At 64.1% G+C, this 57,139-nt stretch carries 51 protein-coding genes and 1 pseudogene (2 of these 52 only partly in view); 21 read left to right on the forward strand and 31 right to left on the reverse strand.

Annotated elements, in window-relative coordinates:
* The 3 genes from hpaH to CWO91_RS00895 all read left to right on the forward strand — a co-directional run.
* Positions 1–63 carry the 3' portion of a 2-oxo-hept-4-ene-1,7-dioate hydratase gene (hpaH, locus tag CWO91_RS00885; RefSeq protein ID WP_130211840.1) on the forward strand. 744 nt of this gene lie to the left of the window's left edge, so the window shows 63 of its 807 coding nt (coding positions 745–807); its start codon lies off the left edge, out of view; its stop codon occupies positions 61–63.
* A gap of 30 nt (positions 64–93) precedes the next feature.
* Positions 94–492: a 5-carboxymethyl-2-hydroxymuconate Delta-isomerase gene (locus CWO91_RS00890; protein ID WP_130211841.1), complete on the forward strand. Its 399-nt coding sequence runs from the start codon at positions 94–96 to the stop codon at positions 490–492.
* Positions 493–641: 149 nt separating this feature from the next.
* Positions 642–2,270: a thiamine pyrophosphate-dependent enzyme gene (locus CWO91_RS00895; protein ID WP_130211842.1), complete on the forward strand. Its 1,629-nt coding sequence runs from the start codon at positions 642–644 to the stop codon at positions 2,268–2,270.
* 52 nt (positions 2,271–2,322) lie between these two features.
* Here CWO91_RS00895 and alkB read toward each other — a convergent pair whose 3' ends face one another.
* The 4 genes from alkB to CWO91_RS00915 all read right to left on the reverse strand — a co-directional run bounded on the left by alkB (position 2,323) and on the right by CWO91_RS00915 (position 5,916).
* Positions 2,323–2,976 carry a DNA oxidative demethylase AlkB gene (alkB, locus tag CWO91_RS00900; RefSeq protein WP_130211843.1) on the reverse strand — a complete coding sequence of 218 codons (654 nt, stop codon included), beginning with the start codon at positions 2,974–2,976 and terminating at the stop codon, positions 2,323–2,325.
* Positions 2,977–2,985: 9 nt separating this feature from the next.
* The gene (locus CWO91_RS00905; protein WP_130211844.1) at positions 2,986–3,732 is read right to left on the reverse strand and encodes a 2OG-Fe(II) oxygenase; all 747 of its coding nucleotides are present in this window, start codon (positions 3,730–3,732) and stop codon (positions 2,986–2,988) included.
* A 155-nt stretch (positions 3,733–3,887) separates the two neighbouring features.
* Positions 3,888–4,574 carry a DUF2848 domain-containing protein gene (locus CWO91_RS00910; protein WP_130211845.1) on the reverse strand — a complete coding sequence of 229 codons (687 nt, stop codon included), beginning with the start codon at positions 4,572–4,574 and terminating at the stop codon, positions 3,888–3,890.
* Positions 4,567–5,916: an amidase gene (locus CWO91_RS00915; RefSeq protein WP_130211846.1), complete on the reverse strand. Its 1,350-nt coding sequence runs from the start codon at positions 5,914–5,916 to the stop codon at positions 4,567–4,569. The genes CWO91_RS00910 and CWO91_RS00915 overlap by 8 nt, the downstream gene beginning before the upstream one ends.
* Positions 5,917–6,094: 178 nt before the next feature.
* Here CWO91_RS00915 and CWO91_RS00920 point away from each other — a divergent pair, with 178 nt between their 5' ends.
* The 4 genes from CWO91_RS00920 (at position 6,095) to CWO91_RS00940 (ending at position 9,933) form a co-directional block, all read left to right on the forward strand.
* The gene (locus CWO91_RS00920; RefSeq protein WP_130211847.1) at positions 6,095–6,508 is read left to right on the forward strand and encodes a Zn-ribbon domain-containing OB-fold protein; all 414 of its coding nucleotides are present in this window, start codon (positions 6,095–6,097) and stop codon (positions 6,506–6,508) included.
* 3 nt (positions 6,509–6,511) lie between these two features.
* Entirely contained in the window at positions 6,512–7,651 is a 1,140-nt protein-coding gene (locus CWO91_RS00925; RefSeq protein WP_130211848.1) for a thiolase C-terminal domain-containing protein, read from the forward strand.
* A gap of 142 nt (positions 7,652–7,793) precedes the next feature.
* Positions 7,794–8,708, forward strand: a complete 915-nt coding sequence (locus CWO91_RS00935) for an SDR family oxidoreductase (RefSeq protein WP_130211850.1) — start codon at positions 7,794–7,796, stop codon at positions 8,706–8,708.
* Positions 8,709–8,823: 115 nt separating this feature from the next.
* On the forward strand, positions 8,824–9,933 hold the full coding sequence (locus tag CWO91_RS00940; RefSeq protein ID WP_130211851.1) for an SMP-30/gluconolactonase/LRE family protein: 1,110 nt from the start codon (positions 8,824–8,826) through the stop codon (positions 9,931–9,933).
* A gap of 143 nt (positions 9,934–10,076) precedes the next feature.
* On the opposite strand, the gene ppc is transcribed toward CWO91_RS00940, so the two are convergent.
* The 5 genes from ppc to CWO91_RS00970 all read right to left on the reverse strand — a co-directional run bounded on the left by ppc (position 10,077) and on the right by CWO91_RS00970 (position 17,261).
* Positions 10,077–12,875, reverse strand: coding sequence for a phosphoenolpyruvate carboxylase (ppc, locus tag CWO91_RS00950; protein ID WP_130211853.1), 2,799 nt, complete (start codon positions 12,873–12,875; stop codon positions 10,077–10,079).
* Between the two features lie 1,073 nt (positions 12,876–13,948).
* A complete protein-coding gene (locus CWO91_RS00955; protein ID WP_130211900.1) occupies positions 13,949–14,965 on the reverse strand; it encodes an amino acid ABC transporter substrate-binding protein in 1,017 nt (338 codons plus the stop codon).
* Positions 14,966–15,206: 241 nt separating this feature from the next.
* The gene (locus CWO91_RS00960) at positions 15,207–15,482 is read right to left on the reverse strand and encodes an ABC transporter substrate binding protein (RefSeq protein WP_245471083.1); all 276 of its coding nucleotides are present in this window, start codon (positions 15,480–15,482) and stop codon (positions 15,207–15,209) included.
* Between the two features lie 132 nt (positions 15,483–15,614).
* Complete coding sequence (locus CWO91_RS00965) at positions 15,615–16,070, reverse strand: cupin domain-containing protein (RefSeq protein WP_130211854.1); 456 nt, start codon at positions 16,068–16,070, stop codon at positions 15,615–15,617.
* A 216-nt stretch (positions 16,071–16,286) separates the two neighbouring features.
* Positions 16,287–17,261, reverse strand: coding sequence for an ABC transporter substrate-binding protein (locus CWO91_RS00970; protein ID WP_130211855.1), 975 nt, complete (start codon positions 17,259–17,261; stop codon positions 16,287–16,289).
* Between the two features lie 355 nt (positions 17,262–17,616).
* Between CWO91_RS00970 and CWO91_RS00975 the strand changes: the two genes are divergently transcribed.
* Entirely contained in the window at positions 17,617–18,093 is a 477-nt protein-coding gene (locus CWO91_RS00975; RefSeq protein ID WP_130211856.1) for a DUF3592 domain-containing protein, read from the forward strand.
* Between the two features lie 335 nt (positions 18,094–18,428).
* Here CWO91_RS00975 and CWO91_RS00980 read toward each other — a convergent pair whose 3' ends face one another.
* The 5 genes from CWO91_RS00980 to CWO91_RS01000 all read right to left on the reverse strand — a co-directional run bounded on the left by CWO91_RS00980 (position 18,429) and on the right by CWO91_RS01000 (position 22,784).
* Positions 18,429–18,788 carry a hypothetical protein gene (locus tag CWO91_RS00980; protein WP_245471084.1) on the reverse strand — a complete coding sequence of 120 codons (360 nt, stop codon included), beginning with the start codon at positions 18,786–18,788 and terminating at the stop codon, positions 18,429–18,431.
* 234 nt (positions 18,789–19,022) lie between these two features.
* The gene (locus CWO91_RS00985) at positions 19,023–19,238 is read right to left on the reverse strand and encodes a hypothetical protein (protein ID WP_130211857.1); all 216 of its coding nucleotides are present in this window, start codon (positions 19,236–19,238) and stop codon (positions 19,023–19,025) included.
* A 387-nt stretch (positions 19,239–19,625) separates the two neighbouring features.
* On the reverse strand, positions 19,626–20,030 hold the full coding sequence (locus CWO91_RS00990; RefSeq protein ID WP_130211858.1) for a YccF domain-containing protein: 405 nt from the start codon (positions 20,028–20,030) through the stop codon (positions 19,626–19,628).
* A gap of 236 nt (positions 20,031–20,266) precedes the next feature.
* On the reverse strand, positions 20,267–21,811 hold the full coding sequence (locus tag CWO91_RS00995) for an acyl-CoA synthetase (protein ID WP_130211859.1): 1,545 nt from the start codon (positions 21,809–21,811) through the stop codon (positions 20,267–20,269).
* Positions 21,812–21,974: 163 nt separating this feature from the next.
* Positions 21,975–22,784, reverse strand: a complete 810-nt coding sequence (locus tag CWO91_RS01000; RefSeq protein WP_130211860.1) for a crotonase/enoyl-CoA hydratase family protein — start codon at positions 22,782–22,784, stop codon at positions 21,975–21,977.
* A gap of 105 nt (positions 22,785–22,889) precedes the next feature.
* On the opposite strand from CWO91_RS01000, the gene CWO91_RS01005 reads away from it, so the two are divergent.
* Positions 22,890–23,762 carry an SDR family oxidoreductase gene (locus CWO91_RS01005; RefSeq protein WP_130211861.1) on the forward strand — a complete coding sequence of 291 codons (873 nt, stop codon included), beginning with the start codon at positions 22,890–22,892 and terminating at the stop codon, positions 23,760–23,762.
* A 280-nt stretch (positions 23,763–24,042) separates the two neighbouring features.
* On the forward strand, positions 24,043–25,620 hold the full coding sequence (locus CWO91_RS01010) for a fatty acid--CoA ligase (RefSeq protein ID WP_130211862.1): 1,578 nt from the start codon (positions 24,043–24,045) through the stop codon (positions 25,618–25,620).
* Positions 25,621–25,706: 86 nt separating this feature from the next.
* Here the strand turns inward: CWO91_RS01010 and CWO91_RS01015 are convergent, their stop codons facing one another.
* Positions 25,707–26,981 carry an acyl-CoA dehydrogenase family protein gene (locus CWO91_RS01015; protein WP_130211863.1) on the reverse strand — a complete coding sequence of 425 codons (1,275 nt, stop codon included), beginning with the start codon at positions 26,979–26,981 and terminating at the stop codon, positions 25,707–25,709.
* Between the two features lie 211 nt (positions 26,982–27,192).
* Between CWO91_RS01015 and CWO91_RS01020 the strand changes: the two genes are divergently transcribed.
* Complete coding sequence (locus CWO91_RS01020) at positions 27,193–27,972, forward strand: enoyl-CoA hydratase-related protein (protein ID WP_130211864.1); 780 nt, start codon at positions 27,193–27,195, stop codon at positions 27,970–27,972.
* Positions 27,973–28,233: 261 nt separating this feature from the next.
* Here the strand turns inward: CWO91_RS01020 and CWO91_RS01030 are convergent, their stop codons facing one another.
* From CWO91_RS01030 to CWO91_RS01040, 3 genes are read right to left on the reverse strand one after another with little or no spacing between them, the layout of a single operon-like run.
* Positions 28,234–28,611, reverse strand: coding sequence for a DUF6285 domain-containing protein (locus CWO91_RS01030; protein ID WP_130211866.1), 378 nt, complete (start codon positions 28,609–28,611; stop codon positions 28,234–28,236).
* Between the two features lie 2 nt (positions 28,612–28,613).
* On the reverse strand, positions 28,614–29,600 hold the full coding sequence (locus tag CWO91_RS01035) for a phosphotransferase family protein (protein WP_130211867.1): 987 nt from the start codon (positions 29,598–29,600) through the stop codon (positions 28,614–28,616).
* The gene (locus CWO91_RS01040; protein WP_130211868.1) at positions 29,597–30,385 is read right to left on the reverse strand and encodes an enoyl-CoA hydratase/isomerase; all 789 of its coding nucleotides are present in this window, start codon (positions 30,383–30,385) and stop codon (positions 29,597–29,599) included. Before CWO91_RS01040 ends, CWO91_RS01035 begins: the two co-directional genes overlap by 4 nt.
* 180 nt (positions 30,386–30,565) lie before the next feature.
* Here CWO91_RS01040 and CWO91_RS01045 point away from each other — a divergent pair, with 180 nt between their 5' ends.
* The 3 genes from CWO91_RS01045 (at position 30,566) to CWO91_RS01055 (ending at position 33,446) form a co-directional block, all read left to right on the forward strand.
* Positions 30,566–31,345 carry an SDR family NAD(P)-dependent oxidoreductase gene (locus tag CWO91_RS01045; protein ID WP_130211869.1) on the forward strand — a complete coding sequence of 260 codons (780 nt, stop codon included), beginning with the start codon at positions 30,566–30,568 and terminating at the stop codon, positions 31,343–31,345.
* A gap of 131 nt (positions 31,346–31,476) precedes the next feature.
* Complete coding sequence (locus CWO91_RS01050) at positions 31,477–31,857, forward strand: VOC family protein (protein ID WP_130211870.1); 381 nt, start codon at positions 31,477–31,479, stop codon at positions 31,855–31,857.
* A gap of 311 nt (positions 31,858–32,168) precedes the next feature.
* Positions 32,169–33,446, forward strand: a complete 1,278-nt coding sequence (locus CWO91_RS01055) for an acyl-CoA dehydrogenase family protein (protein ID WP_165405163.1) — start codon at positions 32,169–32,171, stop codon at positions 33,444–33,446.
* 293 nt (positions 33,447–33,739) lie between these two features.
* Here CWO91_RS01055 and yghU read toward each other — a convergent pair whose 3' ends face one another.
* Complete coding sequence (yghU, locus tag CWO91_RS01060; RefSeq protein ID WP_130211872.1) at positions 33,740–34,612, reverse strand: glutathione-dependent disulfide-bond oxidoreductase; 873 nt, start codon at positions 34,610–34,612, stop codon at positions 33,740–33,742.
* 269 nt (positions 34,613–34,881) lie between these two features.
* Here yghU and CWO91_RS01065 point away from each other — a divergent pair, with 269 nt between their 5' ends.
* Both CWO91_RS01065 and CWO91_RS01070 read left to right on the forward strand, forming a co-directional pair.
* The gene (locus CWO91_RS01065; protein ID WP_130211873.1) at positions 34,882–36,015 is read left to right on the forward strand and encodes a nitronate monooxygenase; all 1,134 of its coding nucleotides are present in this window, start codon (positions 34,882–34,884) and stop codon (positions 36,013–36,015) included.
* A 91-nt stretch (positions 36,016–36,106) separates the two neighbouring features.
* Positions 36,107–37,624, forward strand: coding sequence for an acetyl-CoA acetyltransferase (locus tag CWO91_RS01070; protein ID WP_130211874.1), 1,518 nt, complete (start codon positions 36,107–36,109; stop codon positions 37,622–37,624).
* Between the two features lie 132 nt (positions 37,625–37,756).
* Here the strand turns inward: CWO91_RS01070 and CWO91_RS01075 are convergent, their stop codons facing one another.
* The 6 genes from CWO91_RS01075 to ltnD all read right to left on the reverse strand — a co-directional run bounded on the left by CWO91_RS01075 (position 37,757) and on the right by ltnD (position 47,137).
* A complete protein-coding gene (locus CWO91_RS01075) occupies positions 37,757–38,953 on the reverse strand; it encodes an efflux RND transporter periplasmic adaptor subunit (protein WP_130211875.1) in 1,197 nt (398 codons plus the stop codon).
* Positions 38,940–42,119, reverse strand: a complete 3,180-nt coding sequence (locus CWO91_RS01080) for an efflux RND transporter permease subunit (RefSeq protein WP_130211876.1) — start codon at positions 42,117–42,119, stop codon at positions 38,940–38,942. Before CWO91_RS01080 ends, CWO91_RS01075 begins: the two co-directional genes overlap by 14 nt.
* A 171-nt stretch (positions 42,120–42,290) precedes the next feature.
* Positions 42,291–43,979, reverse strand: coding sequence for a methyl-accepting chemotaxis protein (locus CWO91_RS01085; RefSeq protein WP_130211877.1), 1,689 nt, complete (start codon positions 43,977–43,979; stop codon positions 42,291–42,293).
* Positions 43,980–44,146: 167 nt separating this feature from the next.
* Entirely contained in the window at positions 44,147–45,424 is a 1,278-nt protein-coding gene (otnK, locus tag CWO91_RS01090; RefSeq protein WP_130211878.1) for a 3-oxo-tetronate kinase, read from the reverse strand.
* A complete protein-coding gene (otnI, locus tag CWO91_RS01095; protein WP_130211879.1) occupies positions 45,421–46,203 on the reverse strand; it encodes a 2-oxo-tetronate isomerase in 783 nt (260 codons plus the stop codon). Before otnI ends, otnK begins: the two co-directional genes overlap by 4 nt.
* Positions 46,204–46,219: 16 nt before the next feature.
* On the reverse strand, positions 46,220–47,137 hold the full coding sequence (ltnD, locus tag CWO91_RS01100) for an L-threonate dehydrogenase (protein WP_130211880.1): 918 nt from the start codon (positions 47,135–47,137) through the stop codon (positions 46,220–46,222).
* Positions 47,138–47,242: 105 nt separating this feature from the next.
* Here ltnD and CWO91_RS01105 point away from each other — a divergent pair, with 105 nt between their 5' ends.
* Positions 47,243–47,917: an aldolase gene (locus tag CWO91_RS01105; protein WP_165405164.1), complete on the forward strand. Its 675-nt coding sequence runs from the start codon at positions 47,243–47,245 to the stop codon at positions 47,915–47,917.
* Positions 47,918–48,118: 201 nt separating this feature from the next.
* Positions 48,119–48,562 carry a hypothetical protein gene (locus tag CWO91_RS01110; RefSeq protein ID WP_245471085.1) on the forward strand — a complete coding sequence of 148 codons (444 nt, stop codon included), beginning with the start codon at positions 48,119–48,121 and terminating at the stop codon, positions 48,560–48,562.
* Between the two features lie 16 nt (positions 48,563–48,578).
* Here the strand turns inward: CWO91_RS01110 and CWO91_RS01115 are convergent, their stop codons facing one another.
* From CWO91_RS01115 to CWO91_RS01140, 6 genes are all read right to left on the reverse strand, one after another.
* Complete coding sequence (locus CWO91_RS01115) at positions 48,579–49,283, reverse strand: ABC transporter ATP-binding protein (protein WP_130211882.1); 705 nt, start codon at positions 49,281–49,283, stop codon at positions 48,579–48,581.
* On the reverse strand, positions 49,267–49,998 hold the full coding sequence (locus CWO91_RS01120; RefSeq protein ID WP_130211883.1) for an ABC transporter ATP-binding protein: 732 nt from the start codon (positions 49,996–49,998) through the stop codon (positions 49,267–49,269). The genes CWO91_RS01115 and CWO91_RS01120 overlap by 17 nt, the downstream gene beginning before the upstream one ends.
* Complete coding sequence (locus CWO91_RS01125) at positions 49,995–50,978, reverse strand: branched-chain amino acid ABC transporter permease (RefSeq protein WP_130211884.1); 984 nt, start codon at positions 50,976–50,978, stop codon at positions 49,995–49,997. The genes CWO91_RS01120 and CWO91_RS01125 overlap by 4 nt, the downstream gene beginning before the upstream one ends.
* Positions 50,978–51,856 carry a branched-chain amino acid ABC transporter permease gene (locus tag CWO91_RS01130; protein WP_130211885.1) on the reverse strand — a complete coding sequence of 293 codons (879 nt, stop codon included), beginning with the start codon at positions 51,854–51,856 and terminating at the stop codon, positions 50,978–50,980. The genes CWO91_RS01125 and CWO91_RS01130 overlap by 1 nt, the downstream gene beginning before the upstream one ends.
* Before the next feature lie 182 nt (positions 51,857–52,038).
* Positions 52,039–53,283, reverse strand: coding sequence for an ABC transporter substrate-binding protein (locus CWO91_RS01135; RefSeq protein ID WP_130211886.1), 1,245 nt, complete (start codon positions 53,281–53,283; stop codon positions 52,039–52,041).
* Between the two features lie 89 nt (positions 53,284–53,372).
* Complete coding sequence (locus CWO91_RS01140; RefSeq protein ID WP_130211887.1) at positions 53,373–54,188, reverse strand: putative hydro-lyase; 816 nt, start codon at positions 54,186–54,188, stop codon at positions 53,373–53,375.
* A gap of 120 nt (positions 54,189–54,308) precedes the next feature.
* Between CWO91_RS01140 and CWO91_RS01145 the strand changes: the two genes are divergently transcribed.
* The 3 genes and pseudogenes from CWO91_RS01145 to CWO91_RS01155 form a co-directional block, all read left to right on the forward strand.
* Positions 54,309–55,226 (forward strand): LysR family transcriptional regulator, encoded by a 918-nt coding sequence (locus tag CWO91_RS01145; RefSeq protein WP_091895313.1) that lies wholly within the window; start codon positions 54,309–54,311, stop codon positions 55,224–55,226.
* 32 nt (positions 55,227–55,258) lie between these two features.
* Entirely contained in the window at positions 55,259–56,509 is a 1,251-nt protein-coding gene (locus tag CWO91_RS01150; RefSeq protein WP_130211888.1) for a Zn-dependent hydrolase, read from the forward strand.
* Positions 56,510–56,521: 12 nt separating this feature from the next.
* Positions 56,522–57,139 (forward strand): annotated as a pseudogene (locus CWO91_RS01155) (NAD(P)-dependent oxidoreductase) (it continues 293 nt past the right edge of the window).

The following is a 57,139-nucleotide window of genomic DNA, read 5'->3' on the forward strand; positions in this document are numbered from 1 at the left end:
AAGGGCGACACAATTCAGGCCGACTATGGCGCCTACGGCTCGGTGAGCTGCTACTTCGCTTAGGCGAACAATAAGACAGGGAGTGAAACCGCGATGCCGCATTTCACGATCGAATATTCGGCCAATCTCGATGGCCGCCTCGACATGGGCCTGGTATGCGAAGTCGTGCGCAAGGCGGCGGTCGAGACCGGCATCTTCCCGCTCGGCGGCATCCGCGTTCGCGCCGTCAGGTGCGAGCATTACGCGATCGCGGACGCACGGCAGGAGTACGGCTTCCTCGACATGGTGCTGCGCATCGGCGAGGGCCGCGATCTCAAGACGCGTCAGAAAGCCGGCGAGCACGTCTTCCAGGCGCTTTCAAGACATCTCGATCCCGTCTTCGCGGCCAGCAAGTTTGCCTTGTCGTTCGACATACAGATCAACGACAAGGACACGAGCTGGAAGCGCAACAACATCCATGACGCCCTGAAAGCGGAGGCGCAGCCCGGCTGACGTTTCCATTCCCTGCCCTGGCAGCGACATCTCGATCTTTGCCACACTCGCATTTGGGAACATGATCGACGTCGAAGCGGAGGGCATCGCAAGCTTCCGCAACTGCGTCGTCGATGAAGCCTGGACAACACTCGAAGTGGAATAGCACCATGACCACCCTCACCGGCGGCGAAGCGATCGTAAGCGGCCTGGTCGCCCATGGCGTCGACACCGTATTCGGCCTGCCCGGCGCACAGGTCTACGGCCTGTTTGACGCCTTCCATCAGTCCCAGCTCAAGGTGATCGGCGCGCGGCACGAGCAGGCCTGCGGCTACATGGCGTTCGGCTATGCGCGCTCCAGCGGCAGGCCCGGTGTGTTCAGCGTAGTGCCCGGCCCCGGCGTGCTCAACGCCAGCGCGGCCCTGCTCACCGCCTTCGGCTGCAACGAGCCGGTGCTCTGCGTCACCGGCCAGGTGCCGACACAATTTTTGGGCAAGGGCCGCGGCCATCTGCACGAGATGCCGGATCAGCTCGCGACCGTCCGCAGCTTTGTGAAATGGGCCGATCGCATCGAATATTCCGGCAATGCGCCGACGGTCGTCGCGCGCGCGTTTCAGGAGATGACCTCCGGCCGACGCGGGCCTGCTTCTGTCGAGATGCCCTGGGACGTCTTCACCCAGCGCGCCGACACCGCGGCCGCACAGGTGCTGGAACCGCTGCCGGCGCCGCAGCCTGATCCTGACCTGATCAAGCAGGCTGCCGCGCTGATCAAGACCAGCAAGGCGCCGATGATCTTCGTCGGCAGCGGCGCGATCGAGGCGCGCGAGGAGATCCTAGAACTCGCCGAGATGATCGATGCGCCCGTCGTTGCCTTCCGCAGCGGCCGCGGCATCGTCTCCAATGCGCACGAGCTCGGGCTCACCATGGCAGCCGCCTACAAGCTGTGGCCCACGACCGATTTGATGATCGCAATCGGCACCCGCGCGGAGCTGCCGGCCTCGGGCTTTCGCTGGCCCTATCAGCCGAAGGGACTGAAATCCATTCGGATCGATATCGATCCGGCCGAGATGCGCCGGCTCGCCTGCGATGCCGCTATCGTCGCCGACGCCAGGGCCGGCACGGCCGATCTCGTCGCAGCCGTGAAGAAGGCCGGCTATGCGAGTAGCCGCGGCCGGCGCGGAGACATCCGCGAGGCCACCGCAACCGCGCAACAGGAAATCCAGCGCATCCAGCCGCAGATGGCGTATCTCAACATCCTGCGCGAGGTGCTGCCGGCAAATGCGATCGTGACAGATGAATTGTCGCAGTTCGGCTTCGCCTCCTGGTACGGCTTTCCGGTCTACCAGCCGCGCACCTTCATCACGTCAGGCTATCAGGGCACGCTCGGCTCCGGCTTTCCGACTGCGCTTGGCGCCAAGGTCGCCAACCCCGACAAGCCGGTGGTGGCGATCACCGGCGACGGCGGCTTCATGTTCGGCGTGCAGGAGCTCTCGACCGCCGTGCAGTTCAACATCGGCGTGGTGACGCTGGTATTCAACAACAACGCCTACGGCAATGTGCGCCGCGACCAGCGCGAACGCTTTGACGGCCGCGTGGTGGCCTCCGATCTGGTCAATCCCGATTTCGTCAAGCTCGCGGAATCCTTCGGCGTTGCGGCGGCGCGCGTCACTGCACCGGACCAGTTCAAGGCGGCGATGGAGAAGGCGCTCGCCCATGGCGGGCCCTATCTGATCTCCGTCGAGGTGACGCGGGACTCCGAAGTCAGTCCGTGGGCGTTCATTCACCCGCCGAAGCCGTAGACGAAGCATCGTCGTTTCTGCGTTCCTTTCGTCCCTTGCGGGAGAAGGAAGATCAGCGCGTCCTGCGGAAGGTCAAATTGATCCGCTTCCGCCCGAGCAGCGCATGTTCGCCGTCGGCGAGCGGCGCGACGCCGTGATAAGCGAGCCTGCTAGCCCCGCCCCAGACCACGACGTCGCCATGCACCAGGCGGAAGCGGCGCGGCTTGTCGCTGCGCGCCAGGCCGCCGAACAGGAAGGTCGCGGGCAGGCCAAGCGAGACCGAGACGATCGGGGCCGAATAGTCGAGCTCGTCCTTGTCCTGATGCAGCGACAGCCGCGTGCCGGGGTCGTAGCGGTTGACGAGGCAGGCATCGGGCGCGAAGTCTTTGAAACCGCCCTGCTCCGCCGCGCGGCGGGCGAGAGCCCGGAACACAGGCGGCATCGCCGGCCAAAGCGCGCCGGTTCGCGGATCGATCGGATCGTAGCGATAGCCGGTGTGATCGGTGATCCAGCCGCGCTCGCCGCAATTGGTCATGGCCACCGACATCTGGTAGCCGCCGGGCGTCGTCATGCGCCGGAACGGCGATTGCGCCACGATGGCGCGCACGGCTTCGATCAGCTCGCTCTCGATCGGCTTGACGAAGCCGCGCAGCAACACGGCGCCGTCGGCGATCTCCTCGCGCGATGGCTGCGCCTCGGCGACGCTGTCGAACAGATCACCCGTCAATCGCAGCGCTCATTTGGCATCATGAAAAATCACACCCAGCGTGTGGCGCTGCCCGGACCTGATACGGCTGACGCCATGGCGGAGATTAACGCGGTAGGTGCCGCGTGTCCCCTGCACCGGTCGGTGATGCACGGCGAAGGCGACGGCGTCGCCCTGCGCCAGCGGCACCACCTCGGCGCGGGACTGCATGCGCGGCCGCTGCTCGGTCAGCACGAACTCGCCGCCGGTGAAATCGCGTCCAGGCTCTGACAGCAGGATCGCGACCTGGATCGGGAACACATGCTCGCCATAGAGATCCTGATGCAGGCAATTGTAGTCGCCGGCCTCATATTGCAGCAGCAGCGGCGTCGGCCGGCTCTGGCCGGCCTCGTGGCAGCGCTTCAGGAAAGCTGTGTGCGCGGCGGGATAGCGGATGTCGATCCCCATCGCCTCGTTCCAGCGGTTGGCGACGCCCTGAAGATGCGCATAGAGCGCGGGGCGCATCTGCGCGATCAAGTCGGGAAGCGGATAGGAGAAATATTTGTACTCGCCGCGGCCAAAGCCGTGGCGGCCCATGACGATGCGGCTACGGAAGTGCGCGTCGTCTGAATAGAGCGCGGCGACGGCGCGGCATTGGTCCGGCGTCAGCAGGCCCTTGAGCACGGCGCAGCCCTGGCTGTCGAGTTCGGTGGTGATCTGCGGCCAGTCGAGGGTGTCGACGTGGGAGGCAATGTCGACGGATAGCTTAGGGGCTGATTTGCGTGCTGTTGCTGTCATGGCTACGACTCTCGCAATACGCCGCCCCCGCCGCCACCCGATTTCCGACTATCTCCCCGTCATTGCGAGGAGCCCTTGCGACGAAGCAATCCAGAGTCCCTCCGCGGAACCAGTCTGGATTGCTTCGCTTCGCTCGCAATGACGGTGGAGAGCGCCTAGCCCAGCACCGGCAACGTCACCACGTCGTAGCCGTGCTTGATCGTGCGCTTCAGCACCGGATCTTCCAGCTCGAATTCGAACCGGCCGGCGGGGCGGATGCCGCCCTTGGCGGCGAAGGTGCCGCCGAACATGGCGCAGCCGTCGGGCAGCTTCCCGCCTGGAAAGCCGCGCGCGATCAGGTCAGCGACCGGGAGCATCGCATCGAGCGTGCCCTCCTGGTAGAGCACGCGCTCGCCCTTGATCCAGGCGTAGGAGCGCAGGATCATCCTGTCCCAATGGCCGATGACGTCCTCGAGCTCCCACAGCGTGGAGGCAATCGGCTTGTCGCACATCTGCTTTGAGACCGTGACGCTATAGGCCTCGACCTTGCGGTCGGTGTGATCGGAGCCGCAGCCGACGAAGATGCGGCCCTGCCAGCCGATCAGCACGAACTCGACCTCACCACTGGAATCGCAGCCGGTGCATTCGATGCGGTCTTCCATGGTCAGCCGCCGCGCCGAGACGCGATAGTAGATCGGCGTCGAGGCCGGGCGGGCGATGCCGACGGCCTCGAGCTCGGCGATATGCTTGTCGCGCGCGACGGGGTCGCGGCCGGTCCAGCCGGCGATGACCGCCTGGTCGATCGCCAGCGTCAGCGGCGTCGTGGTGTCCTGGGCGTCGACGGTGAAGGTCAGGTCAAACACGGATCACGGCCTCCATGCCGGCAGCAAGCTCGAAGACACGGCGGTCGGATCCGCCAGCGCCTGCCAGCATCAGACCAACGGGAACGGCGCCCTGGCGATGCGCGGGCAGCGAGATGGCGCAGCCGTCGATCATGTTGATCAGGGTGCAATTGCGCAGGGCACGCAGGTTCTGGGTGGTGAACGCCTTGTCGTCGGCGAGATCGGCAATCTTCGGCGGCGTGTTGGCGGTGGTCGGCAGCACCAGGGCGTCATAGGGCGCGATGCACGCATTGACGCGGGCGATCAGCGAGCGGCGCTCGTTGAGGAGATCGATGTAGTCGGCCGCGCTTTGCGCCTCGCCGCGCATAATGCGGACAGCGACCCTGGGATCATAGACATCGCCCTTGGCCGTGATGAGATAGCGGTGCCAGGCATAGCTCTCGGCCGCGGCAAAGCCGCCCTTGGCGTTCATCGGGCCGATGTCGTGGAATTCTGCCATTTCGATGCGCTCGATGATCGCGCCGTGATCGGCGAGCGCCTTCAGCGCGCGCTCGAACGTCTCGGAGACCTGCACATCTAGGTCGTCGAGCGCGATCGTGGTCGGCACCGCCAGCCGCATGCCCTTTACGGGGCGCGGCTTCACCGCGGTGATCGGCTCGTTGGCGAGCACCGCATCGAGTATGGCGCAGCAGCTGACCGATCGCGCCAGCGGCCCGATGCTGTCGAGCGAGAACGACAGCGGCACAGAGCCGTCGAGCGGCACCCGGCGCTGCGTCGGCTTGTAGCCGACGATGCCGTTGAAGGCGGCCGGAATCCGACAGGAACCGCCGGTATCGGTGCCGAGCGCGCCATGCGCCATGCCGTCGAGCACGGACACTGCCGCGCCCGAGGACGAGCCGCCGGGCACGTGGCCCTCCGCCCGGTTCCAGGCGCCCTTCGGCGTGCCGTAATGCGGATTGATGCCAATGCCGGAATAGGCGAACTCGGTCATGTTGGTTCGCCCGATCACGACGAAGCCGGCGCCGCGCAGCCGCGCAACCGCCGCCGCGTCGTGCTCCGCCGGATCGGAATCGTCGAGCGCACGGGAGCCGGCGCGCGTCGTCTGCCCCTTGATGTCGAAGAGATCCTTGATCGAGATCGGAATACCGGCATAGCGCGATGGCGCTGCCTTGGCCTTGCGCAAGCCGTCCATCGCGTCAGCCGCCGCGAGTGCGGCGTCCTTATCGACATGGATGAAGGCGCGCTGGCCCTCACCGGTGGGATCGGCGATCCTGGCAAGGCACGCCTCGACCAGCTTGCGGGAGGTGGTGCGGCCGCTTTCGAGGTCTTCGGCGAGCTTCGCCAGCGTCGGAAAATCGGGCATGTCTGTCTCACGGAATATTGGCGCGCGCAATCTATAGCGCTGGCTCAGTTCGACACAAGCATTGTGCGCATGATGGCATGCATGCGCATTGCTGGACCGTTGACGCACTATAGTCGATTGTCGCATCAAGATCGAAACAGGCGGGCGCGAAGCCTGTCTCTTAGGAGGAGCTGCCCATATGGCCGAACCGCAGCGCGCGCGACCGAAACCAACGCCGGAAACCCAGCATTTCTGGGACGGCACGAAAATCGGCGAATTGCGCCTGCAGCGCTGCGACGCCTGCGCGCATGTCTACTTCCCGCCGCGCCCGTTCTGCCCCTCCTGCGCCTCGCGCAAGGTCTCGGTGTTCAAGGCGAGCGGCAAGGGCTTTCTTTACAGCTACGTGATCAATCACCGCCCTGCCGCGCCCGGCTTCACGCCGCCCTACGCGATCGCGGTGGTCGAACTCGACGAAGGACCGCGGATGATGAGCAACATCATCGACTGCCCGCAGACGCCGGAGGCACTCGAGCTCGACATGAAGCTCGAGGTCGCCTTCCAAGAACTCGACGACAAGATCACCCTCCCCGTCTTCCGTCCGGCGAAGGGGTAAGCCATGCGCAAGAACCAGGTTGCCGTCGTCGGCGCGGCCGAGACCACCGAGCTCGGTGTCATCCCCAACGCCTCGCAGCTCCAGCTCCACGCCGACGCAGCGCTCAATGCCATCGCCGATGCCGGGCTGAAACTCTCCGACATCGACGGCTTTGCCACCGCGGTCGAAACGCCGCAGCAGGTCTGCCATTATCTCGGCATCAAGCCGACCTGGGTGGACGGCACCTCGGTTGGCGGCTGCTCCTTCATGCTGCACGTCCGCCACGCCGCCGCGGCGATCGAGGCCGGCCTGTGCAAGACCGTGCTGATCACCCATGCCGAGAGCGGCAAGTCGATGATCGGCAAATTGCCGCGCTCGACACCACCAGACAGCCTCAACGGCCAGTTCGAGGCGCCCTATGGTGTCTACGGCCCGCCCAGCATGTTCCCGATCCCCGTGCTGCGCTTCATGAAGACCTACGGCATCACGCATGAACAGCTGGCTTCGGTCGCAGTGGTGCAGCGGGAATGGGCGGCGAAGAATCCGCGCGCGATGATGAAGGATCCGATCACGGTCACCGATGTCCTCAACTCGCGCATGATCGCCTATCCGTTCCGCCTGCTCCAATGCTGCCTGGTCACCGATGGCGGCGGCGCGCTGATCCTGACCTCGGCTGACCGCGCCAGGGATTTTCCCAGGAAGCCCGTCTACATCATGGGCACCGGCGAGAGCGTGGAGACGCCGATGGTCAGCCAGATGGAGACGTTCAATTCCTCGCGCGCGTTCAAGACCGCGGGGCCCCTCGCCTTCAAGGAAGCCGGCATTGCGCATGGGGATGTCGACCATCTCATGATCTACGATGCGTTTGCCCATCTGCCGCTGTTCGGCCTCGGCGATCTCGGCTTCATGCCCTATGAGGAGACCGGCCAATTCATCGCGGACGGCAACACGCGGCCGGGGGCCAAGCTGCCGCTCAACACCAATGGCGGCGGATTGAGCTACATGCATTCGGGCATGTACGGCATGTACGCGCTCCAGGAGAGCGTGCGCCAGATGCGCGGCATCGCGCCGGCACAGGTCGCTGGCGCGAAGATTTCGGTGTGTCATGGCGTCGGCGGCATGTTCGCGGCATCAGGCACGATCGTGTTTACGAACGAGAGGTAAGGGCTGTCATTCCGGGGCGCGCGCAGCGCGAACCCGGAATCCATTGTGCAGCAGGCGAGCCGGAGAAATGGATTCCGGGTTCGCGCCAAGAGGCGCGCCCCGGAATGACGGCGGAAATTGAGACGAACAGCGGAGAACCCACATGACAAAATCACTGCAGGACAAGGTCATCATCGTCACCGGCGCAGGCCGCGGCATCGGGCGGGAGATCGCGCTGCTGTGCGCCGCGGAAGGCGCCAAGGTCGTCGTCAACGATCCCGGCGGTGCCGCCGACGGCGCCGGCTCGAACGCGGCGCCCGCGGAAGAAGTGGTCGAGGAGATCAAGAAGCGCGGCGGCACTGCGGTCGCCAATTTCGAGTCGGTGGCGGAAGCAATCCCCGCCAGCAAGATCGTGAAGACCGCCACCGATCATTTCGGCCGGCTCGACGGCGTCGTCAACAATGCCGGCATCTTGCGCGACATGATCTTCCACAAGATGAGCGTGGAAGCGTTCGAAGCCGTCATCAAGGTGCATTTGATGGGCTCGTTCTATGTCTCGCATGCCGCGGCGCGGGTTTTCCGCGAGCAGGAATCGGGCTCCTTCGTGCACTTCACCTCGACCTCCGGCCTGATCGGCAACTTTGGACAAGCCAATTACGCCGCCGCCAAGCTCGGCATCGTCGGTCTGTCGAAGTCGATCGCGCTCGACATGGGCCGTTTCAACGTCCGCTCCAACTGCGTCTCGCCGTTCGCCTGGACCCGCATGATCGGCACCATCCCGACCGAGACCGAAGCCGAGAGGGCGCGCGTCGAGAAGATCAAGCAGATGGGACCGGAGAAGATCGCCCCGCTCTGCGGCTATCTGCTCTCAGATCCCGCCAAGGACGTCACCGGGCAGATCTTTGGCGTGCGCATGAACGAGATCTTCCTGTTCAGCCAGAACCGCCCGATCCGCTCAGTGCAGCGGAGCGAAGGCTGGACGCCGCAGTCGATCGCGGAACACGGCATGCCGGCACTCAAGGGCTCGTTCTACAAGCTCGACCGCTCCGCCGACATCTTCACCTGGGATCCCGTCTAGCCGCATTTCCGGCATCCCTGCCCTGCGATCTCTGGCTGCCTCGGCCAGAGATCGCCCCGTTTTACGCCCGAATGCGGGCGGATGGTGCCCTCCCAACAAACTTTGGGAGGAAACCATGACAAGAATACTGACCAACCCCGACATCTCTGCCATCGGCGGCCTTGGGCGCCGCACTCTCCTCAAAGGCACGGCGGCTCTCGCCGCCTCCACCGTCCTCGCCTCGCAGGCCAACGCGCGCGACTTCGGCGCCAATGCCGAGCCGCAGCGCTATCCCGACCCCGACATCGTCGTCATCGACCCCAAGCGCTTCAAGGCCAAGGTCGGCAACACCGCGATCAAGCGGCTCTATACCGGCTGCCTGTGGGCGGAGGGACCGGCGTGGAATGCGCAGGGGCAATATCTCGTCTGGAGCGACATCCCAGCCAACCGCCAGCTTCGCTATCTCGACGACGACGGTCACATCTCCGAGCAGTTCCACAAGCCGTCGAACGAAGCCAACGGCAACTCGTTCGACACCGAAGGACGCCAGATCAGCGCCGAACGGACTCGCCTCGTCCGCTACGAGCACGACGGTTCGGTAACGGCGCTGGCCGAGCAGGCAGGCGGCAAGCCGCTCAACGGCCCGAACGACATGGTGGTGCATCCCAACGACAAGGCGATCTGGTTCACCGACCCCGGTTATGGCGCGATCAGCATCTACGAAGGCAAGCTTGCCAACACCGGCTCGCTCCAACCCCATCAAAAGGAAGCCGTCTATCGCCTGGACACCCAGACCGGGCAGGTCGCGAAGGTGGCCGACGAGCCGTTCAAGCCGAACGGCATCGCCTTCAGCCACGACTACAAGAAGCTCTATGTCTGCGACACCGGCATCACACATTACCCGCAGGCAGAGAACGTGGTGTGGTCCTACGACATCGACGGTGCCAAGCTGTCGAACCCGAAGAAGCTGATCGACATGAAGCTCGACAGCAAGTCGGGTTTCCCCGACGGCTTGCGCGTCGATACCGAAGGCAACATCTGGGTCGGCGCCGGCTGGGTCGGACCCGGCTATGACGGCGTGCAGGTGTTCGCGCCAACCGACGGTGCGCGCATCGGCCAGATCCTGCTGCCCGAGACCTGCGCCAATGTCTGCTTCGGCGGCAAGAAGCGCAACCGCCTGTTCATGACCGCGAGTCAGTCGCTCTATGCGGTGTATGTGGAGACGCAAGGCGCGCATTTCTGTTGAGGCGCTCCGTACTCACCACACGTCATGGCCGGGCTTGTCCCGGCCATCCACGTCTTAGCTCGCAGCACGAAGAACGTGGATGCCCGGGACAAGCCCGGGCATGACGGCTCTGAGTGTGGAGCGGCGACGGGGGCTCTTGTTATTTACCCCGTATTCCTCAGCCCCGCCGAGATGCCGTTGATCGTGAGCTGGATCCCGCGCAGCACCTGCTCGTCCGGGTTCTGCGCGCGGTGCTCCTTCAACAGCTCGACCTGAACATGGTTGAGCGGATCGAGATAGGGGAAGCGGTGGCGCACGGAGCGCTCCAGCAGCGGGTTGCTCTGAAGCAACCGGTCCTGGCCCATGATGTCGAGCAACGTCTCGATACAGGAATGCCATTCGCGGCGGATGCGGCCGAAGATTTTTTCACGCAGGGCTTCGTCCGGCACGAGCTCGGCATAGCGCGAGGCGATGGCGATCGAGCTTTTCGCCAGCACCATGTCCATGTTCGACAAGAGCATGCGGAAGAACGGCCATTCCCTGTAGAGCTCTTTCAGGAACGGCATGCCCTGGTCGGGATGATCAGCGATCCACTGCTCGACCGCGCTGCCAAAGCCGTACCAGCCCGGCAGCATCAGGCGGCATTGCGCCCATGAGAACACCCAGGGGATCGCGCGCAGATCCTCGATCGCGCGGGTCTTCTTGCGCGAGGCCGGGCGGCTGCCGATGTTGAGCGTTGCGATCTCGTTGATGACGGTGGAGGCCCAGAAATAATCGACGAAGCCGTCGGTCTCGTAGACGAGGCCGCGATAAGCCCTGAAGGCGAGGTTCGACAATTCGTCCATCGCGGTCAGATATTCGCGGCGCGGCGCGCTCTGGCGCGGATTCAGGAGACTCGCCTCCAGCGTCGCAGCGGCGAGGATCTCCAGATTGTTGCGGCCGACTTCGGCGTTGGAATATTTCGACGAGATGATCTCGCCCTGCTCGGTGATGCGGATCTGGCCGTTCACGGCACCGCCGGGCTGCGCGATGATGGCATCATAGCTCGGACCACCACCGCGGCCGACCGAGCCGCCACGGCCGTGGAACAGGCGTAGGCGTACGTGATGCCGCTCGAACACGTCGACGAGTCCGATCTCGGCCTTGTAGAGCTCCCAGCCCGAGGTAACGAAGCCGCCATCCTTGTTGCTGTCGGAATAGCCGAGCATGACCTCCTGCACGCTGCCGCGGCTGTCGACGAGGCGGCGGTAATCATGTAGCGACAGCATGCGGTCCATGATGCCGGCGGAAGCCTGCAAATCCTCGATGGTCTCGAACAGCGGCACGATGTTGATGGCGCTGCGCCCGGAGGGATGGACGAGGCCGACCTCCTTCAAGAGCACCGCGACTTCGAGCATGTCCGACATGCCCTTGCACATCGAGATGATGCATTGGGGGATGGCGTCCGAACCGAACTTCGCATGCGCTTCCGCGGCGGCATGGAACACGTTGAGCTCGCCCATGGTCTCGTCGCTGTACTTGACGAACGGCGAGACCAGCGCGCGCGTCGAGCGCAACTCATTGGTGAGCAGCGAAATGCGGGCATCCTCGCCGAGCGCGAGATAGGACATGCCGGGGTTTGCAGCGTCCATCAGCTCGGCGATGGTGCGCTCATGCACGGCCGAGTTCTGTCGGATGTCGAGCCGCGCCAGATGGAAGCCGAAACAGTCCACCGCGCGCCGGAGCAGCCGCAGCCGGCCGCGGGCGATGACGCGGGCGTTGTTGGAAATCAGCGAGCGGTGCAGCACGTCGAGATCGGCCTGCAGCTCCCTAACGCTGTCGTAAGGCGCCGCTTTACCGACCGGCCGGCGCGTGATCTCGACCTCGAGCTTTTCGGCGGTCGCGGTCAGGCGCGCATAAATACCGGAGACCGCAAGGCGATAGGGCTCGCCGCTCCGGTGCGGCGAGGTGTCCGGCGAGCGTTCCGCGAGCGTGCGCAGCTCTTCGGAGACGTCGGCGAGATGCGCAGCGATCGACAGTTCGGAGCCGAGCACGTGCAGCTCGTTGAGATAGAACTGCATCACGCGGCTCGACTGCAGCCGCAGCGTGCCGCGCATGACGTCGGCGGTAACGAAGGGATTGCCGTCGCGGTCGCCGCCGATCCAGCTGCCCATGCGCAGGAACGAGGCGAGCTCGCTCGCCGCCTGCTCGCCGCCCTCCTCCAGTCGGTCTTCCAACGCGTTGACCAGGCGTGGCACCTCGCGCAGGAAGGTGTAGTCGTAGAACGACAGGCCGTTGGAGACCTCGTCGAGCACGGTGAGCTTGGTCCGGCGCAAGAGATTGGTCTGCCACAGCGTCAGCACCTCGCGGCGGAGTTGCTCGTCGCTGGCGGCGGCCTCCTCCGCGGTCAGCGCAACGCGTTCACGGCGATCGAGCAGGGCTGCGACCTCCATCTCGCGGTCCATGGTGCTCTTGCGTCGGACCTCGGTCGGGTGCGCGGTCAGCACCGGGCTGACCAGCGCGGACTTGAAGAAAGTGCGCAGCGCGTCGGGGCCGATGCCCGCCGCCTTGGCATGGGCGAGCGTTTCCGCCAGCACGCCGGAGCCGCCGTTCTTGCCCGCGCCGCGGGCGCGCATCTGGCGAATGTTGTTCTGATCCTCGGCGATGTTGGCGAGGTGGGAGAAATAGCTGAAGGCGCGGACGATCCGCACCGTCTCGGAGGTGGACATGCCGTCGAGGATCTGCTCGAGCTCGCGGCGGGCGAGCCGGTCCTCGTCGCGATGGAAGCGGATCGAGGTCTGGCGGATGCGCTCGACCAGGTCGAACACATCGGCGCCCTCCTGGTCGCGCACGGTATCGCCCAGGATGCGCCCGAGCAGGCGGATGTCGTCCCGCAGCCGGGCGTCGGCCTCCAGCGCCTGGACGTCCTCCGGGCGGTTGGGGCGATGTTCAGTGGCGTCGGATGATATGGTCTGGAGGGACATGGCTCGCTCCCCTTTAAGAGCTCCCTGGCTCCTCGGTCTGGAGGAGTGTGCGATATTTTTCTGCCGCAGTGCAAGATGAACTTGGTGGCGGCGCAAACTGCCGGCGACGTTCGTGTCCCGGACGCGCTGCAACGCCCTTAAGCGTTGCTGCGCAGAGCCGGGACCCAGGAGCCTCCTCATCGCTCGGCAACAGTCTGGGCCCCGGCTCTGCAGCGCACCACGCCGCGAAGACGCGGCGCGCTGCGCTGCGTCCGGGGCACGAGAATATAGCCAGTCTTATCAACAAACATGCTTTTGCCTTCTCGCGGCGTGTTCCACCCGAGCTTTGCTTCGTCTTTTCACCCTCACTGAGAAGAAAGGGCGCAGGGAAGGCCAGGCGCCGGCTGGCACCCAGGGTCCGCACGCGAGAAACGCACGCGGGGTGACCACAGGTGACGCCGGGACATCCCGGCCTTCCCTGCGCAACGGTTTTACGGCTTATGGCGCGCTCTCCCCGGGGAGCGATGCACTATTGCCCCCGTCGCCTTGCGGATGATCGATGCGCGCGCCCGGTCGGGCCGCTTCACCACCGCAAGCCTTGACGCACAGACCCCGGGCGTCAGGACCACACGCTTTTGCCGCCGCGGACGTCCCTCCCAAACATTCGGAAGCTCGCGCGTGCTCGCCCCCGAAACCGAAAGGAAACGCTGTGACCGCGCCGTGTCGATCGCGCGGATCGCGATGGCTCACAGGCGTAGCCCGCCCTGCCACCTCGTCACGCGCCGGCGCTACCGCGTCCATCGCATCCCGGCCTACGTATCGTGACGATCGCGAAACGTCCCTTTGACGAGCCGGGATGCGCTACCGTTTAACCGAAAACGCAAATTCGGTCAATCAGAATATTTTGCGGACCCGTCCCTTGACCTGCATGTGGTGTGATTTGCCCGTCGGGCAATGCGAGGAATTGGGGGCGAAAGGCGGCCGAGCAGCACGTAGCACGTAGGATGGGTTGAGCCTTTGCGAAACCCATCATGCTTCGTCACAGGCGGAGGGATTGATGGGTTTCGCTGGCGCTCTACCCATCCTACGAGCTGTCAGCGGATTGGCACGCCATATTGCAGCCCGCCCTTGGTCCAGAGCGAATTTAGCCCGCGCTTGATCTTCAGTGGCGAGCCCTCGCCGACATTGCGTTCGAAGCTTTCGCCGTAGTTTCCGACATGTTTGATAATGCGGTAGGCCCAGTCATTGGTGAGCCCCAGTGCTTCGCCGTTCTTGCCTTCGCTGCCCAATAAGCGGCGGATTTCTGGCTTTTCCGATTTTGTCATCTCGTCGACGTTTGCTTCGGTGATGCCGAGCTCCTCGGCGTTGATCATGGCGAAATGCACCCACTTGACGATGTCGGACCATTGGTCGTCGCCGTGGCGCACTGCTGGGCCGAGCGGTTCTTTCGAAATGATTTCCGGCAGGACGATATGGTCGTCCGGATTGACCAGGCGAAGCCGCTCGGCAGAGAGGCCCGAAGAATCCGTCGCGTAGGCATCGCAGCGCCCCATCTCATACGCGTTGATGGCTTCTTTGGAGCTGCCGAATGTTAGCAACTTGAGTCGCATCTTGTTGACGCGAAAATAATCGGCAACGTTGAGTTCGTCGGTCGTGCCTTGCTGCACGTAGACCGCAGCATCGTTGAGCTCGAGCGCGGACTTCACGTTGAGCAGCTTGCGGACCATGAATCCCTGGCCATCATAGTAATTGACGCCGGTAAAGTTCAGACCGAGCGAGTTGTCGCGCGAGCTTGTCCAAGTCGTGTTCCGCACGAGCACGTCGACTTCGCCTTGTTGCAAAGCGGCGAATCGATCCTTCGCCGTCAGCGGAATGAACTTGACTTTGGTAGGATCGCCGAGGATCGCGGCAGCGAGCGCCCGACAAAAGTCAACGTCGAGACCGGTCCAATTGCCCTGCGCGTCCTGTAACCCGAACCCCGTGAGGTTGCCGTTCGCCCCGCATTGCAAGAAGCCGCGCTGCTTGACGCTGTTGAGCGTTTGAGCCTGCGCCGATGTGGTAAGAGAGAGGACCGCCGTTGCGGCTAAAGCTGCAACAAGAACGCCTTTCATTGCCAATTCCTCCCGCTGGGGAGTGGCTGTGAGCATATCGGCCACGCAGGAATCACTGCAAGAGCGCCATCCCTCCCGCTCGCGTGACCTGCTACAGATTTTTGGCGAAATGGTACACGCCTGGACCGCGCGCGGCAATGTGGATGATGCCAGCGCGCTTCCGAATCAGCGGGATGAACTGGCGTCGCCTCATGCGGTCCCCTCCTCAGGCCGGGGGCCGCGCATTGCCACACGGCTGGGGTCATTTGCGTCGATTTGGCCGCGTCGCCGCCAGGTCCGGTCTGGCCTCGGCTACTGACGTGCCGGACACCATCGCGGTCTTCGGCGTCGGGCCATGAACAGACATTCCCTCACATGATTCGATCACCTCGTCCGCACGAACGAGTAACGAGGGCGGCACGGTGAGGCCGAGCGATTTGGCCGTCTTTGTGTTGATTACCAGCTCGAATTTGGTCGGCTGATTTACCGGCAGATCGGAAGGTTTGGTACCATTGAGGGTCTCGATTAATCGTGGCACCAGGGCATGTCGCCGCGTTGCAAATGCGGGACGAGGCGCACGTCCCCCGGATGGTCCGGCCGCGCTCCGGGTGGAAAAGACGGCCGCACCATACATTCGGGTCAAAGGCGCCAGCGAGCTGAGTGGCTACGATTACTTCTTGCGCGGATCGTCGGCCGCGTTGATGTAATCGATGCCTCCAGGACCGACAAACTGGACTTGGAGAACGGCCTCCTCATTTCCGGTCCAGGCGTAGTGAGAATGCTTTGCCGGATATACCCACAGTGAGCCCGGCTTCAACAACTCGCCTTTCGTCTCAAACGTTTCGCCGTGACTAGTACCGATATCGCCACTTATGATGGTCACGACCTCGGAATAGGGATGAGTGTGCGGCGGCATCTGAAAATTCGGGGGGAATTTGATGCGCAAGACAACCACATCCCCAGCTTTTGTTGGGTCTCCCACCAGCGTTGCGAGCTGGACGCCTTTGGGGAAGGCCGGGTTCTCCTTCCACGCAAGTGCATCAGGGGTGACTCGCGTCGGTGTGTTTTGCGCTGCCGCCGGGAATGAGAACACCACTAAGCCCGCTATCGCCAAGAGCTTCTTCATGTGAGTTCCTCCCACGGTAATGTGGAGCAAGGCACATATTAGAACTCCCTGGAGCTAACTGAGTCCAGTGGTTGTGAGCTTGACGATGACCGCTCAGGATCAAACTCTGACCTCGGGCCCTGTCTGACATAAGTCCGTTCATCCCTTGGCAACGGACATGCAGAAACTGCGACAGCGGGTCCACTTCCCGACTCATGTACGCAGCAACGGGGCTCTCTATTCAATTACCTTGTCGGCCCGAGCCAGCAGCATCGGCGGGATTTCGAGGCCGAGCGCGTTCGCGGTCCTGAGATTGATCGACAACTCGAACTTGGTAGGCTGTTGCACCGGCAATTCGCTTGGGTTTGCGCCCTTAAATATCTTATCGATAAAGGCTGCGAGCTGGAAATAGAGGTCAGGATAATTTACCGCGTAGGCGATCAGTCCCCCGGCTTCGACGAACTCGCGGGCTGGGAAGACGGTGGGCACACGATTGCGGGCCACCCATTCAACGATCATTTGTTGATACATTTGGGTGAGCCCGTCTGCCCCAACTACGAGGCCGTCGACACGCTGTCGGATCACCAGTTCGAATGCACGGCTCAGGTCACCCTCGCTCCGCACGTCAAGAAGCTCGGCCTCGAGACCCAGCGAGCGCGCCGCCGTCTTTGTCTCGTCCCATTCGGCTGGGACAGCGGGATTGCCCATGTTGTGAAGCAATGCAACTCGCGTAAGGCTCGGAAGCAGCTCTTTGAGGACCTCAACCCGTTTCGCTGACAGCTCGGTGCTGAAAGTAATCACCCCCGTGATGTTGCCGGTCGGCCGCGCGAAGCTCGCTACGAGCGCGCCGGGGCCACCCATTGTCATCATGACCACTGGAATCGTTCCGGTCGCATTCTGGGCCGCAGTGGTGGCAGGGGTGCCTCTCGTCAGGATCAGGTCGACGTTAAGGCCAACCAATTCGGACGCGAGATCCGGAAACCGCTCAGCCCGGCCATCGGCCGACCGATACTCGAGGGCCAAGTTTTTTCCTTCGAAATAACCCAAATCGCGCAGACCTTTGCGCAGAGCCTCAAGATTGGCGGCGTTCCGTACCGCCGGTATTGGCTCCAGAATTCCGACGCGATAGACCTTCCCGCCTCGCTGCGCACGCGCTGCGAGCGGCAGGGCGGCCGCGCCGCCGAGCAACGCGATGAACGAGCGCCGGTTCACTCCCGGTCCCTCCGTGCTTCCGAGGAAGTTAGCACACCTCGGTTATGGCAGGAGACTGCTGCGCTGCGGGATTTCGATCCTGTTTATGTCGCAGATGGGTCACGAGAGCCATCACGGGGCGGCTCGCTGAGGCCAGCTTCGGGCCAAAATGCGAAGGACTCAGCATGAGCAAATCTAGTTCTCCGCTCCACTAACCGGACTTCAAAGAGACATGCCGCCACTTTGCCAACGGGCCAGTCGCCGACACGGCTTGGCCGCACCAAGTACGGATTGAACCTGCCAGCTCGCCTTTGCGACAAAAACAGGCGTTTCACAGCGCGGGGCACCGCGCTTGCCGCGCGGAGACCTTCTCAACATGCAGCAGCGCAGCGTTCTTCCAGGCCGTCTCGGCAAATACTGTTTCATTCCGATCGGCCTATTGCTGTTGCTCGCGACCGCCTGTACCGCCTGGACCACAAAGGTGTGGCTCACGCGCGCCGTAGAGGTGCGCGGGCAGGTAATCGAGATGGTTCGCGTGCGAGCCAAGGAGCGCCAGGGTTATCTCTTCACGCCGCTGGTGCGCTTTCAAACCGCGGACGGCCGGCTGGTCGAATTTCAGTCCAGCCACCGGAGCAATCCGCCAGCGTACTACACAGGGCAGGCAGTCTCCGTCCTCTATGACCCCGAACAGCCCAGTTCAGCGGCCATCCGCGGAGTGCTTTCGATTTGGAGTCTGCCGATGGTTCTGAGTTTCCTTGGGACCATCTTCCTCGCGCTCGGCGCGGCCATAACTGTTTTGACTAAGCGTGAGCTTGCACAGCCTGATGTCGACGCGAAATTTGTCGGCGGTTGAACGGAACTCCATCCGCATCGGGTCAGAAGCGATCCTTGCCGGAAGGCGCGGGCAAGTCGGCTAGGGCCAACACCAGATCTCAGCCGATAAATTGGTGCCCGCGGTTGATCAGCGTTGGCGGAATGATCACTCCAAGTGCTTTGACCGTCTTGAGACTGATACCGAGAGCGAGTTCAGCCCTCTATTCCACAGGTACGTACGCGCACTTTGGCGTTTCGCGGGAACTTCGTAATCAACCATACCGTCGATTGATTCAACCCCCTCAAGGCCCATAGGCAATCAGCGAGCATTCTCTGCTCCCTGCGGGTCACCTCCGGGCCTTGGGCTCAGCGCCCTCAATTGCGCTGTGCGGTCCAGTAGCCTGAACAGCGCGCGTTTCCTGAATGGCCGCTCCACGTCCCGCGGCCAAAATTGCTCGAGAGCCTACCTGAGCCGGAGGCGAATTTGTCCTGAACTGTCACCGACGCCCGAACTGCGCCGGAACGCGCCACATAGCCTCTGAACCTGACTAGATTCGGATGTGTAACTATTCCGTTGGTGATGTTGACGGTGAAATTATAGGTCGCATCGCAAGGTCCTCTTTGCGTCACGAAAATGAGGTCCCAGGAGCCGTCGAATGCAGAGCGGGCTTGCGCGACGGAGTGGAAGGCGACCAGGCAGCCCACGGTCGCCACACAGGTGAGAAGCTTCTTCATTGCTTGCTCCAAGCTGTCTCCCACACATGGCGAGCGGAGCCGGCGAGTTCAATGCGGCTCGCCGGGGGCCGGAGGAGTGATGTCGGCTGCGGGTCCGAATGCGAAGAACTCAACCTGAGCAAATCTAGCACGTAGGATGGGTTGAGCCTTGCGAAACCCATCATGCTTCGTCACAGGCGGAGGGATTGATGGGTTTCGCTGGCGCTCTACCCATCCTACGAGCTGCGACCGTGTTCAACGTGTCATATAAAACACCACAAGAAACACGGCTATGATGAAGAGGAGGTCGATACTGGAAACGATTTTATCGACGGTCGTATAGGCCTTCGGGAAACGCCGTCTGGCCCCTTGCCCGAGCCATAGCGCTACCACGGCAAGCCCGACGAAAAGACACAGGCCGGTTAAGAACGTCCACATAATCTTCTGGCCAAGCACCGCGACGTTGCGCAAGGTCAGCGCGATTGGTCATGCGCGGATCTTTCGAATGAGTGATTCAGGAACTAATATAGCCAAACGGATGCAGGCAAGCCTGTTCAACGAAAGTCCGCCCTGGTCATAAGCCGCCAGTGATGGGCGATTTCCGCTCTGCCGGCGAAGAGCCCGCGTTTGTGGCGGGGCTATCGCATATGCCTTTGAGCGATCTGAGTGCACGCCTCGTCCTTGACGACCGCTTCGCGGTCCCTCAGGATAAGGCTAAACGGCATCGGCTCCCGCAGAAACTGCTGCCACACACTCCGCCCTCATCCTGAGGGCCCGCCAGGGGCGGGCGTCTCGAAGGATGCGCCGCGTGAAGACCGCCTGAAATGCGATAGTCCTGATCTTTCTGGGTACACTGCCCTAAGCCGGCACGATCACCTTGCCGATCGGCCAGAGCGCGATGCCGGCGAGCTTCAGATGGGCCCATGCGAAGGGAATGCCGATGATGGTGATGGCGAGGACCAGCGCGGTCACGAGGTGGCCGAGCGCCAGCCACCAGCCGGCGAGCAGGAACCAGATGATGTTGCCGATCACCCCGAGCGGACCGGTGCCAATATCGCTCATGCCGGTGACCTCATAACGGCTGACCGCCCGCGAGCCGAACGGCAGCAGCGTGTAGACGGCGATGTTGAACGCCGCCCGCGCCCAGGGCAGGCCGATGATGGTGATGGCCATGATGATCGCGGCGATCAGCCAGCCGAACGCCATCCAGGCGCCGCCGATCAGGATCCAGAGCAGGTTGAGCAGGATGGAAACGGGGGCCATGGGATGATCCGGAAGTGGATGACCACGTCTATATAGGCTCGAAATCTGTCGCCGCTAAGACTGTCCGATCGGCGCAACCGGCTACCGCCCCTCGAATTTCGGGTCGCGCTGTTTCGCCATCCGTTATCTCGTAGGGTGGGCAAAGGCGCGTTTGCGCCGTGCCCACGATCAATACCTGCGACCGTCCTGGTGGGCACGCTCCGCTTTGCCCACCCTACGGCACTACGTGTTCTTTCTCAGATCTTCCGGCCCGCCTGCTCCCAATAGGGATCGCGCAGGCGGCGCTTGAAGATCTTTCCGGAGTCTTCGCGCGGCAGCCCGATGCGGATCTCGATGTGCTTTGGCACCTTGTAATCGGCGAGCGAGGTCTTCAGTCGCGCACGGACGGAAGCTTCATCGAGCGTGACGCCGGCTTGCGGCTCGACCACCGCCATCAGCGCCTCGCCGAACTCGGCATCGGGGATGCCGAACACGGCGCAATCGTGCACGCCGGGCACGGCATGCAGCACGGATTCGATCTCGGCCGGATAGATGTTGACGCCGCCCGAGATCACCATGTCGCGCTTGCGGTCGCAGATGAAGACGTAACCCTCCTCATCGATATAACCGACGTCGCCGGAGGTGATGAAGCCGTCGCGATCGATCTCGGCGCGCTTCTCCGGCTTGTTGTGATAGGTGAAATCGGCCATCCCGACCATGCGGGAATAGATCTCGCCGATCTCGCCGACGCCGAGCACGCGGCCGTCCTCGCTGAGGAATCGCAGCTCGGCGCCGGGCGAGATCTTGCCGACCGTGCCGGGCTTCTTCAGCGCATCCTGGGAGGTTGCGAAGGTGACGGCTCCGGATTCGGTCGAGCCGTAGAATTCATAGATCACCGGCCCCCACCATTCGATCATGGCGCGCTTGACGTCGGCCGGACATGGCGCGGCGGCATGGATGACGTGGCGCAGCGAAGAGACGTCGTACGTCTTGCGCACCTTCTCCGGCAGCTTCATCAGGCGGATGAACATGGTCGGCACCATGAAGATGGTGTCGACCTTGTAGCGTTCGATCAGCGCAAGAAACTCCTCCGCCTCAAAGCGCGGCATCAGCACCAGCGCGCCGCCGAGCTTGCCGGCACGGATGCCGAATGAATTTGGCGCGGAATGATAGAGCGGGCCCGGCAGCAGCGCGCGGGCGCCAGGCTTGAGCCCGTAGATCATCGCGCGCATGCGTTCGCCGGCGGCCTGCTGCTCCGGCGTCGGCGCATTGCGGCGCACGCCTTTGGGATGGCCTGTCGTCCCGGAGGTGTAGATCATGTTCATCGGCTGCGGCACGACCGGGCCGTCATAAGGCTGGTGCTGCGCGAGCCAGGACTCGAAATCGATCGCGAAGTCCGGCGTCGCCAGATGATCGGGATCGATCTTGTAGTTGGACAGGATCTCCGGCGGCGTCGGCACGCCGAGCACGGTGACTCCTTTGGGGATCGCATCGCGCAAGTGGTGCAGCATGTCGGCATGTCCGATCAGCACGGACGTGCCGGTATCTCCGAGGATGTAATTGATCTCCTCCGGCTTGAAGTGCCAGTTGATCGGCACGCCATAGGCCCCGAGCCGCATCGCGGCGTAGGCGGCCTCCAGGAAGGCGATGTCGTTGCGCATCAGCATGCAGACGCAATCGCCTGGCTTGACGCCGAGCTTGGCGAGGCCGGAGGCGATGCGATCGGCACGGTCAGCGATTTCGGCGTGGGTACGGCGGCGCTCGCCGGAGACGATGCCGAGGAATTGGGACGTTTCGCTCATTTTTGTTTTCCGATCTTTCGTCGGGTTAAGAAAAGTGGAGACCACCAGCTCGTCATTGCGGGGCGATGCGAAGCATCGAGCCCGGAATCCATTTCACCTCAGAAATGCGGCTCGATGGATTCCGGGCCTGCGCCTACGGCGCACATCCCGGAATGGCAAGTTGCTAATCCGCAAACTTCGGCGCGCGCTTCTCCAGATTGGCCCGCACCGCCTCGGTCTGGTTGGCGCTGCCGATCAGCTTCTGCTGCTCGACGGATTCGGCGAGCAGCGCGGGGCCCGGATCGACCGAGAGATTGTTGAGCAAACGCTTGGCGGCACGGATCGCATCGGGGCTCTTGCCGGCGATCTCGCGCGCGACTTCGAGGGCGCTAGCGCGCGGGTTGTCGCAGATGCGCGTAGCGAGGCCGTAGGTCATCGCCTCCTGCGCGGAGAAGATGCGGCCGGTGTAGGTGAGATCGCGCAAAATATCGTCGCGCACGAGCGAAGCCAGGATCGGCGTGCCCGCCATGTCGGGCACGAGGCCCCATTTGATCTCCATCACCGACATCCGCGCGTCCGCCGAGAGGAACCGCATGTCGGCGCCGAGTGCGAGCTGGAAGCCGCCACCGAAGGCGACGCCGTGCACGGCCGCGATCACCGGCACCGGAAGCTGGCGCCAGCCCCACACCGCCTGTTGCGGAAAGTTCGCCTGGCCATGCGTGCGCTTGGTGAGGTCACGATTTTCGCCACCCGGAATTCCGTTGCCGCCCTTCTCCTTCATGGCGGCAAAACGCCCCATGTCGAGGCCGGCGCAGAAGGCGCGACCCTCGCCGGACAGCACGACGACACGTACGCTCTTGTCCTTCGAAAGCCGCTCGGTTGCAGCGACAAGGGCCTCGAACATGGCCTGATCCAGCGCATTCATCTTGTCGGCCCGCACCAGCCGCACGTCGGCGACGCCTTCCGTGATCGAGATCGAGACGCGCTCTTCCATGGATGAATTCTCCCCTGTTCTTGTTCAGTGCCGCTTTACAGGAAGCCGGCGGCCGGATTTAGTCAATCGACCAATTAATTGACAATCGGTACGGGAGAAACAGCCATGTTCAAGGAAAATCTTCTGGCCGGGCGCCGCATTCTCGTCACCGGCGGCGGCACCGGGCTCGGCAAGTCGATGGCGGCGCGGTTCCTCCAGCTCGGCGCCGAGGTGCACATCTGCGGCCGGCGCAAGATCGTGTGCGACGAGACCGCGACCGAATTGATGGATCAGTATGGCGGCCGCGTCACCAGCCACGGCGTCGACATCCGCAACGCGCTCGCGGTCGAGGAGATGATCGAGACCATCTTTCGCGACGGTCCCCTCACCGACCTCATCAACAATGCCGCCGGCAATTTCATCTCGCGCAGCGAGGAGCTGTCGCCGCGCGGCTTCGACGCCGTCGCCAACATCGTCATGCACGGCACGTTCTACGTCACCCATGCGGTCGGCAAGCGCTGGATCGCCTTGAAGCAGCCCGGCAACGTCGTCTCGATCACCGTGACCTGGGTGCGCAACGGCTCGCCTTACGTGGTGCCATCGGCGATGAGCAAGTCGGCAATCCACGCCATGACGATGTCGCTCGCCACAGAATGGGGTCGATACGGCATCCGCCTCAACACCATCGCGCCGGGCGAAATCCCGACCGAAGGCATGAGCAAGCGCATCAAGCCGGGCGATGAAGCCGGCGCGCGCACCAAGGCGATGAACCCGATGGGCCGCGTCGGCACCATGGAGGAATTGCAGAACCTTGCGGTGTTCCTGATCTCCGGCGGCTGCGACTGGATCAATGGCGAGACCATCGCCATGGACGGCGCGCAGGCGCTCGCGATGGGCGGCAATTTCTATCAGCTCCGCGACTGGAGCGACGACGACTGGAAAGCCGCGCGCGAGAGCATTATGGCGCAGAACGAGAAGGACCGGGCGAAGCGGGGGTAACGTCTTCGTGGCGGAAGCGAAGACGTGTGACTAACGCTGCCGCGCCACCCTCAACTGTCGTCCCGGCGAAGGCCGGGACCCATAACCACAGGGAGAAGTTGTTACGCGAAATCGGTAACTCCGAATCTTCGCAAAACCTCTCCCTGTGGTTATGGGTCCCGGATCGGCGCGCGCTTGAGGCGCGCTTGTCCGGGACGACAGCGGGGCCTCCCCCATCTTGTCTTCACCCGCGGATGACGCCACACTCCGCGGCATAAGAACAAGACACGACGGGAGAAACATGTCCACACAGCCATTGGCTGACCTCGCCGACATGGTGCGCGAGCGCGCGAGAAGCCGCGGCGACGCCATCGCCTACGAGTTCGAGGGCCGCCTCACCAGCTTTGCAGAGTTCGATATCAAGACGAACCAAGTCGCCAACGCACTGATCGCGATGGGTATCAAGAAGGGCGACCGCATCGCCTATCTCGGCAAGAACAGCGACATCTATTTCGAGCTGTTGATGGGCGCCATGAAGGCCGGCGTGGTGATGGCGACGGTGAACTGGCGGCTCGCGGGACCCGAGGTCGCGTTCATCGTGGAGGACTGCAAGGCGCCGGTGCTGTTCGTCGGGCCGGAGTTCATCACGCTCGTCGGCCAGATCAAGGACAAGCTACCCAGCGTACGCACAATCATCACCACCGAGGGCGGGGCGCCGGAATGGCCGGATTTTGCGGCCTGGCGCGATGCGCAGAGCGGTGATGCCTCGAAGGTGCCGATCGACGCGAAGGACATCGCGATCCAGCTCTACACGTCGGGTACGACAGGCAAGCCGAAGGGCGCGATGCTGTCGCACGCAAACTTCCTCAACCTGGTGCAATCAGGCAATGCCGAAGACAAGCCGGAATGGAACCGGTGGTCGACCGACGATGTCTCGCTGGTGGCCATGCCGGTCTTCCATATCGGCGGTTCGGGCTGGGGCGTGATGGGGCTCTATCACGGCGCCCGCGGCGTGATCGCGCGCGAGTTCGATCCGACAAAAGTGCTGGATTTCTTCGAGCAGTCCGGGATCACAAAGCTGTTCATGGTGCCGGCGGCGATGCAGTTCGTGGTGCGGCAGCCGCGCGCCAGGACGGTCGATTTCTCGCGCCTGAAATACATGCTGTATGGCGCCTCACCGATACCGGCGGCGCTGCTGAAGGAGTGCATCGAGGTTTTCAAATGCGGCTTCGTCCAGCTATACGGCATGACCGAGACCACGGGCACGATCGTCGCGCTGCCGCCGGAGGATCACGTCGAGGGTCTGGAGCGGATGCGTTCGGCCGGCAAGGCACTGCCGGGCGTCGAGATCGCGATCCTGGATATGGACGGCAAGCCACTGCCGGCGCGTGAGGTCGGCGAGATCGCCACGCGCTCCGGCTCGAACATGGCCGGCTATTGGAACCTGCCCGAGGCGACCGCCGCGACGCTGCGCTCCGACGGCTGGCTGCGCACCGGCGATGCCGGCTACATGGACGAGGACGGCTATCTCTATATCCACGACCGCATCAAGGACATGATCATCTCCGGCGGCGAGAACATCTACCCGGCCGAGGTCGAGAGCGCGCTGTGCGATCATCCCGATGTCGCCGAGGCCGCCGTCATCGGCGTGCCCGACGACAAATGGGGCGAGGCAGTAAAGGCGGTCGTGGTGATGAAGCCCGGCAGGCAGGCGAGTGCCACCGACATCATCAACTTCACCCGCGAGCGCATCGCCGGCTACAAGACGCCGAAGAGCGTGGAGTTCCTGCCGGCGCTGCCGCGCAATCCGAGTGGCAAGATCTTGCGGCGGCAATTGCGCGAGCCGTATTGGGCGGGGAAGGACCGAAGGGTGAATTAGCCCGCTCTATCGCCCTCGTCGTCCCGGCCTAGCGCGCAATTGCGCGCTAGGCCGGGACGACGTTGGAGAGAGAGCGGCGCAAGAAGCTAATGCTTCCCCGGTCCCATATAGCCGAACAAGAACCCCGCCACCTTGCGCATCTGGATCTCCTCGCTGCCTTCGGTGATCCGATAACGGCGGTGGTGGCGGTAGATGTGCTCGAACGGCTTGTGCCGTGAGTAGCCCATGCCGCCATGAACCTGCATTGCGCGGTCGGCGGATTCGCAGCAGAGGCGGTTTGCCCAGTAGTTGCACATCGAGACGCGGTCGGAGAGCGTGCGCTCGATCTGCTCTTCGGTGAGCTGGTCCATTTCCCAGGCGGTCTTGCGGATCAGAAGACGCAGCATCTCGGCTTGCGTGGCGAGCTCAACCAGCGGGAACTGGATCGCCTGGTTCTCCGCGAGCGCTTTGCCGAATGGTTTGCGCTCGCGGGCATATTTCACGCTCTCGTTGATGCAGTAGACGGCAGCTCCCAGCGAACTCGCGGCCTGCCGGATACGGTTCTGGTGCACGAAGCACTGCGCCAGCGACAGGCCGCGGCCGACCTCGCCGAACAGCGCATCCTCCGGCACGAACACGTCGGTAAAGCTGACGCGGGGATGGTCGGTCGGCATGTTGAAGGTCCACATGTATTCCTCGACCTTGACGCCGTGGCTCTTCGCCGGCACCAGGAAGCAGGTGATGCCGCGCGCATCGCCGTCATTGCCGCTGGTGCGCGCAAACAGCGCGCAATGCGTGGCGACATGCATGCCGGTCGTCCACATCTTCTCACCGTTGATGATCCAGCCTTTGACGTTGTCGCGGGTCGCCGGCACCGCACGCGTCTCCATGTGGGTCGCGTCCGAGCCGTGATGCGGCTCGGTCAAGCCAAAGGTGATGCGGTATTTGCCCTTGATCGAGCCGTCGATCATCGCCTTCTGGTCGTCGCGGCCGTAGCGATCGAGCATGGTGACGACGGGGAAATTGCCGACGATGGAGTGCTCGTTCTGGAGGTCGTTGTGCAGGCCGAGACCCTTTGCGGCAAAGTGCTCGCGGATCACGGCCATCCAGAGATTGGAGCCGTCCTTGCCGCCATATTGCTTCGGCACCGGAAAGCGCAGATGGCCGGCAGCGTCCGCAAGGTCCTTGGCCTTGCGCAGCAACGCTTCCCATTCATGGCGTGGCAGGCCGCCATTCTCGAAATCGGTGCGCGCCCATTCGCGGCGGTGATCGAAGAAACGGATGTTGTCGTCGGCTTCTTCCAGCGGCTTGATCTCGCGTTCGATGAAACGGTCGAGCTCTCTGAGATAGGCGACGAGATCGGCAGGCAGTGAGAAATCCAAGGGTTCTCTCCCGGAATGATTTTTCGTTTTGCGTTAAGGCGCTACGCGCATTCTTGCTTGGCATGATTAAGCGGAGAAGAGCGCATCCAAGTCAAGCAAGCCGAGACGTGTGAGGCGCGCAAGGCGCGCTTGCGCAATTCGATGGTGCTCAGGCGCACCCGCGCGCTAGTATGACGGCAATATTCCTTCACGAGAAAATGCGGGAGCGATCATGGAGCTGAAATTTTCGAAGGTGGAACGCAAGGGCCCGATCACGATCGTCACGCTGTCGCGCCCCGAGGTCTACAACGCGCTGCACACCGATGCGCACTTCGAGCTCAACAAGGTGTTCGACGACTTCTCCGCCGATCCCGAGCAGTGGATCGCGATCGTCACCGGCAGCGGCGACAAAGCGTTCTGCGCCGGCAACGATCTGAAGTGGCAGGCGGCGGGCGGCAAACGCGGATGGGACAAGGGCGGCTTTGCCGGCCTCACCGCGCGGTTCGACTGCGACAAGCCGATCATCGCAGCCGTGAACGGCGTCGCGATGGGCGGCGGCTTCGAGATCGCGCTGGCCTGCGACCTCATCATTGCCTCGGAGAATGCCACCTTCGCCCTGCCCGAGCCGCGCGTCGGCCTAGCCGCACTCGCCGGCGGCCTGCACCGGCTGCCGCGTCAGATCGGGCTCAAGCGCGCCATGGGCATGATCCTCACCGCACGCCATGTCAGTGCCAAGGAAGGCCTCGAGCTCGGCTTCGTCAACGACGTGGTGCCGCAGGGCGAGGCGCTCAACGCCGCGCTGCGCTGGGCGGAGATGATCACCAAGAACTCGCCGATGTCGATCCGGGCCTCAAAACAGGCGATCCAGAAGGGGCTTGGCGTCTCCCTGGAGCAGGCGATCGAGGAGCAGCGCGAGTATCCGGCGGTGAAGGCGATGGCGGCGTCGCAGGACTACATCGAGGGCCCGAAGGCGTTTGCGGAAAAGCGGCCGCCGAAATGGGTGGGGAAGTAGGGGGACTCGGCGTCATGGCCGGGCTTGTCCCGGCCATCCACGTCTAAACGCGCGAGACGAGCGACGTGGATGCCTGGAACAAGACCGGGCATGACGATGCGGAGGGAGTACCGTCTCGACACCGTCATTGCGAGCCACCGGGTCCGCGCAAAGCGCGGCCCGATGACAGGCTCCGCGAAGCAATCCAGACTGCCGCCGCGGAAGCAGTCTGGATTGCTTCGTCGCAAGGGCTCCTCGCAATGACGGAGCAGGTGGCTACGCCTACCCGCCTCGCGATAGCTCTCGCCTGTATGACGCGTAATTCGGCTGATCGACTGCGAGCTTGTCCATCGTGGTCGCCCAGAGGTGCTCGGCGAGTCCCGGCGTTGCGAGGTCCACCTCGCCCTTGGCGATGCGCTCGGCGAGCGCTTGATTGAGCTCGGCGACGGAGCCGTCCACGCCCAGCAGCGCGCGCAGACTCTCCACCTCCCTTGCATCGCTCCCCTCCTCCCGCGTCAATTGCCGCGTCACGAGGTCGAGGATGTTGATGGCGACGCGCAGCTTGAAGGCCTGGTGACCGGAGATCAGCGGCGTGATGTCGTTGCGCAAGAAATCGGCGACCGACTTGGTCAGCTCGATCGGTGTGGGTTCGTCCTGCATGGTCAACTCCCGCGCGGCGCCAGCAGCCGCAACAGATCGATCTCGGTCTCGGAGGCGCGGCGGCCGATCATCGCGCGTTCCATGGAATGGTCCGGCCCCTCGCGGAACCGCTGCATCATGCCGCCGCACATGATGCCCCAGCGTAGCGTCCCCATCACCTCCCAGAATTTCACCCGCGCCGGATCGACCTTGCGGCCCGCGGCCTCATAGCCCGCGAACAGCTCCTCGCGCGAGCCAAAGCCGCCGACCGGCTTGTCGATCTCGCCGAAGCGCCAGGAGTTGACGCAAACCCAGCCGAGATCCTCCATGGGATCGCCGAGATGGGCGAGTTCCCAATCGAGGACCGCACGGACACCGTCGCCGCCGATGATGAGATTGCCGTTGCGGAAATCGCCATGCACCAGCGTTTCCTCGGCTGACGGGCCAGGATCGTGATCGCGCAGCCAGCGCAGCGCCAGCTCGAACACCGGCTTGGGCCAGTTCAGGCTGCGATAGTCGCGCTCGAACTCGCCGATCTCCTTCGCCGCGGTCATGCGGCGCAGCTCGGGCAGCTTGTGCAGCGGCAGCTTGTGCAGGCCGGCGAGCACGCCACCGATCTGCCGCGCAAGCAGTGGCCGCGCCGCGGCGAACTCATCGTCGCGAAGGATCTTGCGGGCGATGGTCTCGCCCTCGACCCGCTGCATGATGAAGCCGGTGCCGAGATCGTCCTCCGGCCTGAGCACATGCATCACCCGCGGCGACGGCACGCCGGCCTCATAGGCGAGCTGCATCAGTTGCGCTTCAGCGGCAAGACCGGCCGCACGCGTTGGCGCGGCGCCATAGCCCTTCGGCGAGCGGCGCAGGATCGCGCCGATCGGCCCATCGGGATGCACGATATCGAAGCGCCAGGTTTCCTGGCTGGCGCCACCCGAGAGCTTTGCCGCGCCGGTGACGCCGGTCGCCCCCTTGCACCAGCGCTGGACGCTGCGTGAAAGCTCCGCCTCGATCATTTGCCTTTGAACTGCGCGGGCCGCTTCTCCAGGAACGCGCCGACGCCCTCGCGAAAATCCTGGGTGTCGCCGGCGCGGAGCTGGCACTGGAATTCGAGGTTGAGCTGATCCTCGAAGGAATTTTCGGGGCTGTCCCAATAGAGCTTGCGGATCAGCGACAGCGCGACCGTCGGGCCGCTGGCGAGCTCGCGCGCGAGCTTCATCGCCTCCTCCATCAGCACGCCGTCGTCGTAGACGCGGTTGACGAGGCCCCATTCCAGCGCCTTCTCGGCCGGCAGCCGCTCGCCCATCAGCGACAATTCGATCGAGCGCGCCCGACCAATGAGGCGCGGCAACAGCCAGGTCGAGCCGCAATCCGGCACGAGGCCGATGCGGCGGAAGGCTTGCAGGAAATAGGACGAGCGCGCGCACAGGATCATATCGCCGAGCAGTGCGAAGCTCATGCCGGCGCCGGCGGCCGGGCCGTTGACCGCGGTGATGATCGGACAATGAAGGTTGCGGATGCGGCGCAGGAAGGGATGAAAGCCGGTCTCCAGTGTCAGGCCGGCCTTGGTCTTCTTCGACTGGTTGTTGCGGCCCTGGAGGTTCGCACCGGTGCAGAACGCCCGCCCCGCACCGGTCAGCACGACGCAGCGCACCTCATCCCTCTTCTCCTCGATGGTATCAAGCGCTTCGGCAAGACCGCCCAGCATGTCCAAGGAGACCGCGTTCATCACCTCCTGATGGTCGAGCTTGAGGATCGCGACCGAACCATCGAGATCGAGCGTGACGTGTTTGAATTGCATGGTTTCCTCGTCAGTTGCCGGCCTGCGTCAGTTTCGCAGACCGGAATTTGTTTTGCCGGGGCGCATATTTGATTTTTGGCGCGGTCTTGTCCATGGTGATCAGAGCATAGCAAGCAATCTTGCGCGCAGCGGCTGATGCGCCGCACACCAAGATGCCTTGCCAAAAACAGGAAACGCGCCATGAATCTTTTCGACCTCACCGGCCGCGTCGCCGTGATCACCGGCGGCAATGGCGGCATCGGGCTGGGCATCGCGCAGGCGCTCGCCGGCCAGGGCTGCAACGTCTCGATCTGGGGCCGCAATCCTGACAAGAACAGCAGCGCTGCCGCGAGCCTGGCCGGTCTTGCCGGCAAGGTCGACACCCGCGTCTGCGACGTCACCGATCCGGCCTCGGTCAATGCCGCGATGAAGGCGACCCTCGACACGTTCGGGCGGGTCGACGGCTGCTTTGCCAATGCCGGCATCGGCGGCGGCGGCCGGCGCTCCTTCATCGAGCGCACGGAGGAGGAATGGCGCACGATGTTTTCGACCAATCTCGACGGCGTGTTTCACGCGTTCCAGGCTGCCGCGAAGCACATGACCGAGCGCGCCAATGCCGGCGATCCCTTCGGCCGGCTGGTTGCCACCTCGAGCCTCGCCTCGATCTTCGGCACCGCGCGCAACGAGCACTATGCGGCGACCAAGGCCGCCATCAACGCGCTGGTGCGCGCGCTCGCCGTCGAGCTGGCGCGTTACGGCGTCACCGCGAACGCAATCCTGCCCGGCTGGATCAAGAGCGACATGACTGCCGGCATCATGGCGAACGACAAATTCGTCGCCAACGTGATGCCGCGCATTCCGGTGCGGCGCTTCGGCGAGGCATCCGATTTCGGCGGCATTGCCGTGTATCTGATGAGCAAGGCGTCGTCGTATCACACCGCCGATACGTTCGTGATCGACGGCGGCTATACGGCGTTCTGATTTTTTGTAGGGTGGGCAAAGGCGCTCTTGCGCCGTGCCCACCATAGGCATCTTCCAATGTCGTGGTGGGCACGCCGCGCTTTGCCCACCCTACGGCTTCTCGTTTTGTCAGCGCAGAAGGGAATGGGCAAATGTTCTCGCACGTCATGATCGGCACCAACGACTTGGACAAGGCCAAGGCGTTCTACGACAAACTGCTCGGCACGCTCGAGGTCCGGCCGGCCAGGGTCGACGGCCATCGCATCTTCTACATCACCAAGACCGGCGTGTTCTCGGTGTCGAAGCCGATCAACGGCGAACCGGCGACCTGCGCGAATGGCGGCACGATCGGCTTTGCCTGCAACTCGCCGGAGCAGGTCGAGGCCTGGCACGCGGCCGGAGTCGCGGCCGGTGCAAAATCGATCGAGGATCCGCCCGGCATCCGCCAGGGCGCGGGCGCCAAGCTCTATCTCGCCTATTTGCGCGACCTCGACGGCAACAAGATCTGCGCGATGCATCGGATGCCGAACTAGCGGCACACTCGATGTCGTCCCAGCGAAAGCCGGGACCCATAACCACGCTAGGCAACTGTTGCGCGAAACAGGTAACTCCGAGTCCCCATAGCCACGTCCGCCTGTGGTTATGGGTCCCGGATCTGCGCGCGCTTGAGGCGCGCTTGTCCGGGACGACGTCGAAGAGATATCTCCGCTCATTCAAACAACATTTCAAACGCCCTCGCGAAATTCCATCGCATGGCATGGCGCGCGTGAAAAATGCGCGCTCGCACTTTGGCAGCGCTGCGACTATTCTCCGGCTCAGCAGTCTCAACGATCCGGGAGGAACAATGACAAAACACACCTACATTCCCCGCACCACCAACTACACTCTCAATCCCGGCGACGAGCTCAACGACCTCAGGATGTCGGACCAGGTCCGGCCGCTCTATGATCACGTGAAGAAGTTCATCCGCGACACCGTCGAGCCGATGTCGATCGAGTTTGCCAAGGCCGGCGAGAGCAAGGAAGACCGTTGGAGCTTTACGCCGAAGCAGCTCGAGGTGCTGGAGAAGGCCAAGAACAAGGCCAAGCAGGAAGGCCTCTGGAACTTCTTCCTGCCCGATGACGAGACCGGCCAGGGCCTGAAGAATCTCGACTACGCCTATATCGCGGCCGAGCTCGGCAAGAGCCCGCTTGCTTCGGAAACCATGAACTGCTCGGCACCCGACACCGGCAACATGGAGGTGCTGGAGCGCGTCGGCACCAAGGAGCAGAAGGAGAAGTGGCTGAAGCCGCTGCTCAACGGCGAGATCCGCTCGGCCTATGTCATGACCGAGCCGAACGTCGCCTCCTCCGATGCCAAGAACATCTCGACCACGGCCAAGCTCGTCGGCGACGAATGGGTCATCAACGGCGAGAAGTACTACATCTCAGGTCTCGGCGATCCCCGCTGCAAGATCCTCATCGTGATGGTGAAGACCAATCCGGATGCGGCGCCGAGCAAGCAGCAGTCGCAGATCCTGGTGCCGCGCGACACGCGCGGCGTCGAGGTGCTCGGGCCCATGTACGTGTTCGGCCAGGACCACGCCCCGCGCGGCCACATGCATATGCGTTTCAACAATGTCCGCGTGCCGAAGGAGAACATGCTGCTCGGCGAGGGCCGCGGCTTCGAGATCTCGCAGCTTCGTCTCGGACCGGGGCGCATCCATCACTGCATGCGCACCATCGGCAAGGCCGAGAAGGCGCTCGACCTCATGGTGCAACGTGGCCTCACCCGCGAGGCCTTCGGCAGGAAGATCGCCCATCTCGGCGGCAACATGCAGGTCATCGCGCAGTCGCGCTGCGAGATCGAGGCGATGCGGCTGATGGTGCTGAAGGCGGCGAAGGCGATGGATGTGCTCGGCAACAAGGAAGCCCGCGTCTGGGTCTCCATGGTCAAGGCGATGGTGCCGGAGCGCGCCTGCAAGATCATCGATCAGGCGATCCAGATGCACGGCGCCACCGGCATCTCGCACTGGACCCCGCTGGCCGAGATGTACCAGGACGTCCGCCATTTGCGCTTCGCCGACGGTCCGGACGAGGTGCACTGGATGGTGGTGGGGCGCCACGAGCTGAGCATGGCGTAATCAGATGCCGCAGGGTGGGCAAAGGCGCGCTCTTCGCGCGCCGTGCCCACCATCCTGGCCTCGCAAGAAGTGGTGGGCACGCTTTCGCTTTGCCCACCCTACAATATCTTTCTCCCTCTCCCCGCTTGCGGGGCCGCGACGAGCTTCGCTCGCGCTGAGAGGGTCAGGGTGAGGGGGAGTCCCCACGGGGGTGGTAGGAGTTGGACTCGCGGAGAGTCCCCCTCACCCGAATTCGATCTACGATCGAATTCGACCTCTCCCCGCAGGCGGGGAGAGGTGAAGGGAGCACCGCCTTACGTCACCGGCGCGAGCTTGTCCTGCGTCTTGGTCTCGAAATCGGATGCATCGTGGCGTTCGTGGAGCTGGCTGGCGGGATCGCCGGAGACGCGGTTGACCATGCGGCCACGCTTCACGGCCGGGCGCTTGGCGATCTGGTCGGTCCAGCGCTGCACGTTCTTGTAGTCCTGCACCGAGAGGAATTCGCCGGCACCATAGACAAGCCCCTTGGCGAGCGCGCCGTACCAGGGCCAGACCGCCATGTCGGCGATGGTGTACTCGCTGCCCGCGAGATATTCGTTGTCGGCGAGCCGCCGGTCGAGCACGTCGAGCTGGCGCTTGGTCTCCATCGCGAAGCGATCGATGGCGTATTCGATCTTGGTCGGCGCGTAGGCGTAGAAATGGCCGAAGCCGCCGCCGAGATAGGGCGCGCTGCCCATCTGCCAGAACAGCCAGGACATGGCTTCGGTGCGCGTCTTGATGTCCTTCGGCAGGAATGCGCCGAACTTCTCGGCGAGGTAGAACAGGATCGAGCCGGACTCGAACACGCGGATGGGCTCGGGCCCGGAGCGGTCCATCAGCGCCGGGATCTTGGAGTTCGGATTGATGCCGACAAAACCGCTGCCGAATTGATCGCCGTTGCCGATCCTGATCAGCCAGGCGTCGTATTCGGCGCCCTTATGGCCGAGCGCCAGAAGCTCCTCCAGCATCACCGTGACCTTCACCCCGTTCGGTGTCGCCAGCGAGTAGAGCTGGAGCGGGTGGCGACCGACCGGCAGCTCCTTGTCGTGGGTGGGCCCGGCGATCGGGCGGTTGATGTTGGCGAACTGCCCGCCATTTTCCTTGTCCCAGGTCCAGACTTTGGGCGGTACGTAGGGGGTGTCGGTCATGAAAATGCTCCGGCGCGGAAGGGCGCGTGCAACGTTAGCTAGCGAGACCGGTAAAATTGACAAGGGCGCCGACATGCATTGCCGGGCGGGGCCGCTCTCCATTTCGTCATGGCACTCGTCCCTGCAACCCGTCCTGCATGTGGCGCCTGCACGCAAGATGCGCCTCAGAATCCGGCGTGGCATCGCCGGTGGTGATGGGCTAGCGTCGGGATGCCTTCGCCCGAGGAAAGCAACAAGAGCAAGCGAAGGCCCGCCGCCGGGAGAGAGCCATGAAATCGCCGATCTGCGACATGCTGGGCATCGAGTTCCCGCTGCTCGCCTTCAGCCATTGCCGCGACGTCGTTGCCGCCGTCAGCCGCGCCGGCGGCTTCGGCGTGCTGGGCGCCACTGTGCACACGCCGGATACGCTCGAACGCGAACTGAAGTGGATCGACGATCACGTCGACGGCAAGCCCTACGGCATCGACGTGCTGATCCCCGAGAACATCTCCACCGCGGGCGAGAAGGACGTCACCTGGAAGAGCCTGGAAGCGCGCGTGCCGCAAGAGCACCGCAACTACACGCGCGACCTCCTGAAGAAGTACGATATCGAGCTGACGACCGCTGAAGTGGCAGACAATCAGCCGCAACCGTTCGACGGGAAGACCGCGCTTCAATTGCTCGAGGTCTCCTTCAATCATCCGATCCGCCTGATCGCCAACGCGCTCGGCGTGCCGCCGAAGGCGATGATCGAGATGGGCAAGACACACGGCGTGCCCGTTGCCGCGCTTGTCGGCGCCAAGGAGCACGCGCTGCGCCAGGTCGCGGCCGGCGTCGACATCCTCGTCGTGCAGGGCACCGAGGCCGGTGGCCATTGCGGCGAGGTCTCGACCATGGTGCTGGTGCCGGAGGTGATCAAGGCGATCAAAAAGGTCCGGGACGTGCCGGTGCTGGCGGCTGGCGGCATCATGACCGGACGGCAGATGGCGGCGTGCATGGCGATGGGCGCGGCGGGTGCCTGGACCGGCTCGGTGTGGCTTGCCACCGTCGAGGCCGAGACCACGGAGATTTTTCGCGAGAAGATGATCGCGGCGTCCTCACGCGACGCGGTGCGCTCGAAGGGTCGGACCGGCAAGCCGGCACGGCAGCTTCGCTCGGTCTGGACCGATGCCTGGGACCGCGCGCCGGACAGCCCGGGCGCGCTGCCGATGCCGCTGCAAAGCATCATCAGCCGCGACGCTTTCAACTCCATCGACCGCGCAGCAGCGAGCGGCAACGCCAAGGCGCGCGATCTCGTCAGCTATTTCGTCGGCCAGGGCGTCGGGCTGATCGACAGCGTGAAATCGGCCGGCGCCGTGGTGCAGGAGTTCAAGGAAGAGTTCGCCGAAGCCGTCGAGCACATGAATGCGCTGGTGGCGGAGTAGGCCCCACTCGTCATTGCGAGCCAACGGGTCCGCGCGAAGCGCGGCCCCGTTGGCTCGCAATGACGAAACAACTGACATCGTGAATTGAAGCATGACAGATAAGAACAAGATTCCCGAAGACCGCATACCCGTCATCGTCGGCATCGGCGAGATCGTCGACCGTCCCAAGGAGATCACTGATGGCCTCGAGCCGCTCGATCTCCTGGAACAGGCGCTGCGGCGCGCGGAAGGAGACGCCGGTGCAAAGCTGCTCGGCGAGGTGCAGTCGCTCGACGTCGTCAACTTCCTGAGCTGGCGCTATCGCGATCCGGAGAAGCTTTTGGCGCATCGGCTCGGCATCTCGCCGTCGCATTGCTACTACGGCCCGGTCGGCGGCGAGAGTCCGATCCGCTACATCCACGAAGCCGCAAAGCGCATCGCGCGCGGCGAATGCGCCGTGGCGGCCATCTGTGGCGCCGAGGCGCAGTCGACCGCGACCAAGGCAGAGCGCGCCGGCGTCAAGCTGCCGTGGACGCCGTTCGCACACGACGTCGAGGAACCCAAGCGCGGCGCAGCGTTCCAGAAGCCGCTCGCGGTGAAGCTTGGCGTGTTCCGGCCCGTCACCGTCTATCCGTTCTATGAGGCGGCCTCCTCCGCGCATTGGGGCCAGACGCCGCGCGAAGCGATGGCGGAATCCGGCACGCTGTGGTCGCGCTATTCGGAAGCCGCCGCGCAGAATCCCAACGCCTGGCTGAAGCGGCGCTATGCGCCTGACGAAATCACGACGCCGACCGCGGACAACCGCCTGATCGCGTGGCCCTACAACAAGCTGATGGTCGCCAATCCCAGCGTCAACATGGGCGGCGCGCTGCTGCTCACGAGCCTCGCCAAGGCGCGGGCCGTCGGGGTTCCCGAGGACAGACTGGTCTATCCGCTCGGCGGCGCCTCGGCGGAGGAGCCGCGCGACTATCTCCTGCGCGACCAGTTTTACGAGAGCCATCCGCAGAACGCTGTGCTGAAGGCCGTGACGGACCTCGCCGGCGGCGACGGCAAACAGTTCGACGCCATCGAGCTCTACAGCTGCTTTCCGTGCGTGCCCAAGATGGCGCGGCGGACGCTGGGCCTGGAAGCCGACGTGCAGCCGACCGTGACCGGCGGCCTTACCTTCTTCGGCGCCCCGCTCAACACCTACATGACACATGCGGCATGCGCGATGGTGCGACGTGTGCGCGACGGCGCCAAGCTCGGCCTGCTCTACGGCCAGGGCGGCTTCGTCACCAAGCACCACGCGCTGGTGGTGTCGAAGACGCCGCCGCGCGAGGCGCTGGTGCAGGAGACGAGCGTGCAGGCGGTGGCAGACCGCAACAAACGCGCGGTGCCGGAGTTCGTCACGGAAGCAACTGGCAGGGCCAAGGTCGAGAGTTTTACCGTGCTCTACGGCCGCGGCGGCGATGTCGAGCACGGCGTGGTGATGCTGCGCACGGAAGATGACCGGCGCACGCTGGCGCGGATTCCGGCGAGCGACAGCGCGACGCTGGCGCATCTGCTCAACATGGATCGCACGCCGGTGGGCTCACGCGGCGAGATCGCGATGGTCGCCGATGGCGTGCCGGAGTGGCGGGTAGCGTAGCTCTCGTAGGGTGGGCAAAGCGGAGCGTGCCCACCATCTTGTCGCGATGGCGGACGTAATCGTGGGCACGGCGCAAGAGCGCCTTTGCCCACCCTACGATACTCCCCGCAAGCGGGGCGAGGTGAAGAAGCCTCAGCTCCTCGGCGCCTGCTTCTCCGACGCGGTCGCCGGCTTGCCCTTCGCGCCAACCACGCGTACCGCATCCCCATCCGACAGGCCGTCCGGCGGTGCCGTGATGACGCGATCATCCGCTGCGATCCCCGAGGCCAGCTCGATCTCGCGGCCGAGGTCGCGGGCAATGGTCACCGTCTTGAACAGCACCTTGTCGTCCGGGCCGACGGTCGCAACGCGCAGGCCGCTGCCGTTGAAGATCAGCGCGCTGGCGGGAATGCTGAGCGGCGCGGCATCGCGCTGGAGGTTCAGCTTCACGCTGGCATAGCCGCCGGGCATGAGCTCGCCTGAGGAATTGTCGAGCCCGAGCTGCATGCGCGTGGTGCCGGAGGCGACGTCGACGGCCTGGGAGGAGGCTTCCACTGTCGCCTGGAAGGTTCGGTTCGGATATTCCGGCAGCGTGATGGTGGCATTGGCGCCGATCTTGATCGCCGGAACATAATTCTGGGGCACGTTGACGTAGACGCGCAGCTTGGTGATGTCGGACACGACGAACATTGCCGGGCCCGTGCCGCCGCCGGCATTGATCAGCGCGCCGACGTCGGTGTCGCGCGCGGTGACGACGCCGTCGAACGGCGCGGTGATCTTCTTGTAGCCGGCCAGCGCTTCCAGGCGCTCCACATTGGCCTGGCCCGAATGCACAGCGGCGTTCTTGTTGGAGAGATCGGCGGTGCGCTCGTCGATCTCCTGCGCGGAGACGAAGTTCGAGGCGACCAGCGTCTTGCGCCGGTTCAGCGTTGCCTCCGACAGCCTGGCGCTGGCCTGCTGACTGGCGAGGTCGGCGCGGGCCTGCAAGAGCTGCTGATCAAGGTCTGGCGCCTCGATCTCGGCAATCACCTGCCCTGCCTTGACGCGGGCGCCGATGTCGGCGTTCCAGCTCTTCAGATAGCCCGACACACGCGCGAAGATCGGGGCGCGATAGTAGGCTTCCAGCCGGCCCGGCAGATCGATGGTGGCGTTGAGGACCTTGGCGTTGGGCTGGGTCACCGCAACGCTGGGAACGGCCTGATCATCGGTCCATTCCTTCAGCTTGGAGCCCTGCTCCTCGCGGGCACGGATGCCGGTGCCAACGACGAGGCCAGCCGCGATCAGCGCCACCACGCCGAAGATGCCCAGTTGCCGGCGCGACACCGGGGAGCGGGGTTCAGTGGGCGACATGCGGGGTCTCCAATGAGGCGGCGGCTTTGGCGCCTTGTTTCTTGTGTACCATGCTGAACACCACAGGAACAAACATCAGCGTGGCGAAGGTTGCAAAGATCAGGCCGCCGATCACGGCGCGGCCGAGCGGCGCATTCTGCTCGCCACCCTCGCCCAGCCCCAGGGCCATCGGCGCCATGCCGATGATCATGGCGAGCGCGGTCATCAGCACCGGGCGAAACCGGACGAAACCGGCTTCGAGCGCAGCGGCGACGGGATCGCCGAGCTCCGCGTAGCGTTCGCGCGCGAAGGAGATCACGAGCACGCTGTTGGCGGTGGCAACGCCCATGCACATGATGGCGCCGGTGAGCGCCGGCACCGACAGCGTCGTCTCCGTCATGAACAGCATCCAGACGATGCCGGCGAGCGCGGCCGGCAGCGCCGTGATGATCACGAACGGATCGGACCAGGACTGGAAGTTCACGACGATCAGGAAATAGATCAGCACGACGGCGCCAAGCAGGCCGAACAGCAGACCAGTAAAGGCGCTGTTCATGGTCTGCACCTGACCGAGCAGCACCACGGACGACCCCTTCGGCACCTCCTTGGCGGTGTCGGCGATCAGCTGACGGATATCGGCGGCAACCGCGCCGAGATCGCGGCCCGACGTGGTCGCAAAGATCTGCACCATCGATTGGATGTCGTATTGCGAGACCACGGCGCTCGAGGTCGAGCGCTTGATGTCGGCGATGCCGCCGAGGATCGGCGACTGCGCATTGCCGGCGGCGGTGATCGGCAGCGTCTGCAGCGCGCTGAGCGAGTCGATCTGGTATTGCGGCGTCTGCATCACGATCGAGTAGGACACGCCGTTGTCGGGGTTGAGGTAGTAGGTCGGCGCCACCTGCGAGGAGCCGGCGAGGTTGACCACGAGGCTGTTGGTGACGTCGCGCTCGGTCAGGCCGACATATTGCGCGCGGGTGCGATCGACATCGATGTTGAAGGTCGGATTGTTCGGCGACTGCTGGATGCGCGCATCGGCAACACCGGGAATTCTGCGGACCTTTGCTAGCAGATTATTGGCGTAAGCAAAATTGGCGCTGAGATTGGCGCCGCGGATCTGCAGGTCGATCGGCGCCGGGGCGCCGAAATTCAGGATCTGGCTGACGATGTCGGCCGGCAGGAATGCGAAGCTGACGCCGGGGAACAACCGCGGCAGCTGTTCACGCAGCACGCGCACATGCTCCTCGGTCGGCTTGTGGCCTTCTTTCAGCTTGATCTGGATGTCGCCGTCCTGCGGACCGATGACGCCGGTATTGTTGTAGGTCATGTTGATGCCGGAGATCGGCATGCCGATATTGTCGGTCATGGTCTCGATCTCGCCCGGGATCAGCTTGCGGACTGCCTTCTGCACGTCGGCAAGCTGGTTGGCAGTCTCCTCGACGCGGGTACCGACCTGGGTGCGGACATGCATCAGGATGTTGCCGGCGTCGACCGCGGGAAAGAAGTTGCGCCCGAGGAACGGCACCAGCGCGAGGGACGTGCCGACGACGCAGAGGAAGCCGATCACGAACACTGCACGGTGCGCCAGCGCGAGCCCGAGCAAACCACGATAGCCACCGCGAATGCGCTCGAACCGCGCCTCGAAGCCGCGCTGGAGCCAGACGAAGGGATTGCGCGACTTCGGCGGCCCGCCCTCGTGGTGAACATGCGCCTGCAGCAGGTAGTTCGCCATGGTCGGCACCAGCGTGCGCGACAGGATGAACGACCAGATCATCGCGAACATCACGGCTTCCGCCATCGGCACGAACAGGAAGCGCGCGACGCCGGTCAGGAAGAACATCGGCACGAACACGATGCAGATGCAGAGCAGCGACACGAAAGCCGGCGTCACGATCTGATTGGCGCCGTCGAGGATCGATTGCTCGACCGGCTTGCCCTGCTCCAGATGGTAGTTGATGTTCTCGATCGTGACCGTGGCGTCGTCGACGAGGATGCCGACCGCGAGCGCAAGGCCGCCGAGCGTCATGATGTTGAGCGTCTCGCCGATCGCCGACAGCATGATGATGGCCCCCAGCACCGACAGCGGGATCGAGACCGCGATGATGATGGTCGAGCGCCAGCTGCCGAGGAACAGGAGGATCATGACGCTGGTGAGCAGCGCCGCGATCACGCCTTCGAAGGCGACGCCCTGGATCGCGCCGCGAACGAACACCGACTGATCGCCGATGAAGCCGATCTTCAGCGCGTCGGGCAGCTGGTCCTTGACGTCGATGACCTTCTGCTTGATGCCGGCGATGATATCGAGGGTCGAGGTCGCGCCCGCCTTCAGCACCATCATCAGCACCGAGCGGTTGCCGTCGACATGGACGATGTTGGTCTGCGGCGGGTTGCCGTCGCGCACGCTCGCGACGTCACGCACATAGACCATGGCGCCGTTGACGGTCCTGATCGGCAGATTGCCGAGCTCGTCGATCCGGAGCGGCGAGTTATTGAGCTGGATGTTGTATTCGAACTGGCCGATCTTCTGAGTGCCGACCGGCGTGATCAGATTCTGGGCGGCCAGCGCATTGGCGACGTCCTGGCCCGAGAGGCCGCGGGCCTGCAGCGCGGTCGGATCGAGGTCGATCTGGACCTGGCGCTGCTTGCCGCCGAACGGGTACGGGATCGCCGCGCCGGGCACGGTGACCAATGGCGTGCGAAGCTGATTGATGCCGATATCGGCAAGGTTCTGCTCGGTGAGGCCCTCGCCCGACAGCGCGACCTGGATGATCGGCACGGTGGAGGCGGAATAGTTCAGGATCAAGGGCGGCGTCGCGCCCGGCGGCATCTGCTTCAGCAATGTCTGCGAGATCGCGGTGACCTGCGCATTGGCGGTGCGGATGTCGACGTTGGGCTGGAAGAAGATCTTGATGATGCCAAAGCCGTTATAGGAATTGGCAGTGATGTGCTCGATATCGTTGACCGTCGTCGTCAGCGCGCGCTGGAACGGCGTCGTGATGCGGCCGGACATCTGGTCGGGCGGCAGGCCTGTGTACTGCCAGACCACGCCGATCACGGGAATGCGAATGTCCGGGAAGATGTCGGTCGGGGTCCGCAGTGCCGCGAGCGGTCCGATGATCAGCAGCAGCAGCGCGAGCACGACGAAAGTATAGGGCCGGCTCAGGGCAATACGGACCAGAGCAATCATGCGCCAGACAATTCCAGGTCAAACGAGGATGTGGAATCCGCCCCCGGGCGATCCCCATTTCCCCCTTTACCTGAGCACCGCCGGAAACGCTAACCTCCGGCGGCCTTCGCGCATTCACTTCCCTGCTACCGCATCTGCGAAATCTACATCGCAGCCATGCGGCCGCGTGCTTCACGCCGCGCGGACGTTGGTCAGAAACTTGCTGACCTCGCTCTTCAGCCGGCCCGAGTCGTTTGACAGCATCTGCGCCGCCGACAGCACCTGCGAGGAGGCCGTGCCGGTCTCGGTCGCGCCGCGCTGCACGTCGGTGATGTTGGCGGAGACCTGCTGGGTGCCCTGAGCAGCCTGCTGGAAGTTGCGGGCGATCTCCTGGGTCGCCGCGCCCTGCTCTTCGACCGCGGCTGCGATGGCCGAGGAGATCTCCGACAGACGCTCGATGGTCGAGGAGATTTCCTTGATCGCACCGACCGAGTCGTTGGTCGCCGCCTGGATGCCGGAGATCTGCTGACCGATCTCGCCGGTTGCCTTCGCCGTCTGCTCGGCGAGCGCCTTCACCTCAGAGGCGACCACCGCAAAGCCGCGGCCGGCTTCGCCGGCCCGCGCCGCCTCGATGGTCGCGTTCAGCGCCAGCAGATTGGTCTGGCCGGCGATGGTGTTGATCAGCTCGACGACGTCGCCGATGCGCGAGGCGGCCTTGGAGAGCTCGCTGACGCGCTCGGTGGTGGCGCGCGCCTGGCCGACGGCATCGCCCGCCATCCGCGCCGATTCCTGCACCTGACGGCTGATCTCGCCGACCGACGAAGCCATCTCCTCGGTCGCCGAGGCCACCGACTGCACGTTGGTCGAGGCTTCCTCTGAGGCTCCGGCAACGGTGGTCGCCAGCCGCTGGGAGCGGTCGGCAGTCGACGTCAGTGTCGAAGCGGAGGCTTCGAGCTGGGTCGAAGCCGACGACACGGTCTGGACGATCTCGCCGATCATGGTTTCGAATTCGCGGGTGATGTTGTCGACGCGGCGGCCGCGCTCGATCTTGGCTTCGGCGTCGGCCGCAGCGGCTTCGTCGGCGGCCTTCTTGGCGATCAGCGCCTCCTTGAATATCTGGAGCACGTCGGCCATGGCGCCGATCTCCGTCTTCTCGCCGCGATACGGGACTTCGGCCGAAAGGTCACCCTTGCCCAGCGCCTGCATCGGTTCGGTGATGGAATTGATACCGTTGGAGACGTCACGGACGAGATAGAAGCTGAGACCAATGCCGATCACGACAGCGGCGCCGAGAATGACCGAAACCAGCATGAAGGCATAGGAGTAGCTGTCCGCCGCATCCTGCGCCGCCTGCTCGCCGCCCTTGGTGTTGAGCTCGATGTCCTTGTTCAGAATCTCGTCGGCCTTGAGTCCGATCTTGTTGACCTTGACGTTGAACTCATGGGCCTCGTGCGGGACCTGGCCGGCCTCCTTGCGCGACAGCGCCATCACCTCCTGAGTACCCTTCTTGTACTCCTCCCAGACCTGCGACCACTCATTGTAGAGCGCGCGCTCCTCCGCCGAGGTGATCATCGGCTCATACTTCTGGCGAAACTTGGTATTCGCTTCGACAACGGTCGCTAGGGTCTTTTCGTTCGTGAGCTTCCCCTCCAACGTTTCAGACAGCATGTGCTCGCGGATGACGTTGCGATAGGTGATCACGCCGGCGCGGAGATCGCCCAGCACCCGCACGCTGGGCATCCAACTCGTCGTGATGTCGACGGTGTTGGCGTTCATGGACCGCATCTTCATGACGGCGAGGAGACCCATGCCGGTCATCGCAACCAGCAGGAACGCCACGACACTGATGATCTTGGCGCGAATGGAAATGGTGGCGAGCATAATCGGGTCTCTTTGTGCTGGAGCCGGCGCGCGTCCGGAATTACGAATCAAACAAAGGGAGCAGCGCCGACATCCCACACCAGAGCACCTGAGCGGGCGTTAACTACGACTCCGTACGAGTACGGAAGCCAGAAAGAAATGAACGGGCGACTAAGAATGCTCTGCGCTCAGCGCATGAGCCCAAGCGCGTCGGAGAAAAACTCCGGACCGCCAAAATTCCCGGATTTCAGAGCGAGCAACATCTCGCCTGCGTGCGCACCGACCGCACGCAGCACCGGAACGCCCGCGGCGATTTCCACGCCCACGAGAAAGCCGGGAATGCTCAACCGGTCGACCACGGCCCCGGATGTCTCGCCGCCCGCAACGATCAGGCGCCGGACGCCGGCCTGCACCAGGCCCTCGGCTATGTCGGCCATCGCCTGCTCGATGGCATGCCCGGCCGCGTCGCGGCCGTGACGCGCCTGAACGGCGGCAACGGCTTCCGGTGTCGCGCTCGAGGCGATCAGAACAGGGCCATCCGCCAGACGCGGCCGCGCCCAGGCCAGCGCGCGCTGCGCTTCGCCAGAGCCTGAAACGATCTGCTCGGGATCAAGATGTAACACCGGCATGACACGCTCGGCATTGGCGATCTGTTGAAGCGTCGCCTGCGAGCAACTCCCGGCCAGGCAGGCCGCTGGCCCGCCGACCGCCGCGCCAGCTTCACTGCCCGCCGCGCTCGACCGCACTTTTCCGGTCGACACCAGCGCCCGCGCCAGGCCAAGGCCGATGCCGGAGGCGCCGACCGACAGCCGATGCTCGGCGGCAACGAGGCCGATGGTCTCGAGGTCGCGGTCGAACACGGCGTCGATGATCGCTGCACCGATGCCCTTGCCCGCGAACTCGGCCAGCCGCGCCCGCACCGCATCTGCCCCGCGCGTGACGGTGGCGAGATCGACGAGGCCGATCTGCGTCTTGCTCTGGCGCGCCAAGACGCGCACCAGGTTGGAATCCCGCATCGGGTTGAGCGGATGGTCCTTCAGCGGGCTCTCGTTCAAGGGCACGGCGCCGACGAAGAGGTTGCCCTGATAGACGGTGCGGCCGGTCTCCGGAAAGGCCGGCGTCACCAGAACGACGCCTTCGCCGCAATCGGCGCGGAGCGCGTCCATGACGGGGCCGATATTGCCGGCGTCGGTGGAATCGAAGGTCGAGCAGATCTTGAACAGGACATGGCCGGCGCCGCGGCCGCGCAGCCACGCCTCCGCCGCACGCGAACGCGACACGGCAAGGCCCGCCTCGATCGAGCGGCTCTTCAATGACACCACGACGGCATCGACCTCGGGCAACGCCAGATCATCGGCAGGCACGCCGATGGTCTGCACGGTGCGCAAGCCGCCGCGCGTCAACGTGTTGGCGAGGTCGGAGGCGCCGGTGTAGTCGTCGGCGATGCAGCCCAACGCAAGTGTCACGACTTCACTCCCGCATAAGGCTTGAACCAGGCGAGCCCATCGGTTGTCTTGCCGCGCGGATTGTATTCGCAGCCGACGAAGCCGGCATAGCCGAGCCGGTCGAGCTCTTCGAACAGGAACGGATAGTTCAGCTCCTCGCCGTCGGGCTCGTTGCGCGAGGGAATGCTGGCGATCTGGATGTGGCCGATGATCGGCATCATCTCGCGCAGCCGCATGGTGACGTCGCCATGGATGATCTGACAGTGATAGATGTCGAACTGGAGCTTCAGGTTCGGAAGTCGCAATTCCTGGATCAGGTCGCGCGCGAAACCGAAATCGTTGAGGAAATAGCCGGGCACGTTGCGTGCGTTGATCGGCTCGAGCACGATATCGATGCCGTGGGGCGCGAAGAACTCGGCGGCCCACGCCACCGATTTGTAGAACGCCTCGATCGCGACGCGCTCGCCGCGGTTGGCGATGCCGGCCATCAGGTGCAGGCGCTTGACGCCGGTCGCCTTGGCATACGGCAGCGCCGTCTCCAGGCTCGCCTTGAGATCGGAGAAGCGCGCTGGCAACGCCGCAAAACCTTTCTCGCCGGCATTCCAGTCGCCCGGCGGCAGATTGAACAGCGCCTGGGTCAGCCCGTTACGCTTGAGGCGCTCGCCGACCGCCTCGGCCGGATGCTCGTAGGGAAAGAGAAACTCGACGGCGGCGAAGCCGGCTTGCGCGGCGGCATCGAAGCGGTCGAGGAACGGCACCTCGGTGAACATCATCGAGAGGTTGGCGGCAAAACGGGGCATCGGAGTCCTCTCAGTTCTACTTGTCGCCGGGCAGCTTGACGCCGGTGACCTGCGCATACATCCGCGCCACCGACGCGTCGTCGTCGCGGCCCATGCCGGCGGCTGATGTCATCAAGAACATCTGGAGGGCGGCGGCGGAGACCGGCACCGGGAATCTGGCGCTGCGCGCCATGTCCTGGATGATACCAAGGTCCTTCACGAAGATCTCGACCGCGCTACGCGGCGTGTAATCGCCGTCGAGCACATGCGGCATCCGGTTCTCGAACATCCACGAATTGCCGGCAGAGGCCGTGATCACCTCGTAGACCTTGCGGATGTCGAGGCCCTGCTTGGCCGCGAACGCCATCGCTTCCGAAGCCGCGGCGATGTGCACACCGGCGAGGAGCTGATTGATCATCTTGAAGGCCGCGCCCTGCCCTGCGGCCTCACCGAGCTCATAGAGCTTTGCGGCCATGGCGTCGAGCGCTGGCCGCGCCCTGGCAAAAGCGGCGGAGCTGCCGGAAGCGAGGATGGTCAGCTCGCCTTGCGCGGCGCGCTGCGCCCCACCGGAGATCGGAGCATCCAGATAATGCCGTCCGGTGGCCTCCAACTGCTTGGCAAGGCGCCGCGCGATATCCGGGTCCATGGTCGCCGAGGATATGAAGACGCTGCCCTTCGGCATAGTCTCGGCGGCGCCGTCCTTGCCGAACAGGATGGCTTCGGTCTGGGCGGCGTTGACGACGACACTGACGACGATATCGGCGTCCTTGGCCGCCTCGGCCGGCGTCTTTGCACCCGCTCCGCCGTCCTTCACGAAACGCGCCACCGCATCGTCCGAGACGTCGCAGCCGGTCACGGCATGGCCGGCGCGCTTCAGCGAGGTCGCCATGCCAAAGCCCATCGAGCCGAGCCCGATCACGGCAGTGCGCTGATTCTGTGACGTGGAGGCGGACATGCAACTAACCCTTGCGAACGTTTCCCGGACGGCCGCCCTTTTGCGACGGCTCGGCGCACCGATAACACGGCTTGGCCGCGCTGCCAAAGCGTGAGACAAGCAGGCATGACGGCCATGAACAACGAGACACGGCTGCGTGAGGATATCTGCCGCTTCGGGCGGTCGCTGTTCGAGCGCGGGCTGACGCCGGGCTCCTCCGGCAATATCAGCGTCAAGCTGGACGATGACGGCTGGCTGGTGACACCGACCAACGCCTCGCTCGGCTTCCTCGATCCGGCGCGGCTGTCGCGGCTGGATAGCCAGGGACGGCTGGTTTCGGGCGATGCGCCGACCAAGGAAGTTCCGCTCCACACCGCGCTCTACGACACGCGCGGGAGCGCGCGCGCGATCGTGCACCTGCATTCGACCCATTCGGTGGCACTCTCGATGCTGCCCGAGATCGACCCGCGCGCCGCGCTGCCGCCGATGACGGCCTATTATCTGATGAAATGCGGCGCCACCGCGCTCGTGCCCTATTACCGCCCCGGCGATCCTGCGGTGGCGGACGCAATCAAGGGACTGGCGGGGAAATATTCATCCGTGCTGCTCGCCAATCACGGCCCGGTGGTCGCCGGCGACACGCTGGAGGCCGCCGTGTTCGCGACGGAGGAGCTGGAGGAAACGGCCAAGCTGTACCTGCTGCTGCGCGGCATGAACCCGCGCTATCTGTCGCCGGAGCAGGTGGCCGATCTGGTGAAGGTGTTCGGGGTGACGCTGCCGGAGCATGGGGATGGGCATTAGCCCGGCTCTAACCCCGTCATTGCGAGCGTAGCGAAGCAATCCAGAATCCCTCCGCGGGAAGATTCTGGATTGCTTCGCTGCGCTCGCAATGACGGAGGATGTGGTGACGACAGTAGCCCGCATGAGCGGAGCGATATGCGGGACCAGCGGACCGGAATTGATTTGCATCACCGGGATCGCGAGCACATGATCCCCCTGTAATTGACTGAAGGAGTTGTTTCATCGATCGCTAGGAGAATTGTCATGGATTTCAAAATATCCTGCGCCCTCCTCTCTGCCGCCTGCTTTATTGCCCTGCCACTTTCCGCAAACGCCCAGACGTCCGCGCGCGGCGGCGTCCCCGATCTCAAGGTCGAGGCCAATTGCAAGGCAACTCAGGAGATCGACAAGTCGCTGACCGAGCCGCAGTCCTACGAGGCCTGCATGAGCGACGAGCAAACCGCACAGCAACAGCTCGGGTCCATCTGGACGACAACGCCGGAGACAATTCGCACCCAATGCTACGCCGAGGCCTCCGCCGGTGGCATCGAAAGCTATGTCGACCTTCTCTCCTGCATCCAGATGAATGGCTTCGGGCAACCCTCGGCACCCGCGTCAACGCTGCGCGGCGCAAGCAAGAACCGGAACAAGAAGCAATCAGGATAGGGATCGTAGCGAGCGGCTACAATCCGAGGTACGCCTTCCTCACATCCGGGTTGACCTTGATCTCCGCGGACGGACCCTGCATCAGCACGCGACCGGTCTGCAGGATGTAGGCGCGGTCGGCGATCTCGAGGCACTCGGCCATGCGCTGCTCGACGATCAGCACGGTCATGCCGGCGTCGCGGATGCGCTTCACCGCCTGAAAAATCTCGTCGACGAGCTTCGGCATGATGCCCTGCGAGGGTTCGTCCAGCATCAACAGCCGCGGGCGCGTCATCAGCGCGCGGCCGATCGCGAGCATCTGCTGCTCGCCGCCGCTTAGCGTCTCGGCGCGTTGCTCCAAGCGTTCGGACAGGCGGGGGAACAGATTGAAAACGAGATCCAGCGGCTCCTCACGGTTCGCCTCGCCGCGATAGAGATAGCTGCCGAGGCGGAGATTGTCGCGCACCGACAGGCGCGGAAACAGGCGGCGGTTCTCCGGCACATAGGCGATGCCGGTGGCGGTGATGTGGTGCTGCGCCATGCCGTCGAGGCGCTTGCCGTCGAACGTCACGGAGCCCGAACGCGGGCGCTCGGCGCCGGCGATGGATTTGAGCAGCGTCGACTTGCCCGCACCGTTGGCGCCGGCGACGCAAACGATCTCACCCTTCTGAACCTCGATCGAGACCGCGGAGATCGCGACCAGGCCCTGATAGGCCGTCGTGACTTCACGCACCGACAGCATGACGATCTCCCAGATATGCGCTGATCACCTTGGGATCGCGGACGACGTCGGAAGGCTTGCCCTCGACCAGCACCTTGCCGAGGTCGAGCACGATGGCGCGGTCGACCAGCGGCATCACGATCTCCATGACGTGCTCGACCATCAGCACGGTAACGCCGGCATCGCGCACCTTACGCACCAGCGCTACACCGGTCTGCGCCTCGGTCGGCGTGAGGCCGGTGAGGACCTCATCGAGCAGCAGCAGCTTCGGCTCGGTCGCGAGCGCACGCGCGACTTCGAGGCGGCGCTTCTCGGCCGGCACGAGGTCGCTTGCGAGCACGTCGGCTCGTGCGGCAAGGCCAGTGAACTCCAGCACCTCATGCGCCTTGCGGCGCGCCTCGCGCATCACCGTGTTGCGCACGAGAGCGCCGACGATGACGTTGTCGACAACAGTCATGGTCTCAAAGCTCTTGACCACCTGGAAAGTGCGGCCGATGCCGCGCTGGCAGCGCTCGGCCGCCGGCATATGAGTGACGTCCTCGCCGTCGAACCAGATCGAGCCTTGCGTCGGCGGCAGCACGCCGGCGATGAGGTTGAACAGCGTCGATTTGCCGGCACCGTTCGGGCCGATCAGGCCGACGATCTCGCCGCGGCCGACCGAGATCGAGACGTCGCTGTTGGCGACGAGGCCGCCGAAACGCTGCCAGACGCCACGGGTTTCAAGGAGCGCGGTCATCGCGTGGCTCCCTTCGCTTTTGAACGCGAGAACAGGCTCACCAGACCCTGCGGCAGCGCCAGCGAGATCAGCACGATCAGGGTGCCGTAGACGATGAGGTCGACGCCGCGCCCGGAACCGCCGATATAGGAGCGCGTCAGCTCCGTCATCGGGATCAGGATGGCGGCCCCTAACACCGGCCCCCAGAGGGTGCCGATGCCACCAAGCACGGCCGGCAGTGCCATCAGCAGCGAGAACTGGAAGCCCATCACGCTCTCGGGATCGATATAGGCGAGAAACTGCGCATAGAAGGCGCCGCCAATGGCGACGAGGAAGGCGGAGACGGCTGCCGCGCCCATCTTGGAGTTGAACACGACGACGCCGAGGCTTTCGGCCGCCTCCGGATTGTCTTTCACCGCACGCCACCAAAAGCCCCATTTGGAGTCCTCCAGCCACCAGGTGACGAACCAGGCGAGGCAGCAGAGCGCCAACGCGAAATAGAAGTATGGTAGCTTGGTGCGCAGGAATTGGAATTTCAGCCAGCTGTCACCGCGGATCGGAATCGTGATGCCCATCGCGGCTCCCGCCCACTCCCAGTTCTGGAACAGCAGCAGACCGATTTCAGCAATGACGATGGTCGCGATCACGAAGTAATGGCCGCGCAGGCGGAAGAAGGGATAGCCGAGCCCCATTGCGATCAGGGCGGCAATCACGCCGCCGCCGAGCATGCCGAACCAGGGCAGCACGCCGAACTTGGTGAACAAGAGCTCGGTGGTGTAGGCGCCGATGCCGAAATAGAGCGCGTGGCCCAGCGAGATCTGCCCGCAATAGCCGGAGAGGATGTTCCAGCTCTGCGACAGCGCCGCATACATCAAGGTCAGGATCAGGATATTCTGGACGTAAACGTCCTTGATGAACAGCGGCGCGAGCGCTGCGAGCCCCGCCAGCACCGCGGCGATGATGAGATCGCGGCGGCGCCGCGCGGCAAAATTCTTGTCCATCACATCGACCCGAACAGGCCACGCGGCCGGATGAAGACGACGAGCAGGTAGACGGCATAGATGCCGACCGATTTCAGCGACGGCGGCAGCACCAAGGCGGTGACCGCTTCGACGAGACCGACGATGATGCCGCCGGCAAAGGCCCCGAACACGCTGCCGAAGCCGCCGAGCGCCACCGTGACATAAGCGATCAGCGCAAAGGAGGCGCCGACATCGGGATAGATGTAGAAGAACACCGCCATGATCGCGCCGGCGAGACCGACCAGCGCGGCACCCAGGCCCCAGCCCAGCGCGAACACGCGGTTCTTGTCGATGCCAACCAGCGCGACCGCGCCGGGATCCTCACGCGTCGCTTCCAGCGCACGGCCGAAATCGGTGCGATGGATGAAGAAGTAGAGGCCAGCAAAGGCGAGAATCGAGACCAGCGCGCCGATCAGCTGCGGCTCCGGCAGGAAGATGCCGGCGACCGAGATGGTTTTCCCGCCGAGCCATGACTGCGGAATGCTGCGATAATCCGGCGTGAAGAAGAACTGCGCAAGTCCGCGCATCACGATGGCGAGGCCAAAAGTGGAGAAGATCTGCACCATGCCGGCATTGGCCTTGGCTCGCATGGCGAAGCGTACAATGAGCAGGTAGACCACCGCTCCGAACACGAACAGCGCCGCGGCGACCAGCGGCGCCGACAAAAGGGGGTCGATGGCGAAGAACGCGAACAGGAAGAACGACACGTACATCGCGATCATCAGGAACTCGCCATGGGCGAAGTTCACGACGTCCATCAGGCCGAAGATCAGCGCGAGGCCGACCGCGATCAGTCCGTAGAGCAGGCCCATGAGCAGGCCGCTCGCGAGACTCTGGATAATGGCTTGGGCTGTCACTGGTGTTGCGCCTCTGCTTCTGCGTTACTCCGATGTCGTCCTGGCGAAAGCCAGGACCCATAACCACGAATCCATCGATGGGATGAACGGCAACCGATCTTCGCAAAAACGCCGGCCTGTGGTTATGGGTCCCGGATCTGCGCTTCGCTTGTCCGGGACGACGTGGGGAGATATCTCGCCGCTTACTTCATCGGCCAGATCGCCTCGGCGATCGCGGCCTGCGGCGGGAAGATGGTGACGAACTTGCCGCCGACATATTGCAGCAGCACCGGGTCGGCGTCGTTGTTCTGGCCCGCCTCGTCGAACTTGACGCGCTTCCAGGGCATGATGGTCTGCTCGCCGGGGATGTCGGTCGCCGCCAGCGCGTCGCGGATCTTCTCGCCGTCGGTCGACTTGGCGCGGCTGATGGCGTCGGCGAGGATGATCAGGCCCATGAACTGGCGCGAGGTGAGGTCGTTGAAGTCCTTGCCGGACCGCGACTTGAACATCGCGTTGATCTTGCCGACCATCGGGCGCTTCTGCGCGAGGTCGAGCGAGAAGGTGCCGCGCGAGATCACGCCTTCGAGCTTGTCGCCGACGGCATCATAGAGCGCCTTCTCCGAGAAGCCGGCATCCTGCGCCACGATCGCGTTCGGCTTGTAGCCGAGCTCGGCCATGGTCTTGACCAGCAGGATGCCGTCGGTGGTGTAGCTCGAGGGCATCAGCACGTCGGCGTTGGCGGTCTTGAGCTGCTGCACCTCGGCCGACAATGACGGCGAGTTGGCGCGATACTTGATGTCGGTCACGATCTTGTAGCCGCGCTCGCCGGCGATCTTGGCCTGGGCGTTGCCGGAATCGGTGCCGAAGATGGTGTCCTCGTGGAACAGCGACAGCGTCTCGATCTTGGTGCCCTTCTTCTTCATGGAATCGAAGAAGTCGAACATCGCGGCCGAGTACATCTCGTCATGCGGGGCGGCGCGGAAGTAATATTTGAGACCGCGGCGATGCAGGCTCGGCGAGGAATTGTCAGCGGAGACGAACGGGATCTGGTAGCGCTCGCAGATCTGGCTGACGGTGACGGCGACCGCGCTCTGATAGGTGCCGATGATGGCGGCGACCTTCTCCTGCGTGATCAGACGCTCGGCCTCGGCGCGGCCCTTCTGCGGATCGGCCTGGTGGTCGGCGAACACGAGGCGCACCTTGGCGCCGCCGAGGCCCGGCAGGCCCTCGCCCTTCGCCAGCGGCAGGTCGAAATCGGTGTCCTTGTTGATCACTTCGAGCGCGGTCTCATAGGCTTTCTGGGCATCGACGCCCTGCTGCGCGCTGCCGCCGGAGAACGGATAGATCACGCCGATCACGACTTCCGAAGTCTGTGCGCGCGCCGCCAGCGGCACCAGCGCGGCTGTAGCGGTCGCTCCCAACAACACGTCGCGGCGAGAGATCGTCATGGCAAAGTCCCCTGTTACTGAATTTCGGCTGATCGAATGAAGTGATTGATGGATGCGGTAAAGCCCGAACAAGCAGCAAAGGCTGCCTACTAAATCACGGCCATGGTCCTGTTCTTGAGATCCGTCACCAGCATCAGCCCGGGCGAATGCGTGATCGCGAACGGCAGCTTCGCGGCGTTGATGACGGATTGCGGCGTCACGCCGCAGGCCCAGAACACCGGGATCTCGTCATCGGCAACCGGCACGGGATCGCCGTAGTCGGGCTTGGCAATGTCCTTGATGCCGATCAGATGCGGATGGCCGAGATGTACCGGCGCGCCGTGCACGGCGGGATAGCGCGAGGTAATCTGCACCGCGCGGATCGCATCCGCCGGCTTGAACGGACGCATCGACACCACCATCGGGCCGGCAAACGGTCCGGCCTCGCCGCAGGCGATGTTGGTGCGGTACATCGGCACGCGCACGTTCTTCTCGATGTGTCGGATCGGCATGCCCTCGTCGAGCAAGGCCTCTTCGAACGAGAAGGAGCAGCCGAGCACGAAGGTGACGAGATCGTCGCGCCAATACTTCGTCACGTCGGTCGGCTCGTCCACGACCTCGCCGTCGCGCCAGACGCGATAGCGCGGCACGTCGGTGCGGATGTCGAGATCGGCGCCGAGCGAAGGAATGTAAGGGCTGCCGACGTCGGACATCCCGATGATCGGGCACGGCTTGGGATTGAGCTGGCAGAAGCGGTGAAAGGCGCCGGCATATTCCGCCGGCAGGATCGCCAGATTGCCCTGAACGAATCCTGGGGCGACGCCGGCGGTGGAGGCGACCACCCCTTCACGATAGGCGAGCCGGGCCTTGCGGCTCGGGAGGGTGTCGGGCGTTTCAGTTTGCTGCGCTGCCACCAAAGCAGTCATGGGATCGACCTGCCTATAAACTCGACAAAGACAAGCCAACACCAAGCGTGCTATAAAGTCTAATCGTCGTTTCTAATCAATCTCGATAAATCTGATTTATCGACTGGGAAAATCCTTCCAATGCTGGACTTCAGGTCGATCGAGACATTTCTCTGGGTTGTGAAGCTCGGCAGCTTTCGGGGCGCCGCACAACGGCTCAACACCACGCAGCCGGCGATCTCCCAGCGCATCGCCCAGCTCGAGCGCGAGATGGGCGTGAAGCTCCTCAATCGCGATCATCGCGTCGCTTCGCCAACGCCGAGCGGCCGGCAGATGATGGTCTATGCGGAGAAGCTGATCGGCCTGCGTGCCGCGATGATGGCGGAGATCGGCGACCGCTCGGCCATGCGCGGCGTCATGCGCCTCGGTGTCGCCGAGACCATCGTGCACACTTGGCTGCCGCGCCTGGTGAAGAGCGTCAACGAGGTCTATCCGAACCTGTCGCTGGAGATCGAGGTCGACATCACGCCGAACCTCACCGCGCGCCTGCTCGCGCAGGAGATCGAGCTTGCGTTTGTGGTGGGACCGCTGTCCGCCTCCGGCGTGCACAACCGTGTGCTCGCCGATTATCCGATCGGCTTCCTCGCAAGCCCCTCGCTCGGCCTCGGCCAGGGTCCGGTGACGCCGGCGGAGCTCGCGCGATTTCCGATCATCACCTTCCCGCGCAAGACCAAGCCTTACGAGGTCGTGCGCGAGGTGTTCGACCGGCCTGAGCTGCCGCCGATCCGGCTGCACGCCTCCGCCTCGCTGGCCACCGTCATCCACATGGCGGTCGAAGGACTCGGCATCGCAGTGATCCCCGACGCCATCGTCGAGAACGAGCTTGCCGACGGGCGGCTGCAGCTGCTCGACACCGATCTCGCGATCGCGCCGCTGACCTTCACCGCGAGCTGGCTCGCCTCGCCCGACGTCGTGGCAGTCGAGCGCGTCGCCGAGCTGGCACGGCAAATTGCGCAGAGCAGCCTCGCGGTTGACGCGCCCGCGCTGGCGCGTCATTGAAAAAGGCGCCGGACAATTGAGAGACTGACCGCATGAGCCGAGCCGCCACCAACCTGCAGATCGATTCCGCCCGCCTCTGGGGCTCCATCCACGACACCGCGCAGTTCGGGGCGACGGCCAAGGGTGGCGTGCGGCGGCTGACGCTGAGCTCCGAGGACAAGCAAGTCCGCGACTGGTTCCGCAAGGCCTGCGAAGACGCGGGCCTGGAGGTGCATGTCGATGCGCTCGGCTCGATGTTCGGCCTGCGCAAGGGACGCGACATGTCGAAGCCGCCCGTCGGCATCGGCTCGCATCTCGACACGCAGCCGACCGGCGGCAAGTATGACGGCATTCTGGGAACGCTCGGCGCACTGGAAGTGATCCGCACGCTGAACGATGCCGGCATCGAAACCGAAGCGCCGATCTGCGTCGTCAACTGGACCAATGAGGAAGGCTCGCGCTTCGCACCGGCGATGATGGCCTCCGCGGCTTACGTCGGCGATTTCACCACCGATGACATTTTGTCGCGCAAGGACGCCGAGGGCACGACCGTCGGCCAGGCGCTCGACAGCATCAGCTATCGCGGCGACAAGCCGGTCGGTTTCCAGAAGCTCGGCTGCTTCGTCGAACTGCACATCGAGCAGGGCCCGATCCTGGAGGCCGAAGGCAAGACCATCGGCGTGGTCGATTCCGGTCAGGGCGTGCTGTGGTACGACGGCAAGATCAGCGGCTTCGAGAGCCATGCGGGATCGACCCCGATGCCGCTGCGGCGTGATGCGCTGGCAACACTGTCGGAGATCGTGCTGGCGATGGAAGCGATCGCGAAAAAGCATGGACCGAACGCGGTCGGCACCATCGGCGAGGCCGTGATCGCAAACCCCTCACGCAACGTCATTCCCGGCGAGATCGCCTTCACCATGGATTGCCGCAGCGCGGATGGCGCCATCATGGACGCGCTCGATCGCGATTTGCGCGCCGCGATTGCCGAGATCGCCGCGCGCCGCAAAGTCGAGGTCAAGATCGATCTGGTCTGGCGCAAGCCGCCGACGCACTTCGATCCCAAGCTCATTGCGGCGGTCGAGAACGCGGCGAAGACGCTCGGCTATTCGTCTCGCCGCATCACCTCCGGAGCTGGCCACGACGCTTGCAACCTCAACACCATCATGCCGGCGGCAATGGTGTTCGTGCCCTGCAAGGACGGCATCAGTCACAACGAGCTGGAGGACGCGACGCAGCCCGACTGTGCCGCGGGCACCAACGTGCTCATGCACACCGTGCTGGCGATCGCCGGCGTCGCATCCTGACCGGAGAGAGCTATGCGCGGAGTTTTCGTCGACGCCAATGAAACGCTTGCCCTGATCATGGAGCGGCTGGAGAAGCCAGGCGATCCCAAGGTCCGGATCCACAGGGACCCCGATATCAAGCCCGAGCAATATCCCGAGATCCTCGACGGCGCCGAGATCGCGATCGTCGATCACACCGCGCTGCCGACCGACGTCGCGAAGAAGTGCGCCGGGCTGAAGCACGTCTGTTCCTTGGCACCGGCGCGCGCAGCTACTTGAATCCGGAGGAACTGGCCGAACTCGGCATCTCCGTGCATCTGATCAAGGGCTACGGCGATACGGCGGTGGCGGAATCCGCGATCGCGCTGATGTGGGCCTCCGCCCGCGTCATCGCGATGATGGATCGCGAGATGCGCGGCGGCAACTGGCTGCGCGAGGACGGCATGCAGCTCACCGGCAAGACCCTCGGGCTGATCGGCTTCGGCGGCATCGCCGCGGAAGTTGCGCGCATTGCGTCCGGCAGCGGCATGAAGGTGATCGCCTGGAACCGTTCGCCGAAGAGCAATCCTGGGGTCGAGTTCACCGATCTCGACACCGTGCTGGCAAGGAGCGACGTCGTGTCGCTGCATCTGCTGCTCAACGACGAGACGC

Source organism: Bradyrhizobium genosp. SA-3 (assembly GCF_004212635.1).
Classification (GTDB): Bacteria; Pseudomonadota; Alphaproteobacteria; order Rhizobiales; family Xanthobacteraceae; genus Bradyrhizobium.

Coding starts and splice junctions, on each gene's coding strand:
- CWO91_RS00890 (WP_130211841.1), top strand. CDS start 94: ATGCCGCATTTCACGATCGAATATTCGGCCAATCTCGATGGCCGCCTC.
- ltnD (WP_130211880.1), bottom strand. CDS start 47,137: ATGTCCGCCTCCACGTCACAGAATCAGCGCACTGCCGTGATCGGGCTC.
- CWO91_RS01045 (WP_130211869.1), top strand. CDS start 30,566: ATGAATCTTTTCGACCTCACCGGCCGCGTCGCCGTGATCACCGGCGGC.
- CWO91_RS00940 (WP_130211851.1), top strand. CDS start 8,824: ATGACAAGAATACTGACCAACCCCGACATCTCTGCCATCGGCGGCCTT.
- CWO91_RS00955 (WP_130211900.1), bottom strand. CDS start 14,965: ATGAAAGGCGTTCTTGTTGCAGCTTTAGCCGCAACGGCGGTCCTCTCT.
- CWO91_RS00975 (WP_130211856.1), top strand. CDS start 17,617: ATGCAGCAGCGCAGCGTTCTTCCAGGCCGTCTCGGCAAATACTGTTTC.
- CWO91_RS01125 (WP_130211884.1), bottom strand. CDS start 50,978: ATGGACAAGAATTTTGCCGCGCGGCGCCGCCGCGATCTCATCATCGCC.
- CWO91_RS00915 (WP_130211846.1), bottom strand. CDS start 5,916: ATGCCCGATTTTCCGACGCTGGCGAAGCTCGCCGAAGACCTCGAAAGC.
- CWO91_RS01085 (WP_130211877.1), bottom strand. CDS start 43,979: ATGCTCGCCACCATTTCCATTCGCGCCAAGATCATCAGTGTCGTGGCG.
- otnI (WP_130211879.1), bottom strand. CDS start 46,203: ATGCCCCGTTTTGCCGCCAACCTCTCGATGATGTTCACCGAGGTGCCG.
- CWO91_RS00925 (WP_130211848.1), top strand. CDS start 6,512: ATGCGCAAGAACCAGGTTGCCGTCGTCGGCGCGGCCGAGACCACCGAG.
- CWO91_RS00965 (WP_130211854.1), bottom strand. CDS start 16,070: ATGAAGAAGCTCTTGGCGATAGCGGGCTTAGTGGTGTTCTCATTCCCG.
- CWO91_RS00995 (WP_130211859.1), bottom strand. CDS start 21,811: ATGAGCGAAACGTCCCAATTCCTCGGCATCGTCTCCGGCGAGCGCCGC.
- CWO91_RS01010 (WP_130211862.1), top strand. CDS start 24,043: ATGTCCACACAGCCATTGGCTGACCTCGCCGACATGGTGCGCGAGCGC.
- CWO91_RS01035 (WP_130211867.1), bottom strand. CDS start 29,600: ATGATCGAGGCGGAGCTTTCACGCAGCGTCCAGCGCTGGTGCAAGGGG.
- CWO91_RS01150 (WP_130211888.1), top strand. CDS start 55,259: ATGAGCCGAGCCGCCACCAACCTGCAGATCGATTCCGCCCGCCTCTGG.
- CWO91_RS00990 (WP_130211858.1), bottom strand. CDS start 20,030: ATGGCCCCCGTTTCCATCCTGCTCAACCTGCTCTGGATCCTGATCGGC.
- CWO91_RS01120 (WP_130211883.1), bottom strand. CDS start 49,998: ATGACCGCGCTCCTTGAAACCCGTGGCGTCTGGCAGCGTTTCGGCGGC.
- CWO91_RS01050 (WP_130211870.1), top strand. CDS start 31,477: ATGTTCTCGCACGTCATGATCGGCACCAACGACTTGGACAAGGCCAAG.
- CWO91_RS01030 (WP_130211866.1), bottom strand. CDS start 28,611: ATGCAGGACGAACCCACACCGATCGAGCTGACCAAGTCGGTCGCCGAT.
- CWO91_RS01065 (WP_130211873.1), top strand. CDS start 34,882: ATGAAATCGCCGATCTGCGACATGCTGGGCATCGAGTTCCCGCTGCTC.
- ppc (WP_130211853.1), bottom strand. CDS start 12,875: ATGTCCCTCCAGACCATATCATCCGACGCCACTGAACATCGCCCCAAC.
- CWO91_RS01105 (WP_165405164.1), top strand. CDS start 47,243: ATGACGGCCATGAACAACGAGACACGGCTGCGTGAGGATATCTGCCGC.
- CWO91_RS00920 (WP_130211847.1), top strand. CDS start 6,095: ATGGCCGAACCGCAGCGCGCGCGACCGAAACCAACGCCGGAAACCCAG.
- CWO91_RS00935 (WP_130211850.1), top strand. CDS start 7,794: ATGACAAAATCACTGCAGGACAAGGTCATCATCGTCACCGGCGCAGGC.
- CWO91_RS01070 (WP_130211874.1), top strand. CDS start 36,107: ATGACAGATAAGAACAAGATTCCCGAAGACCGCATACCCGTCATCGTC.
- CWO91_RS01020 (WP_130211864.1), top strand. CDS start 27,193: ATGGAGCTGAAATTTTCGAAGGTGGAACGCAAGGGCCCGATCACGATC.
- CWO91_RS00980 (WP_245471084.1), bottom strand. CDS start 18,788: ATGAAGAAGCTTCTCACCTGTGTGGCGACCGTGGGCTGCCTGGTCGCC.
- yghU (WP_130211872.1), bottom strand. CDS start 34,612: ATGACCGACACCCCCTACGTACCGCCCAAAGTCTGGACCTGGGACAAG.
- CWO91_RS01040 (WP_130211868.1), bottom strand. CDS start 30,385: ATGCAATTCAAACACGTCACGCTCGATCTCGATGGTTCGGTCGCGATC.
- CWO91_RS00905 (WP_130211844.1), bottom strand. CDS start 3,732: ATGACAGCAACAGCACGCAAATCAGCCCCTAAGCTATCCGTCGACATT.
- CWO91_RS01145 (WP_091895313.1), top strand. CDS start 54,309: ATGCTGGACTTCAGGTCGATCGAGACATTTCTCTGGGTTGTGAAGCTC.
- CWO91_RS01000 (WP_130211860.1), bottom strand. CDS start 22,784: ATGGAAGAGCGCGTCTCGATCTCGATCACGGAAGGCGTCGCCGACGTG.
- CWO91_RS01055 (WP_165405163.1), top strand. CDS start 32,169: ATGACAAAACACACCTACATTCCCCGCACCACCAACTACACTCTCAAT.
- CWO91_RS00895 (WP_130211842.1), top strand. CDS start 642: ATGACCACCCTCACCGGCGGCGAAGCGATCGTAAGCGGCCTGGTCGCC.
- CWO91_RS01080 (WP_130211876.1), bottom strand. CDS start 42,119: ATGATTGCTCTGGTCCGTATTGCCCTGAGCCGGCCCTATACTTTCGTC.
- CWO91_RS01140 (WP_130211887.1), bottom strand. CDS start 54,188: ATGACTGCTTTGGTGGCAGCGCAGCAAACTGAAACGCCCGACACCCTC.
- CWO91_RS01135 (WP_130211886.1), bottom strand. CDS start 53,283: ATGACGATCTCTCGCCGCGACGTGTTGTTGGGAGCGACCGCTACAGCC.
- CWO91_RS01115 (WP_130211882.1), bottom strand. CDS start 49,283: ATGCTGTCGGTGCGTGAAGTCACGACGGCCTATCAGGGCCTGGTCGCG.
- CWO91_RS01075 (WP_130211875.1), bottom strand. CDS start 38,953: ATGTCGCCCACTGAACCCCGCTCCCCGGTGTCGCGCCGGCAACTGGGC.
- CWO91_RS01005 (WP_130211861.1), top strand. CDS start 22,890: ATGTTCAAGGAAAATCTTCTGGCCGGGCGCCGCATTCTCGTCACCGGC.